This window comes from Pseudomonas sp. GW460-12-10-14-TSB1 (assembly GCF_017349775.1).
GTDB lineage: Bacteria > Pseudomonadota > Gammaproteobacteria > Pseudomonadales > Pseudomonadaceae > Aquipseudomonas > Aquipseudomonas piscium.
In genome coordinates this window covers 1-57671 of the sequence record NZ_JACNAC010000032.1, presented here as the reverse complement: position 1 = coordinate 57671, position 57671 = coordinate 1, and the positions used below count along the sequence as shown (strand labels likewise).

General features: G+C 61.5%; 50 protein-coding genes and 2 tRNA genes (1 of these 52 running past the window's edge). 24 read left to right on the top strand and 28 right to left on the bottom strand.

From position 1 onward, the window contains the following. The 3 genes from J4D52_RS18720 to J4D52_RS18710 all read left to right on the top strand — a co-directional run. Window positions 1–1157: the 3' portion of a cyanate transporter gene (locus J4D52_RS18720; protein WP_102677377.1), read on the top strand. The gene continues 28 nt to the left of window position 1, outside the view; 1157 of the gene's 1185 nt are visible here — the last part of the coding sequence; the start codon falls outside the window, past its left edge; its stop codon occupies window positions 1155–1157. 16 nt (window positions 1158–1173) lie between these two features. Further along, window positions 1174–2085, top strand: a complete 912-nt coding sequence (locus J4D52_RS18715) for a DMT family transporter (RefSeq protein WP_102677378.1) — start codon at window positions 1174–1176, stop codon at window positions 2083–2085. A gap of 183 nt (window positions 2086–2268) precedes the next feature. Next, entirely contained in the window at window positions 2269–3207 is a 939-nt protein-coding gene (locus J4D52_RS18710; protein ID WP_025805042.1) for a LysR family transcriptional regulator, read from the top strand. Between the two features lie 24 nt (window positions 3208–3231). Here the strand turns inward: J4D52_RS18710 and J4D52_RS18705 are convergent, their stop codons facing one another. The 9 genes from J4D52_RS18705 to J4D52_RS18665 form a co-directional block, all read right to left on the bottom strand. Then, a complete protein-coding gene (locus J4D52_RS18705; RefSeq protein WP_025805041.1) occupies window positions 3232–3594 on the bottom strand; it encodes a 5-carboxymethyl-2-hydroxymuconate Delta-isomerase in 363 nt (120 codons plus the stop codon). Window positions 3595–3685: 91 nt separating this feature from the next. Next, window positions 3686–4615, bottom strand: coding sequence for a LysR substrate-binding domain-containing protein (locus J4D52_RS18700; protein ID WP_025805040.1), 930 nt, complete (start codon window positions 4613–4615; stop codon window positions 3686–3688). 94 nt (window positions 4616–4709) lie between these two features. Then, window positions 4710–5882 carry a fimbrial protein gene (locus J4D52_RS18695; protein WP_063428862.1) on the bottom strand — a complete coding sequence of 391 codons (1173 nt, stop codon included), beginning with the start codon at window positions 5880–5882 and terminating at the stop codon, window positions 4710–4712. 185 nt (window positions 5883–6067) lie between these two features. After that, window positions 6068–9109 (bottom strand): GLUG motif-containing protein, encoded by a 3042-nt coding sequence (locus J4D52_RS18690; protein ID WP_102677379.1) that lies wholly within the window; start codon window positions 9107–9109, stop codon window positions 6068–6070. 74 nt (window positions 9110–9183) lie between these two features. Continuing rightward, a complete protein-coding gene (locus J4D52_RS18685; protein WP_102677380.1) occupies window positions 9184–10896 on the bottom strand; it encodes a ShlB/FhaC/HecB family hemolysin secretion/activation protein in 1713 nt (570 codons plus the stop codon). Window positions 10897–10975: 79 nt separating this feature from the next. Then, entirely contained in the window at window positions 10976–11755 is a 780-nt protein-coding gene (locus J4D52_RS18680; RefSeq protein WP_025805035.1) for a molecular chaperone, read from the bottom strand. Further along, window positions 11755–14334: a fimbria/pilus outer membrane usher protein gene (locus J4D52_RS18675; protein WP_102677381.1), complete on the bottom strand. Its 2580-nt coding sequence runs from the start codon at window positions 14332–14334 to the stop codon at window positions 11755–11757. Before J4D52_RS18675 ends, J4D52_RS18680 begins: the two co-directional genes overlap by 1 nt. A gap of 170 nt (window positions 14335–14504) precedes the next feature. Continuing rightward, the gene (locus tag J4D52_RS18670; RefSeq protein WP_102677382.1) at window positions 14505–15272 is read right to left on the bottom strand and encodes a molecular chaperone; all 768 of its coding nucleotides are present in this window, start codon (window positions 15270–15272) and stop codon (window positions 14505–14507) included. 24 nt (window positions 15273–15296) lie between these two features. Further along, window positions 15297–15860: a fimbrial protein gene (locus tag J4D52_RS18665; RefSeq protein WP_025805031.1), complete on the bottom strand. Its 564-nt coding sequence runs from the start codon at window positions 15858–15860 to the stop codon at window positions 15297–15299. A gap of 520 nt (window positions 15861–16380) precedes the next feature. Here J4D52_RS18665 and J4D52_RS18660 point away from each other — a divergent pair. Continuing rightward, the gene (locus J4D52_RS18660) at window positions 16381–17010 is read left to right on the top strand and encodes a response regulator transcription factor (RefSeq protein ID WP_063428853.1); all 630 of its coding nucleotides are present in this window, start codon (window positions 16381–16383) and stop codon (window positions 17008–17010) included. A 109-nt stretch (window positions 17011–17119) separates the two neighbouring features. Here the strand turns inward: J4D52_RS18660 and J4D52_RS18655 are convergent, their stop codons facing one another. Continuing rightward, entirely contained in the window at window positions 17120–17608 is a 489-nt protein-coding gene (locus J4D52_RS18655; protein ID WP_102677383.1) for an Hpt domain-containing protein, read from the bottom strand. A 752-nt stretch (window positions 17609–18360) separates the two neighbouring features. Then, window positions 18361–18519 (bottom strand): hypothetical protein, encoded by a 159-nt coding sequence (locus tag J4D52_RS30565; RefSeq protein WP_226305697.1) that lies wholly within the window; start codon window positions 18517–18519, stop codon window positions 18361–18363. Here J4D52_RS30565 and J4D52_RS18650 point away from each other — a divergent pair. After that, on the top strand, window positions 18479–25072 hold the full coding sequence (locus J4D52_RS18650; protein WP_408980329.1) for a VCBS domain-containing protein: 6594 nt from the start codon (window positions 18479–18481) through the stop codon (window positions 25070–25072). The two genes, J4D52_RS30565 and J4D52_RS18650, sit on opposite strands and share 41 nt — an antisense overlap. Before the next feature lie 162 nt (window positions 25073–25234). Here the strand turns inward: J4D52_RS18650 and J4D52_RS18645 are convergent. The 5 genes from J4D52_RS18645 to dapA all read right to left on the bottom strand — a co-directional run bounded on the left by J4D52_RS18645 (window position 25235) and on the right by dapA (window position 28919). After that, window positions 25235–25324, bottom strand: a tRNA-Ser gene (locus J4D52_RS18645). 84 nt (window positions 25325–25408) lie between these two features. Continuing rightward, window positions 25409–26119 (bottom strand): phosphoribosylaminoimidazolesuccinocarboxamide synthase, encoded by a 711-nt coding sequence (gene purC, locus J4D52_RS18640; protein ID WP_007930242.1) that lies wholly within the window; start codon window positions 26117–26119, stop codon window positions 25409–25411. 28 nt (window positions 26120–26147) lie between these two features. Next, entirely contained in the window at window positions 26148–26906 is a 759-nt protein-coding gene (locus J4D52_RS18635) for an MBL fold metallo-hydrolase (protein WP_025805026.1), read from the bottom strand. Between the two features lie 4 nt (window positions 26907–26910). After that, window positions 26911–28023, bottom strand: a complete 1113-nt coding sequence (bamC, locus tag J4D52_RS18630; protein ID WP_053277822.1) for an outer membrane protein assembly factor BamC — start codon at window positions 28021–28023, stop codon at window positions 26911–26913. 17 nt (window positions 28024–28040) lie between these two features. Beyond that, window positions 28041–28919, bottom strand: a complete 879-nt coding sequence (dapA, locus tag J4D52_RS18625; protein WP_009042590.1) for a 4-hydroxy-tetrahydrodipicolinate synthase — start codon at window positions 28917–28919, stop codon at window positions 28041–28043. 328 nt (window positions 28920–29247) lie between these two features. Here dapA and J4D52_RS18620 point away from each other — a divergent pair, with 328 nt between their 5' ends. Together J4D52_RS18620 and J4D52_RS18615 are read left to right on the top strand one after the other, a co-directional pair. Then, window positions 29248–29808 (top strand): glycine cleavage system protein R, encoded by a 561-nt coding sequence (locus J4D52_RS18620; RefSeq protein WP_007930238.1) that lies wholly within the window; start codon window positions 29248–29250, stop codon window positions 29806–29808. A 10-nt stretch (window positions 29809–29818) separates the two neighbouring features. Beyond that, window positions 29819–30292: a peroxiredoxin gene (locus J4D52_RS18615; RefSeq protein ID WP_063428852.1), complete on the top strand. Its 474-nt coding sequence runs from the start codon at window positions 29819–29821 to the stop codon at window positions 30290–30292. Window positions 30293–30373: 81 nt separating this feature from the next. On the opposite strand, the gene J4D52_RS18610 is transcribed toward J4D52_RS18615, so the two are convergent. Beyond that, entirely contained in the window at window positions 30374–31444 is a 1071-nt protein-coding gene (locus J4D52_RS18610; RefSeq protein ID WP_007930236.1) for an AI-2E family transporter, read from the bottom strand. 41 nt (window positions 31445–31485) lie between these two features. Continuing rightward, window positions 31486–31725 (bottom strand): sulfurtransferase TusA family protein, encoded by a 240-nt coding sequence (locus J4D52_RS18605; protein WP_007930235.1) that lies wholly within the window; start codon window positions 31723–31725, stop codon window positions 31486–31488. A gap of 97 nt (window positions 31726–31822) precedes the next feature. Between J4D52_RS18605 and J4D52_RS18600 the strand changes: the two genes are divergently transcribed. Then, window positions 31823–33256, top strand: a complete 1434-nt coding sequence (locus J4D52_RS18600) for a M48 family metalloprotease (RefSeq protein ID WP_025805022.1) — start codon at window positions 31823–31825, stop codon at window positions 33254–33256. Window positions 33257–33332: 76 nt separating this feature from the next. On the opposite strand, the gene J4D52_RS18595 is transcribed toward J4D52_RS18600, so the two are convergent. The 4 genes from J4D52_RS18595 to rpoE all read right to left on the bottom strand — a co-directional run bounded on the left by J4D52_RS18595 (window position 33333) and on the right by rpoE (window position 37180). Continuing rightward, window positions 33333–34760 carry a DegQ family serine endoprotease gene (locus J4D52_RS18595; protein WP_025805021.1) on the bottom strand — a complete coding sequence of 476 codons (1428 nt, stop codon included), beginning with the start codon at window positions 34758–34760 and terminating at the stop codon, window positions 33333–33335. A gap of 248 nt (window positions 34761–35008) precedes the next feature. After that, window positions 35009–35971 carry a MucB/RseB C-terminal domain-containing protein gene (locus J4D52_RS18590; protein ID WP_063428850.1) on the bottom strand — a complete coding sequence of 321 codons (963 nt, stop codon included), beginning with the start codon at window positions 35969–35971 and terminating at the stop codon, window positions 35009–35011. Between the two features lie 8 nt (window positions 35972–35979). After that, a complete protein-coding gene (locus tag J4D52_RS18585; RefSeq protein ID WP_063428848.1) occupies window positions 35980–36567 on the bottom strand; it encodes a sigma-E factor negative regulatory protein in 588 nt (195 codons plus the stop codon). Window positions 36568–36598: 31 nt separating this feature from the next. Beyond that, complete coding sequence (gene rpoE / locus J4D52_RS18580; RefSeq protein WP_007930230.1) at window positions 36599–37180, bottom strand: RNA polymerase sigma factor RpoE; 582 nt, start codon at window positions 37178–37180, stop codon at window positions 36599–36601. A gap of 561 nt (window positions 37181–37741) precedes the next feature. On the opposite strand from rpoE, the gene nadB reads away from it, so the two are divergent. Then, the gene (gene nadB, locus J4D52_RS18575) at window positions 37742–39358 is read left to right on the top strand and encodes an L-aspartate oxidase (protein WP_102677385.1); all 1617 of its coding nucleotides are present in this window, start codon (window positions 37742–37744) and stop codon (window positions 39356–39358) included. On the opposite strand, the gene J4D52_RS18570 is transcribed toward nadB, so the two are convergent. Then, the gene (locus tag J4D52_RS18570; RefSeq protein WP_102677386.1) at window positions 39327–39779 is read right to left on the bottom strand and encodes a protein YgfX; all 453 of its coding nucleotides are present in this window, start codon (window positions 39777–39779) and stop codon (window positions 39327–39329) included. The two genes, nadB and J4D52_RS18570, sit on opposite strands and share 32 nt — an antisense overlap. Continuing rightward, on the bottom strand, window positions 39763–40017 hold the full coding sequence (locus J4D52_RS18565) for a succinate dehydrogenase assembly factor 2 (protein WP_007930227.1): 255 nt from the start codon (window positions 40015–40017) through the stop codon (window positions 39763–39765). The genes J4D52_RS18570 and J4D52_RS18565 overlap by 17 nt, the downstream gene beginning before the upstream one ends. A gap of 149 nt (window positions 40018–40166) precedes the next feature. Between J4D52_RS18565 and J4D52_RS18560 the strand changes: the two genes are divergently transcribed. Next, window positions 40167–41108 carry a folate-binding protein YgfZ gene (locus J4D52_RS18560; protein WP_102677387.1) on the top strand — a complete coding sequence of 314 codons (942 nt, stop codon included), beginning with the start codon at window positions 40167–40169 and terminating at the stop codon, window positions 41106–41108. 37 nt (window positions 41109–41145) lie between these two features. Continuing rightward, window positions 41146–41967 (top strand): HDOD domain-containing protein, encoded by an 822-nt coding sequence (locus J4D52_RS18555; RefSeq protein ID WP_025805011.1) that lies wholly within the window; start codon window positions 41146–41148, stop codon window positions 41965–41967. 17 nt (window positions 41968–41984) lie between these two features. Here the strand turns inward: J4D52_RS18555 and J4D52_RS18550 are convergent, their stop codons facing one another. Continuing rightward, on the bottom strand, window positions 41985–43370 hold the full coding sequence (locus tag J4D52_RS18550; protein WP_063428843.1) for a sensor histidine kinase: 1386 nt from the start codon (window positions 43368–43370) through the stop codon (window positions 41985–41987). Beyond that, window positions 43363–44034, bottom strand: coding sequence for a response regulator (locus J4D52_RS18545; RefSeq protein ID WP_009042580.1), 672 nt, complete (start codon window positions 44032–44034; stop codon window positions 43363–43365). The genes J4D52_RS18550 and J4D52_RS18545 overlap by 8 nt, the downstream gene beginning before the upstream one ends. Before the next feature lie 235 nt (window positions 44035–44269). Here J4D52_RS18545 and J4D52_RS18540 point away from each other — a divergent pair, with 235 nt between their 5' ends. The 5 genes from J4D52_RS18540 (at window position 44270) to J4D52_RS18520 (ending at window position 49693) form a co-directional block, all read left to right on the top strand. Then, window positions 44270–45562 (top strand): OprD family porin, encoded by a 1293-nt coding sequence (locus J4D52_RS18540; RefSeq protein WP_025805006.1) that lies wholly within the window; start codon window positions 44270–44272, stop codon window positions 45560–45562. A gap of 80 nt (window positions 45563–45642) precedes the next feature. Then, on the top strand, window positions 45643–46632 hold the full coding sequence (locus J4D52_RS18535; RefSeq protein ID WP_025805005.1) for a tripartite tricarboxylate transporter substrate binding protein: 990 nt from the start codon (window positions 45643–45645) through the stop codon (window positions 46630–46632). Window positions 46633–46688: 56 nt separating this feature from the next. Then, window positions 46689–47147, top strand: a complete 459-nt coding sequence (locus J4D52_RS18530; RefSeq protein ID WP_025805004.1) for a tripartite tricarboxylate transporter TctB family protein — start codon at window positions 46689–46691, stop codon at window positions 47145–47147. Window position 47148: 1 nt separating this feature from the next. Further along, window positions 47149–48663, top strand: a complete 1515-nt coding sequence (locus J4D52_RS18525; protein ID WP_025805003.1) for a tripartite tricarboxylate transporter permease — start codon at window positions 47149–47151, stop codon at window positions 48661–48663. Continuing rightward, the gene (locus tag J4D52_RS18520) at window positions 48656–49693 is read left to right on the top strand and encodes an AbrB family transcriptional regulator (protein ID WP_025805002.1); all 1038 of its coding nucleotides are present in this window, start codon (window positions 48656–48658) and stop codon (window positions 49691–49693) included. The genes J4D52_RS18525 and J4D52_RS18520 overlap by 8 nt, the downstream gene beginning before the upstream one ends. 102 nt (window positions 49694–49795) lie before the next feature. Here the strand turns inward: J4D52_RS18520 and ung are convergent, their stop codons facing one another. After that, window positions 49796–50488, bottom strand: a complete 693-nt coding sequence (gene ung / locus J4D52_RS18515; RefSeq protein WP_009047478.1) for a uracil-DNA glycosylase — start codon at window positions 50486–50488, stop codon at window positions 49796–49798. A 131-nt stretch (window positions 50489–50619) separates the two neighbouring features. On the opposite strand from ung, the gene J4D52_RS18510 reads away from it, so the two are divergent. Next, entirely contained in the window at window positions 50620–51732 is a 1113-nt protein-coding gene (locus tag J4D52_RS18510; protein ID WP_025805001.1) for an enoyl-CoA hydratase/isomerase family protein, read from the top strand. A 55-nt stretch (window positions 51733–51787) separates the two neighbouring features. Here the strand turns inward: J4D52_RS18510 and J4D52_RS18505 are convergent, their stop codons facing one another. Next, a complete protein-coding gene (locus tag J4D52_RS18505; RefSeq protein ID WP_025805000.1) occupies window positions 51788–52234 on the bottom strand; it encodes a hypothetical protein in 447 nt (148 codons plus the stop codon). 272 nt (window positions 52235–52506) lie between these two features. On the opposite strand from J4D52_RS18505, the gene J4D52_RS18500 reads away from it, so the two are divergent. The 7 genes from J4D52_RS18500 to J4D52_RS18470 all read left to right on the top strand — a co-directional run bounded on the left by J4D52_RS18500 (window position 52507) and on the right by J4D52_RS18470 (window position 57523). After that, a complete protein-coding gene (locus J4D52_RS18500) occupies window positions 52507–53994 on the top strand; it encodes a sensor domain-containing diguanylate cyclase (protein ID WP_025804999.1) in 1488 nt (495 codons plus the stop codon). A gap of 7 nt (window positions 53995–54001) precedes the next feature. Beyond that, window positions 54002–54220: a cysteine-rich CWC family protein gene (locus J4D52_RS18495; protein ID WP_025804998.1), complete on the top strand. Its 219-nt coding sequence runs from the start codon at window positions 54002–54004 to the stop codon at window positions 54218–54220. A 33-nt stretch (window positions 54221–54253) separates the two neighbouring features. After that, window positions 54254–54946, top strand: coding sequence for a pseudouridine synthase (locus tag J4D52_RS18490; protein ID WP_025804997.1), 693 nt, complete (start codon window positions 54254–54256; stop codon window positions 54944–54946). Between the two features lie 351 nt (window positions 54947–55297). Then, complete coding sequence (locus J4D52_RS18485) at window positions 55298–56182, top strand: alpha/beta fold hydrolase (protein WP_009047472.1); 885 nt, start codon at window positions 55298–55300, stop codon at window positions 56180–56182. A 202-nt stretch (window positions 56183–56384) separates the two neighbouring features. Then, window positions 56385–56458 (top strand) — tRNA-Gly (locus J4D52_RS18480). A 442-nt stretch (window positions 56459–56900) separates the two neighbouring features. Then, a complete protein-coding gene (locus tag J4D52_RS18475; RefSeq protein ID WP_007929414.1) occupies window positions 56901–57083 on the top strand; it encodes a type II toxin-antitoxin system HicA family toxin in 183 nt (60 codons plus the stop codon). Between the two features lie 32 nt (window positions 57084–57115). Beyond that, complete coding sequence (locus J4D52_RS18470; RefSeq protein WP_063429381.1) at window positions 57116–57523, top strand: type II toxin-antitoxin system HicB family antitoxin; 408 nt, start codon at window positions 57116–57118, stop codon at window positions 57521–57523. The last annotated feature ends 148 nt before the right edge of the window (window positions 57524–57671 follow it).

The window sequence follows — 57671 nt, the reverse complement described above, 5'->3', positions numbered from 1 at the left end:
CCGCCTTCTGGCTGATGCTCAGCGTGATTCTGGTGGCCTTGAACCTGCGGCCGTCGATGGCCGCCGTCGGCCCTTTGCTGTCCGGCATTCGTGGCGATATCGCCCTGAGCTTCAGCGACGCCGCGCTGCTGACCATGCTGCCAGTCATGGCCATGGGTCTGGCGATGTTCTTCGGCGTGCGCATAGGCCAGCGCCTGGGCGAGCACCGCAGCGTGGTGATTTCGCTGCTGGTCATTGGCCTGGCCACCCTGTCGCGGCTGTTCCTCGATTCGGCCGCCGAGCTGATCCTCAGCGCCGTGCTCGCCGGCCTCGGCATCGCCCTGATCCAGGCGCTGATGCCGGCGCTGATCAAGTCGCGTTTTCCCGACAATGTCTCGCTGTTCATGGGCCTGTACGTCACCTCGATCATGGGCGGCGCGGCAGTCGCGGCGTCGTTCGCCCCGCTGGTGATGAGCCGCACCGGCAGCTGGCGGCTGGGCCTGGCGATCTGGGCGGCGCTGGCGGTCCTGGCGCTGCTGTTCTGGTATGCACAACGGGCGGCCACGCCGAAACTGCCGGGCGCCGCGCTTCACCACGAATCCTTCGCCGGCAACCGCCGCGCCTGGTTGCTGGCAATCTTCTTCGGCCTGGGCACGGCGTCCTACACCTGTGTCCTGGCGTGGCTGGCCCCCTACTACGTGGAGCAGGGGTGGAGTGAACAGAACGCCGGTCTGCTGCTGGGGTTTCTCACCGCCATGGAGGTGGTCTCGGGCCTGGTGACGCCGGCCATCGCCAACCGTAGCCAGGACCGCCGCCTAGTGCTGGTGGCGCTGCTGGTGCTGATCATCGCCGGCTTCTGCGGGCTGATCCTCAGCCCGCAGCACCTGAGCCTGCTCTGGCCATGCCTGCTCGGCCTGGGTATTGGCGGGTTGTTTCCCATGAGCCTGATCCTGTCCCTCGACCACCTGGACAATCCGCGGCGCGCCGGTGGCCTGACGGCCTTCGTGCAAGGCATCGGCTACCTGATCGCCGGCCTGTCGCCGCTGCTCGCCGGGATCATCCGCGACCGCCTGGGCAGTTTCGAGTGGGCCTGGTGGTCGCTGACCGCGGTCATGGCGCTGATGATCCTGATGGTCCTGCGCTTCGATCCGCGGCATTACCACCGCCACTTCCAATGACCCGGGGAACGCACCGATGAAACCCGCCAGCTTCCTTAATGCTCATCTCGGCATGCTGCTGTGGGCGGCGCTGATCGCCGCCTCGTTCTTCGCCGCTGCCCAGGTCAGCCAGGCCGTCGACCCGCTCCTGCTGACCGGCCTGCGCCTGCTGTTGTCGGCCCTGATGTTCGTGCCGTCGCTGTGGCTCAACGGCGCATTCCGGATCACCCGCGCCGGGCTGCGGGCGCATGCCGTGCTGGGCCTGTTGCTGGCGGTGTACTTCGCTTCGCTGTTCGAGGCGCTGCGGCATACCTCGGCGGTCAACACCGGCATCCTGTTTGCCCTGGTGCCGCTGCTGACCCTGTTGTTCGAGGGCGTTCTGCTGAGCGGCAGCCCAGCGAAAAACCGCCTGTTGCCGATGCTGCTGGCGGCCGCCGGGGCCATGCTGCTGACCTTCAGGGGCGGCGGCGCCGAGGGCATGCCGTCGCTCTACGCGGTCGGCGTGTACGGGGTCGGTTGCCTGGCCATGGCCTGCTATTCGCCACTGAGCCAACGGCTGAAAGCCACCAGCCTGAAAGATCGCAGCCCGGCCGCCATGACCTTCTGGAACATGCTGTTCGGCGCGCTGTTCCTGTTCGCCTTCTGCCTGCCCGGCGGTGGTTGGCGCAGCGCCGTCCTGCTCACTTTCAACGACGGCCTGTGGCTGCTGTACCTGGCCTTGTTCGCCACCCTGGCGACCTTCTGGCTGCTGCACCGGGCCATCGGGGTGATCGCGCCGGCCACGGTCATTTCCTACATCTACCTGAGCACCCTGTTCATCACCCTCTTCCATTGGTTCGGGCTGGGCCGGCAACCCTTGCCGAGCGAGCTGCTCGGCGCGCTGCTGGTGGGCCTGGGCATGCTCGCGCTGATCCTCGGCAGCCGCCGGCCAGTCCCCGTGCCCGGCTGAACCACTAGGCACAGGGACAAGCCGCCAAGCGCTGCGCCACACTGCGCAGGTCGTGTTATCGGAATTAATTGTCCCCTCGTTATCCGTGAAACCCCGGGGCAAGGATTCAATTAGGACGATCGTTCCGTTAGCATCAGGCGAGTTTGCGCACGACCGCGCGAGGTGCTTAACGAGACGGAACTGATGCTGAACAGTAACTTGCTTAGAAAGCTCGACATGCAGGACCTGATGGTGTTCGTCGCCGTGTACGAGCAAAGCAGTGTGACCGGGGTATCGGAAACCCTGTGTGTCAGTCAGTCGACCGTCAGTTACTGCCTGAAGAAACTGCGCACCGGCTTCGAGGACGAGTTGTTCATCAACACCCGCACCGGCATGCGTCCGACCTACAAAGCCACCACCATGTACAGCCACGTGCTGAAGGTTCTCGAGAGCATCAACCTGTGCCACTCCGGGGTCCAGGCCTTCGACCCGACCCGCCAGGCCGTCACCTTCAACGTCTGCGCGCCGGAATATTTCGAACTGCTGATCCTGCCTCGCCTGCTCAAGGGCTTCGACTTCGCCGACCTGCCGGTGTCGGTCAATGTGCACAAGCTGGAAACCGATATCCCCGCCGATGAACTGCGCGACGGCAGCCTGGACCTGGTGATCTGCTTCGGCCCGAACTTTCACCACAACCACCCGGACCTCAAGTCGCAGATGCTGCTCGAGGATGATCTGGTGTGTGTCTTCGACAAGCGCGCGACGCCGCCGCTGGAACCGCGTTTCAGCCTGCAGTCGTTCGTCGAGCGCCGGCATGTCTACCCCACACCCTGGACCTCGACCACCAACATGGTCGACGGCTGGCTGGCCCGCCAGGCCCACCGGCGGCAGATCGTCGCGCGCTCCAACAGCTACAGCGCGGCGCTGAAGATGATCACCGGTACCGACTTCATCCTGACCCTGCCGCGGCGCATCCAAGCGCTGCTGACCAACGACGCGGTGTTCAGCCATTGCGAAGCGCCCAACGGCCTGCCGGGTTTTACCCTGGACATGCAATGGAGCGCGCACACCGACCAGGACAGCGCCAACACCTGGTTCCGCGAGCAGGTGGTCAAGGTCTGCGCGCAGCAGGGCCTATTGTAGGTTCAGGCTCTGCCGCATTCCGGCTCAGTGACCGATGCTGAGCTTGCCGTAGGACTCACGGTCGATATCCAGGATCTCCACCGCCAGTTGCAACTCGACGCCGGCCGGCCATTCGCACAGCTCCTGCAGCACCGCCAGCAGGCTTTGCGAAAGCTGCTTCTTGATTTCCGGCGAACGCCCGCTGAGCAACGACAGCTTCACATGCACGAACCCCCGCTCGCCGAGGCCGGTGCCGACGCGAAACGTCTCGACCTTGCGCGCGCGGCTCTTGATGTCGTATTCAGCGAACTGCCCGGACGCCACCAACGCGTGGTTGAACCGCAGCAAAGCCTTGTCGGCATCCAGTTGCGGCAGGTTGGCGGTGTATTCCATATGCAGATGAGGCATGGCAGAGCTCCCTGAAAGGTGAGGAAAAAGGTGCTCCATACTACACGCCCCGCAACCGCCTGCCTGAATCCTCTACCAAGGGATAAGCCGCTCAATGGGCCTTGGGCGGCGCCACGTCGCGGTCGCTCATGAAGGCCTCCAGCCGCGAGCGCAGCCAGCGCTCGGCCGGGTCGGTATCGACATGGCTGAGCCAGACCATGGACAGGTCCAGGGTCGGGGTCTTGAACGGGAACGGCTCCTGGAACAACTGCCCCGACGCGGCCATGGCCGCCGCCGCGTAGTCCGGCAGGCTGGCGATCATGTCGGTCCCCGCCAGCAACGCCGGCAGCGCACTGTATTGCGGCACCGACAACACCACCTGGCGCTGCCGGCCGATCTCGGCCAGCCACTCATCGGCGAAGCCGCTGACATTGGCCGTGTGCGACACCAGCACATGCGGGCGGGAGCAGTATTCGTCGAGGGTCAGCGGCGTATCGCTGGCATCGGCGCGCAGCACGCTGGGCTGGATATGCCGCAGCAGCTTGCGCTTGGCGTTGGCCGGCAGCCCACGGGTCTGGCTGATGCCCACGGTGATGTCGCCGGCGGCCAGCAGGTCCGGGATCCGCCAGTAGTCCGCGTGCTGCACCACGAACACCACCTTCGGCGCTTCCTGGCGCAAGGTCCGCAACAGCGGCGGCAACAGGCCGAACTCGACGTCGTCGGACAGGCCGATGCGAAAGGTCATGGTGCTGCTGGCGGGATCGAAGTCGTGGGTCAGGCTCAAGGCCGAGGACAAGGCATCCAGCGCCGGCGAAAGGTGCTGGATCAGCTCCTCGGCGCGGGCGGTCGGCTCCATCCGGTGGCCCACGCGAATGAACAGCGGATCGTTGAAGATCGCGCGCAGGCGATTGAGCGCCGAGCTGATGGTCGGCTGGCCGAGAAACAGCTTCTCCGCCGCCCGGGTCACATTGCGCTCGAGCATCAGGGTTTCGAACACCACCATCAGGTTGATATCGGCCTTGCGCAGTTCGTTGCGATTCATCCGCGTGCTCCATCCCCAGGTCGGAGCCCAGTGTAGAAAGGCCCCGCAACGGCGTCTATCGCCATCGAAGGGCCTTAGTTCAAGCCGGAATGACTCAGGGGAAGGTAAAGGTGAACTCCGCCGCGCCATCGGCATCACCGACCTTGAGCTCGGCATCGCTGCCGGTGCGGATGTAGCCGGCCCGCAGCGGGATGATCGCGCTGTCGCCCACCCGTTGCATGTCGTAGAGGGTGCCGTCGTACTTGACCCGCTGCTGATTCAGATCGTTGATCATGATGATGCCGAAGCCCTTGGCGCTGTTGGGCGAAGCCGTCAGGTTGAGCACCGACGGGTCGGTGTGGCCGGGCACTTTGTCGGTGAAGGTGATCTGCGGCCTGGCATTCAACGCGCACTGGCTCAACTCGATGCGAAATGGCACCGGCGACGAGGTGGCGCCCACCTTGGGAAAGTCCGCCAGGGAGAAACGCCCGAGCCTCACCGGGATAGTCTTGTATGACTCCACCACGCACTTGTTGGGAATACTGGGCCCGGGCCCGCCCCCCATATTGATGATGGCGGGCCCCATCAACGGGTAGGACTTGCGGCAGATGCCGCTGGGTATGTTGTCGCTCGGTATATCGACTTGCCCCCCCAGGCTGGCGACGTCCTTGAGCAGGTCGAGCGCATACAGCCTCAGCCCCGAGCTACCGTCAACACGGTCGATCACCAGCTCGCCGCTGGGCAGCTGGCTGGGAGGCACCGTGAGGATCAGCGATTGCAGATAGTTGGTCACCATCACCGAGCTCTGATTCTGGCCAGCGCTGGGGTCGAACAGAACCAGGTTCTTTTCCAGCGCGACGGGGTTGTGAGTCTGGGAAATCTCCCTGAGCACACCGTCCGAAGAATTCACGGCAATCTTGAAACCGATGCCGCTGATATTGGTTGGTGCAATGGCATCGGGCAATGGCGTGCCCGCGGTCCAGTACGCGGCAGATACCAGCTCATGAGCCTTGTTGCCGGTAGTGCCGCCATACTTGTAGTTGGTGATGAGCGCCACCGGCCGTTGCCACAGGACCGAGCCTACCGGCGTGGTGCTGGTCAATGGCGTCACTTCCACCCAGGGCCGGCCAGCTCTGTTACTGAACGTGCAGTCGATCGCCTGGCTTTCCACCATGGCGGCCTGTGCCGTCGCACCGATCATGCCCGGAAGCAGGCAGGCCAATGCCTGGACGGTATGGTAAAGCCGGCGCCTGTGGCAGCCGGGCCTGAATGCCAATAAGTGGGTCATGGGGCCATTCTCCATGTGCTGCTTGAGCCCGGCCGCGTTGATCGACCGGACTTCGTTCAGGTGGACGATCCGCGTCGCGGCTCATCCTGAAAGAGGGGATGAATCCATAAAATCGATACGCCATGCCGCGGCATGGCGTATCGAGCCCCCCGCGATACCTGGGTATCAGCGGGTGGTGCCGAGGGTTACTGGATGACCCCAGCGTTGAGGCCGGCAAGCGGCGCCTGGGACGCCTCACCCGATGTCGAGTTGTATTTCATCTCGCCATAGTTGACGCCGACCAGGCCACCGTAAGTCTGGGAGTTCCGGTAATTGGCGTTGATCTTGCCGCTGGCCCCCGATTGACGAACCTTGCCCATGTTCAACCCCACCAGGCCCCCCAGCCTCGTGTAGTAACCGCCGCTCACCATGCCCTTGGCCAGGGAGTTGAAGATCTGGCCATGGTTCTGCCCCACCAGCCCACCGATGGTGCTGTACTGGTCGCCATAGACAGCGCCCCTGGCCGTAGCGGTTTCGATGACGGAGCTCTGGTTGCGACCGTTGCTGCCCACCAGGCCACCCACGAAGCTGTTGGTACCGGCCCGGACTTCGCCACTGGCTTCGACCGAACTCAGGTTTCCGTCGTTGTTGCCAATCAGTCCGCCGACATTGCTGTTGGCACCGGCTATGACTTTGCCACGGGCCACGGAATGGCTGACAGAACCGCCGTAGTTGCTGCCGATCAGCCCGCCGGTATTGCTGTTGGCGCCCGCGGTGACATTGGCCAAGGCCTCGCCGGAGTCTATTGTGCCGCCCAAGTTCCGGCCGACCAGGCCACCCACATGGGTGCCCGAGGTGTCGTAGACCGTACCGCTGGTCTTGACCTCGTACAGCGTGCTGTCCTGGTTGTAACCGATCAGCCCGCCTGCCGAGGCACTGCCGTAACCGTTGACCGTACCGCTGAAGCTGGACTCCCTGACCGCACTGTTGGCGTTGAACCCGATCAGGCCACCAATATTGCTGGCGCTATTACCCCGCACCGCTGCCGAGGAACTCGAGCGCTCGACCGTACCGTCCTGGTTGTAACCGATCAGCCCGCCCATATTCGTGCCCACATAACTGCACGAGTTGTTACCGACTGAGCCGCTGCTGGAAGAGTCCGCGATATAACCGCCCCTGTTGGTTCCGACCAGACCGCCCGCCCCCCCTAAGGAGTTGCGCGCCAGATACCCGCCGATGACGACATTCGTCAAACTGTTGGTAATGCGCGCAGTGCCTGCCTCACCCTTAACGTTTTCACCGACCAGCCCCCCCAACGATGTGGTATAGCTGTTACCGCTCACACTGGAGTTGACCGCCACCGATGCGCGATCGATGGCACCGCCCGCATTGAGTCCGACCAGCCCCCCCACGACGTTGGTGTTCGAGGCGTTGGCGTTGACCCGCAGGCCAGTGGCGCTGACGTTGGTCAGGGTCCCGGTGTTCCGCCCCACCAGGCCGCCGATATAGCTGAAACCCGTTCCAGAAGTGGTGCCATTCACCGTCATGTTGGCCAGTTTCAGGTTACTGATACTGCCCGAGTTGTCGGCGAACAGGCCAACCATAGGCCCGGTATTGGTCACGGTAAAACTGCTGATGGTATTGCCCAGGCCATCGAAGACGCCGGAGAACACGCTATTGCCGCCAATGGACTTGAAGGCGCCGGAACCCTTGAGGTCGGTCCCCAGGACATACAGGCCATTGAGGTTGTTATTGACCGCCTGCAGCTGGGCGGTGTTTTGAATGACATCGTAGAGTGCACCGTTCGAATCGAACGAAGCCCCTGCACCGGACAGGGTGACCTTCGCGTTCTGCCCCAGGGCATAGGTATCGTCTTTGCCATGGTTCAGCCCGAGGCTGCTATTGGCGCCAGTGAGGGTCACGTTGCCGTTGAGCTGGATCTTTTTATCGGCATTCATTTCGACCCGGGCCTTGACGCCGCTGCTGACCAGCCCGCCATTGACCTCAATGTTGCCCTTGGAGGACAACTTCAGCTGATTGCCGCTGTTCCAGGTGATGGGGCCGCCCACCACCACGTCGCCAGCACTGCTGGCCAGCTCGATATGGGTGGTCGCTAGGTTGTTCGACAAGGTATCGGCGTAGGCCGTGTCGCTGCCCGATGCCGCTGTCGGATTGACCTTGACCTCGCGCGAGGTGATCTTCCAGCTGCCGGTCTGGCCGTTGCTGGCCAGGGTATTGACCCGAGTCGCCAGTTGCACCTCGGTGTTCGCGCCTTTGGTCTCGATCACACCGCCGTTGCCCAGGGTACCGATGGCGCTGGCGGTCATCGCCCCGCCCACCAGTACCTTGCCCATATCACCGCCATCGAGGGTGATCTTGCCGGCCGTGCCACGCAGGGTATTGGCCTCGATGGTGCCCTGGTTGTTGACCACGGTCTGCAACATGGTGCCCGCGCTCTTGGCGGTCATCAGCACTTGGCCGCCGTCGGCCTTGATCAGGCCGCCGTTTTTCACCAGGGCATCCACTGCGGCACCCTCGACTTGCAGGTTGAGCAGGTTGTTGCCGTCGAAGTTCACAGTGAACTTTTCCCCCGCGCCCAGCGCGATCCGGCCCATTTGCGCCTGGATCACCCCATCGTTGCGCACGTTGGTCCCCAGCAGCGCCACGTTGCCGCCCTGGGCGGCAATGATGTCGCCGTAGTTGATGATCTCCGCCGTCGAGTTGCCCGAGAAATTGTATTTGCCAGCGTTGAAGTCGGCGTCGCTAATGTTCCGGGTCGAAGCCACCAGGCCACCCACGTTGACCTGGGCGCCCTGGCCGAACACGACGCCATTGGGGTTGACCAGAAACACCTGGCCGTTGGCATCGATCTGGCCCTGGATATCGCTGGCGTTGATACCGACGACGCGGTTCAGTGCAACCGAGCTTTTAGTGGGCTGGTGGAAGGAGACCTTCTCACCCTTTTTGACGCTGAAGTCGTTCCAGTTGGTGATCAGCTTGTCACTTTTCTGGTTGATCGACATTTCCTTGCCATCGTTGAAGGTCAGGATATTGGCTTCCCCGGAGACATGGGTATTTCCCGTCGGCAGGGCGAATGCCGACGACATGGCCCCCACTCCCAGCAGACTGACGGCCGCCACGACCATGCCCTTGCGCGCGCCCGACTTGCGCCGGCGCCGCGCGCCCTCATGAGCCACATTCCAGCATGCCAGGGCCTGGTTCCAAACCAGTGCATACATTTTGTTCACGGTAACGCCCTCTTCACTAAAGAACGCCCTGCAAACCATTTGCAGAGCGACACCACTCCTGCTACGAGCAGGTACTAGAAATATTGCGTCGCGTTCATCCAGACCCGGGGGCGGCGCTCCGGTTTTTCCTGGGTCTTGCCGTTGTCATGCAACGGCCAGGCGAGCGTCAGGTTGACTTGCTGCGAAGGCCCCACCCAGTTGGCGCCGATACCGATCGCCGTGATCCGGCGGGTGTTGTTTTCGGAGGTCCAGGGTTGGCGGTTGACCTTGACCGTGCCGTTGTCGGCGAAGGCGCTGAGCTGCCAGCGTGGGGCCAGGGCGTAGCGCAGTTCGGCGCTGGCCTGCCAGCCCTGATCGCCGCTGCCAGCGCCCAATGAATAGCCGCGCACACCGTAGGGACCGCCAAGGCCGAGCTTTTCCGAGCTGTCCAGGTTGCTGTTGGCCCATTGCGCACTCAACCGGGTATAGAACTGGAAGCGATCGCTCAGGCGTTGCAGGCGCGCGGCGTTGAGATTGAGCTTGGCGAACTCGCCCGAGGTGCCCGCGGTGCGGCCATCGCGGACCTCTTCCGCGCGGTCGCCGAAACGCAACCGGCCGCTGCCGTAGGACAGATCGAAGAAGTTCTGGCCCCCCCGGAAAAAACGGTCCTGGCTGTTGCCGTTGAGGCTCAGGGTCCACAGGTCGATCCGTTTGCGGCTGCTCTCTTCGTAAAAGTCGATATCGTCGCGCAGCCGTTTGTCTTCGTATTGCAGTTGCGCAGTGAGGTCGAAGGTGCGGCTGCGCACCAGCGGCTGGGCGACGAAGAGGCTGCGAAAGCTGGCAACGCCGTGGTAATCGAGGACTTCAAAGTCCCTGCCCACGCGGTAGCTCATTTCCGAATACGCCCCCCCGATGCGGGTCGACCAGGGGCCGACCGGCAACTGGTAGGCCGCGCGGTAATAACGCTGCGACTCGTCGCTGCGCATGGCGCGCAGGCTGAGCTGGTCGCCGAGGCGCAAGGGGTTGTTGAGGTTGAGGCTGCCACCCAAGCGGTATTCACCGGTGTAATAACCGCCGAAGTTGTCCGCCTCCAGGGTACCGTCCAGCAACGGCCCGGACTCGGTGTCAACCACCAGGTCGGTGGTTCCGTACTCCTGACCAGGGCGCAAGGTGCCTCGGGCCTGGACCCCGGGCAGGTAGCTCAACAGCAGGAGGCTGCGTTCCAGGTCCGCGTCGTATACCGCCTCGCCGCTGTTCAGCGACGACAGCGGCGTCCGCACCACCTGGTCCAGGGCACGCGAACTGTTCTGCACTTCGATATGCCCGTAACGCCCCTCGACCACGGCGATCCGCACCAGGCCGTTTTCAATGTCCTGGGGCGGCAGGAAAGCCCGGGCCAGTACATAACCCTGCTTCTGGTAGTAGTCGGTAATACGCTGCGCGGCCCCGCGCAGACCGGCCAGGTCCAGCTCCTGGCCCTGTAGGTCGGCCAGCAGCGCCTGTAAACGCTCGGTGCTGAAAACCTGGTTGCCCTCGATGGCAAACGTCTCGACCTGCACCCGGATCCCGGAAGTGTCCGGGGCTGCCGGTGCGGCAGGTGTCTCGGCCTTGGGCAGATCCAACTCCAGCTCCGAAGGGGCTGGCTGAGCCGGCTGGACCGACTCGATATCACGCATCGCCTGACCGGCGTTGGGTACCTGCACCGTCTTGACGGCAGTGGGCACCTGCGCCGCCTGGGCGACATTGGGCAACGCCAGCGACAGCAGGGCTGCCAGGGCAAAACCGGCGCCACACCCCGGCAGGCGCATGCCCGCTGCTCGTGGCCCTGCGGACACCCGATCGCAACCCCGGGACAACCCACCCGCTACAACCTGATCCGAGACAAAACTACTGTTGTAACCGCGCACTTCCACTCAGCGTCTCCCCGCTGTCTATCGCCACCTGGTAACGAACGACCGTCGCGCTGGCGACGGCTGCCTTTTTTGTTGCGGGCAGGGCGATACGTGTCGTGCCGAAAGGCTCGAGCGTGATCCCCTGCCAACTGACCGATTGAGCTCCGCTGCCCAGTTCCAGCTGCGGGATGGACACGTAGTAAGGCGCCCGGCTGGTGGCCAGCAGCGCCATCTGCCCGTCTGCTCCGGGGGCCTTGTCGAGGCTCCAGACCACTTGCCCGATGGCCTCGTCCGCCTTGCCGGCAAGGCCTGAAGGGCGGTACAGCAGCTTCATGCGCATGCGGTAGGCCAGGCGCAGCAGATTGCTGTCGGTGGTCGTCACCGGTGGCACTTCGAGGAAATTGATCCAGAACACCGACTCGCGATCGCCGGGCAAGGGTTCGCCGGTGTAACGCACCACCAGGGCGCTGCGCTGTTGTGGGTCCAACCGTGAAATGGGCGGCGACAGTACGAACGGCACCGTCAGACGGCTCGGGTCGGCGCGCGTATCCCCCCGGTCCAGCCAGGCTTGCAGGAGGATCGGCGCATCGCCGGTGTTGCCGACCCTGACCGTCAACGCCGAGGCATTGTCCGGGTAAATGAAGCGCGTACCGGTAATGGCCAGCGCCGCCTGGGCGTCGGCGCACAGCGACATCAGCAACCAGGCCGACATCAGGCCACCACAGATCCACCGAGCCATGGCCGAGGGGCGGCACAAGCCGCATGCCTGCTGCATCAGTCGCTCCTCGCCTGAGCAGGTGCCCCGGCAGTGTCGGGCGGTACCGGGCGGCATGGCAGGTCGAACACCTCATAGCCCTTCGCCCCGGCAGCCTTGGCAGCCTTGGCAGACGCTGCATCGCGCTCGGGCAGGCGGTAGTCGATCAGGCATTGCTGCCCAGGCTGGTCACCCCATTCGACGCGGATCGAACCCTGGTCCTTTTCGCTGCGCAGCACCAGGCGACTGCCCTGGCCGACCGCGCCCATTTCCACCCCGCTCTCGGCGTCGGTGGCGATCGCGGCAAACGGCAGGAGCGCGCCATTGGGTTGCAGGCTGTTGATCAGGAAAGAACGCGCCTTGCGGGTCGGGTACGCCAGCATCACCACGGCCCCCGCCACCGGTGCCGTGTTGCGCGAACTCACCTGCAGCTCGACATCGTCGGGCATGCCCTGCGGATCGACATCCACAGTATTGAGCTGGAAAGGCGTCAGGCTAGGCACCACGGCGTAGCCACTGCCGTTCACCCGCGCCCCGCTATAACCGACCCCTGCGCCCAGGGCATGCGGCGCGTAGACCAGACCGATGGTTTCGCTCAGGGTCTGGGCGAACGTCAGGCCGCCGGGGTGCAGGATCATGCCGCCGGACGCGCCGACGGATGCCTGACGGTAATCGCTGCCCTGGGAAAAACTGGAACTCAAGGCCACCTGGGGCAAGGAATAATTGAGACTGGCGTTGTGGCTGGTTTCCCGTTGCTTAGCATCACGGGAAACGGCCACGGCATAGGAGGCTTTGCCCGCGTCGTCCACTGTCCCGGAAACGCCGCTGGTCAAATGAGTTCCCGTACTCTGGTCGTGACTGACGAAGTTATTGAGCACCGTTGCGCCCCGGGTCTCACGGCCCAGCGGGATCGTAAGGGTCAAGCTCAAGGTCGTATTGCTACTGACTGCCCGACGCCCTGAATACCGGTTCTGTCCCAACGTGCGTTGTACGGCGAAGGAATAGCTGTTGCCCCGCCACTGATTGCTGTAACCCGTGGAAAAGCTCAGGGCCTTGCCTTGTCTATTCCAGTAATTGAGCGCCGAACCACTGGCATAGAAATGCCCGCCAGTGGCCTTCAACTGCTGACTGATATTCACATCCAGCCGGTCACGCATTCGGGAGAAGGCTTCCACCCGTTCGCCGCGCTCGACGAAGTCCTGCAATGCGACCGCGTCATGCAGTCCCAGATAGCCGCTGGTCGAGTAGCGATAAGCCAGTAACGAGAAGTTGGTACCGCTGTTGGGCAGGTTCTTGCTATAGGAAAGACGCAGGCTCGTCCCCTTCAGACGCCCCCTTCTTGGCACGTTGGTTTTGGCCTGGGTCACATCGAAGGCAAAGCCCCCTACATCGGTATTGAGCGCGCTCCCCATCAGTACTGACATATAACTGCCCGTGACAGCGCTGCCGATGTATCCGGTAATGTCGTTATCCAGACCGCGCTGGGCTGTCCCTTGCAGCACATACTGGTTACTGCCGCGCAGCCCAGGATCGATGACCTGGCCGGCGGTGAAGCTATATCGGGAGTTCCCAGGGCGCAGTAACTGAACAGTCGTGGCGAATGGCACGGTGAAGCTGCTGCTCTTCCCGTTGGCCTCGGTCACGGTGACGTTCAAGTCGCCGCCGAAGCTGGCGGCTTGAAGATCGCTGATTTCGAAGGGTCCCGGCGCAACGGACGTTTCCGATATCAGGTAACCACGTTGATAAATAGACACCTTGGCATTCGAGCTGGCCGTCCCCCGGACAACGGGCGCGTAAAAACGCTCGTTGTCGGGCAGCATCCGGTCATCGCTGGTCAGTTGGGCACCGCGAAAGGATACGGAGTCGAACAGATTGGCATCGGTGACGCTTTCGCCCACCAGCAACTGTGAACGCCATGCCGGCAATTCGGTCTGGCCGTAGATGGAGCCTCGCTGATAACGGCTACCCGCTTCCGGAGACCAAGTCAGGGTGCCGTTATGCCGCAAGCGCACCGACCCCATATTGAGCCCCATGTTCAGACCGGCGTAAGCGTTGGTCTGGGTTCGGCCGTTATTCTGCGCACTGAACAGGTTGGTGTTGTAGTTGAGCAGCCCTGCAGAAATGCCGCGATCCCAATTCGCCGGATCGACATAGGTTTTCGACCGGCCTTTCTGCAGGAAATATTGCGGCACCGAAAGATCGATCGTCAGCTTCTTGAGATCGATCTTCGTGGTGAGGCCAGGAATGTAGCGAGCCAGGTCCGCGCAATAGGTGCCCTCCGGCATGCTTTCGACGGAAGGTTGCGCCGAAGCCGCCTTGTCCAGATCGATACCGGCGCGGACCAACAACGAGCGCTCATAACAAGGCTGGCCCCCTTGCGGCCCATGGGTGTCGCGAAACTCGATGTTCTGCGTGGCACGCCACTGACCATTGACCAACAGGTCGATACGGTAATTGCCTGGAATGAGAAAGCCCTGGCGCTCAAAGCGGCTGGTATCGATGGGGGCACCTTCAGTCTGAAACAACATCTGCGAATCGAATACCACGCCCTGCCCCGCAGGCTCGGCAGTGGAAGTTTCAGCCCATGTTTCAGTCGCCATGACAATAGCCGCCGTAGAAACAAGACATAGAAAGAACAGACCTGGACTCCAACCGTACGAAACTAACGCACAAGCAAAAACAACCAGATAACTACGCTGGACGTTCAACATATTCGATACCGGCATGCAGCCAGGTCATGGAGATGACAAAAACTGCAGGGTGAGAAAAGTTACAGGGACAACGGTTTTTCAAGTGTGCGCCGCCCCCCGAAGTCATTAATGACCTCGTAATGAACAGAGGCTTTTCGATAAGTCTGAGGAGCCCGTTCAGGCAATGGGAAAAATCCACTACTGAATGGCGCAATCATTTCATCTTTAACTGTAACCCTTCGCCCATCCAGAGTAACTTCGATCTTGCCGAAAGACACGTAATACGCCGTCGGATTGCTTGCCTGAACTCCCAGGCGATTCTCGGCGTTGCCTTTTTCATCCGGATAACTGGCCTGTTTGAATTGCCAATCGAGTTTGTTCGCCACCAAGTCCACATCCGACTTCAAGTTCTTGGGTCGAAAGAACACTTTGATTCGGGTTCTGAAGGTAAATTGCAAGACATTTTCATCGACTTCCTTGCGCGGAGGTGTTTCCAGCACATTGAGCCAGAACAAGGATTCCCTATCTTCTGCAAGTTTTTCACCCGTGAAGGAAACACGCAGTGAAGCTGAACTGTCCGGATCCAGGCGAATCACCGCCGGGGACACCAAAAATGGAACTTTCATTTCCTCGGGCCCCTTAGTTGAATCGCCATCATCAATCCAACTTTGGGCCAATGCAGCAGAGGCACCGGTGTTGCTCATTTTTATTGTAACTTCACGAGCATCCGACGGATAAACCAGCCGAGTGCCCTGGATGACTACCGACGCCTGTACGATTCCAGAACATACGCCCAAGAACATGACGCCGAGAACGAAAGAAGAAAAAATACGCGCTTTCGGCGTCATGAATCACTCCTCGGGCGCTGGCCTTTACTTATACGACAGGGTGTATCGAACGAAGGAGTTACCCGAACCCGCACCAACGGTGGCGGCGGTCGCAACATAGTTCGCCTTGAACTTGAGGGTTGCCGTGTTGGCTGCAACGGTAGCGACCTGTGGCGTGGCTTCCGACTGACCGAGTGGGACTTTCGTACCAGCCGCGACATCGTCGTTGAACACCTGGATCTGCACGCCGGTGGCAGGCGCAGCGCCGATCAGCTTGAGGTTCCCGGTCACCACGTCGACGTTACCCACCTGGTCAAAATCAACGACGACCTTGGTTCCATTGGCACATTGCGCGCCGGACAGCACCAACGCGAACTTCTCGAACGGAGAAGCATCGCCAATGGCCTTGAAGATCGAAGGAGAGATGCGCCCCAGTTCCACGTTGGTGATGTTGTTTTCACCCGGTGCCTGGCCGTTGATATTGCAAGTCACGTCAGAGATGCTGCCAGAGAAGTTAACCACGCCATCAGTGGCATGAGATAACGAAGGAACAAGTGCGGCGAGCATCAAGCTGGAAGTTGCCAGGGATAGTAAAGATGTGCGTTTCATGTGATTTCCTTGTTCACGTTGATCGGCAAAAGAAGTGCAATCTATTTGATCGTCCTCCCGGTTCAGCCATGACCAAATCGCGCCAGCCATAGCTGCCCAAGCCTCTCTCATTCAAAGTCTAAGTCGATGGGTCGACAACAATAGCAGCTCCTTTAGGTGCCCCATGAAGAACACCCAAAGGAAGCCGTAGCTTACCGATCAACCTTCGAATTTGAATTGAGAGACGGCCGAAGCACCCATCAGAAATATCTTAATAAATCGCCCATTGATTTCGTCTTTACTTATGAGACAAGACTGTGTACTTCTTCAGCGCGTTGCGTGTTAGCTGAACTCTACCAAGTGCTCGCGTCGCAGTAGCCTGGACCAGGCCAACTAGCTACTTAATAAAAATTGAAAGGAGTCTACCCGCTGGCCTGCGCAATGAGCGCCGACAAAAAGGCCTAACCTCAATGAGAAGAATTGAATATAGAGAGTAAGAATATAAAACCCACACGCACAACCAATATAGAGAGAGCACACTATGGGATCCATAGTCATAGTCGACGACCACCCCCTGGTCAGGGTTGCATTGAAAGTCATACTTGAACGTAACGGGCACCATATCGTCGCCGAGGCAGACAATGGCGTCGACGCCATTCAAGTTGTTCGCACACACAAACCGGATCTGGTGATACTTGACCTCGATCTACCGCAACTGGACGGACTATCCGTACTCACTCACTTCAAGGCAAATAACTTCCTGGTAAAAACGCTGATATTGACGTCCAGCGATTCAAAAAACTTTGCCGTACGTTGTTTGCATGGGGGCGCTGCAGGCTTCATCTGCAAGGACGAAGCGCTGGATGAGGTGGGAGACGCAGTAAAGGCGTTGTTATCAGGGCATACCTATTTCCCTGAGAGCTCTCTGCTCCTGTTGCAGGAAAGCATTCACACCAATCAGATGCAAAGTATTGTCGCCTCTCAGCTGACCAACAGGGAAATCACCACTTTAAGATTACTGGCGCAGGGCCTTAACAATAGGGAGATTGCAGCGACCCTGCTTATCAGTCACAAAACGGTCAGTACTTACAAAGTAAGACTCTTGAAGAAATTCAACACCACCAACCTTCTGGCCCTGATTGAAATAGCCAGGCAAAAAGGAATCATATAGGCCTCTTGCGACCCCCAGCAGCGCATGGACATCTGTCCGTTCCAGAATCGGCGTCTTATCGGTTTTGCGACGGGACATCGAGCACGACTCCCTTAGAGCAGCAGAGGAATCAGCGCTCACGAGGCAGTTCTCTCAGATTGATTGGCCCATCATTCTGTATGGCTACAAGACAGATGTCCTTGAGGTTGAGCAACGCCTGCTCGACCAGTTGCGCCCTTTCCAGCAGCACCGGCCAGGCCCCTGCGATACTGACTTCCCTCAGCCGCTGGCAGCTGGAAATCAGCGGCTGGTACTTCAACACACAAGCTGCACCCGCCATCTTGTGGCACAGCCTGGCAATGGCTTGCCGATCGTTTTGTTCGCAGTACGCCCGCAACAGCTCAAGGTCTTTGAGCTGGTAGGTCCTTACATCGTCGATGAGCCGTCGGGCGATTTGCTCATTGTCGCCAGCAAGGTCCATGAGCCTGCCAAGCACCTCTAGCAACGACACCGCGGAACCGACCCGGATAGCCTGAAGCACTTCGTCATCCGCCCCCACTCCCGCATTGAAACCTGCCGCCTCCGGCGTTGCACCGGCCTGTACATCCTGCCTATTCATATCCGCCTCCTTGCTCACTTGAATATGCCGCGGCCCGCTCGCTGAATAGGGGTCAGGCTAGGCAAAACTCCTTGAGGCGAATATCAGACATTTCTCAAAGCGCTGGACAGGCAACTTTGTTCAGGGGCTCCCCTCCCCAGGGATTGAAATCCGGGCAGCATGAAAAAAGCCCGCCAGAAAAATGTTCTGCCGGGCTTTTTTAACAACTGACGCTGCAGTTTGCGGCTGTCCAGCACGGGTATGACGCAGCCATCCCTTGCCGCATAAGGGTTTCAGCTCATTGAACCGCAACAGTGTTGGGTGCTTGCGAGCATTTCGCCAAAAACACATCGACACAATATTGACGCATAAATGCCCGCCTGTCGGAATATTGGCACTTCGTACTGTTACTCCCGGTTAACACCTTTACAAGGCCTGACCCCACAACTAAACAACTATCAAACTGATATCAGGAAAGGCCGTATCCCTGAATCAGAACGCCCCCAAGACACGGCTTCATCCAGCCATTACTTCAGGAGTCCCTTTCATATGGGTGCTCTCAGGCTATTGCGCACCATGCGCAGCGCAGCCCCAGGCTTGGGCCCATGTTCGCCCGACCGCTCCTGCGATTCGCTTCTCAAATACGGCGAACTTCTTCACCTGCACACCACCTGCGTCCCTCTTCCCGCAGGCCCGGACGGCCGACGATGTCCGGGATCACCTCGCACCGCTCCTTGACACCCTGAGCGGTACAAGCATGGGACTTCGTCCTGTCAGCAGGATCTGGCGATTCTAAAAAAGCATTCCCGGGAGAAAGACATGGCTACCACCACAACGACCAGCGGCGGCACCACCACTTCGTTTTCCAATACACCGCAGGCGAAGGACGACATTTTCACTACAGGTGTCATTGGCACGAGCAGCGCGGCCATCACTGAAGACCTGCTGGGGGTCGTGTACCTGGATGTCATGTCCAATGACCTGGGTGGCAACGCCAAGACACTCTGGTCACTCGATAATGCGACCAGCCTTTCTACTGCCACCAAGGTTTATGCTCCGGCCGATCTCCAGGTCCAGGACACGAGCAGGGCTGAGGCGACAAGTTCTGACACCAGCTTCAACGGCGCAAAAATCTGGATTACGTCGGATGGAAAAGTCGGCTACGACGCCACGACCTTATCGACTGCGTTCAAGGCGCAACTTCAGGCGCTTGCTGCCGGAGCGTCCCTGACAGACAGCTTTACGTATGCGATTCGTCTCGGTAATGGCACGCTCAGTTGGGCCACTGCGCAAGTGCAATTTGCCGGTGCGAATGACAGTGTGACGATGAGCCTCGGCGCACAGGCCGGTAGCGTAACCGAAGATGCGGCCACGACGCTGAGCCCGACCGACTCGCACAGCGCGACGGGCACGATTGCCTTTAGCGATGTCGATCTGAGCGACACGCATACCGCCTCGTTCGTGGCGGCGCAAGACAATGTCACAGCGCTGGGCAGCTTCGCCCTCGCCTCTGTGACTGAAGCTGCCGATACGGCCAACGGCACCGTCAACTGGACTTATACCCTGGATAACGCGGCAGCCCAGTCTCTGGCCCAGGGTCAGACGGCGAGCGAAACTTATGTGGTCACCATCAGTGACGGGCATGGCTCGTCGACAACGCAGAATGTGACCATCACCATCACGGGCACCAACGACCAGGTGCAGATCACCAGTGGCGTGCAGACCGGAGATGCCAAGGAAGACAGCGGCGACTACGCTGCCAGCGGCAGCATCACCTTTACCGACGCCGACCTGATCGACAGCCACAGCGTCACCGTCACGCCGGGCGCTTCCGGCTACCTGGGCAGCTTCACTACAGACCCACTGAACGACAGCACCGGCACGGGCAGCGGCTCGCTGGGCTGGCACTTCGCGGTAGACAACGCCGCCCTGCAGTTCCTGGGCGAAGGCCAGACCCTCACCCAGACCTATGACGTGGCGATCGGCGACGGCGCGGTGCAGACCGTAACCATTACCCTCACCGGCAGCAACGACCGGCCGATGCTGACGATTGCCGACACCACTGGCGCGATGAACGAAGGCAACGCTACGGCCACACTGAGCGACAGCGGCGCCCTGAGCTTTGCCGACCTGGACAACATCGACGTGGTGACTGTGTCGCACACCGCCAACGGCAACATCGCCTGGAGCGGCGGCACGCTCAATGCCGGCGTGGCTTCGGCACTGGTGGCCGGCTTCTCGGTCGATCAGAACAGCTGGGACTACAGCAGCAGCCAGAACCTCGACTTCCTCGGCGCTGGCGAAACCATCACCTTCTCGTACACGGTGGTCGCCACCGATGACAGCGGCGCGGCTAACGCGGCTTCGGCGACGCAGACTGTCACCATCACTATTACCGGCAGCAACGACGCGCCGGTACTCAGCTTCGCTACCGGCAATGATCTCGGTGCCGTACAGGAAGACACCACCCTCAGCATCAGCGGCCAATTCAGCTCGACCGACATCGATCACGACGCTACGGCTACCTGGAGCATCGTCGGGTCCAATACCGGCAGCTATGGCTCAATTGACGTGGATAGCACTGGCCAGTGGACTTACACCCTGGCCAACGGCACCGATGGCATTGCTGGTGCGGTGCAGTCACTGAAGGCAGGCGAAAGTCATGATGAAGTGTTCAGCGTTCAGGTCAGTGACGGCCTCGGTGGTGTGGACACTCAACTGGTGACCGTCACCGTCACCGGGAGCAACGACGCACCGGTGCTCAGCTTCGTGTCGGGAAATGATGTGGGCTCGGTGCAAGAAGACACGGTCCTCAGCGTCAGCGGCCAATTCAGCTCGGCCGACATCGATCACGATGCCTCAGCCAGCTGGAGTATCGCCGGTACCGATACCGGCACCTATGGCTCGATCGCCGTCGACAGCAGCGGCCAGTGGACCTACACCCTGGCCAACGGCACCGATGGTGTCGCTAGTGCGGTGCAGTCGCTGAAGGAGGGTGAGAGTCATGACGAGGTATTCAGCGTACAGGTCAGCGATGGCCTGGGCGGTGTGGATACCCAACTGGTGACCGTCACTGTCACCGGTAGCAACGACGCACCGGTACTCAGCTTTGCGACCGGTAATGATCTCGGCGCCGTGCAAGAGGACTCCACCCTCAGCGTCAGCGGCCAATTCAGCTCGACCGATATCGATCACGATGCTACGGCTACCTGGAGCATCGTCGGGTCCAATACCGGCAGCTATGGCTCAATTGACGTGGATAGCACTGGCCAGTGGACTTACACCCTGGCCAACGGCACCGATGGCATTGCTGGTGCGGTGCAGTCACTGAAGGCAGGAGAAAGTCATGATGAAGTGTTCAGCGTTCAGGTCAGTGACGGCCTCGGTGGTGTGGACACTCAACTGGTGACCGTCACTGTCACCGGCAGCAACGACGCACCGGTGCTCAGCTTTGCGACCGGCAATGATCTCGGCGCCGTGCAAGAGGACTCCACCCTCAACGTCAGTGGCCAGTTCAGCTCGGCCGATATCGATCACGACGCTACAGCTACCTGGAGCATCGCCGGGTCCAATACCGGCAGCTATGGCTCAATTGCCGTCGACAGCAGCGGCCAGTGGACCTACACCCTGGCCAACGGCAGCGATGGCGTTGCTGGTGCGGTGCAGTCACTGAAGGCTGGCGAAAGTCACGACGAAGTGTTCAGCGTGCAGGTCAGCGATGGCCTCGGCGGTGTGGATACCCAGTTGGTGACCATCACCGTTACCGGCAGCAACGACGCCGCCGTGCTCTCCTCGGCCAACGTCACGCTGAGCGAAACCAATGCCCCGCTGACCACCGGTGGCAGCCTGACCGTCAGCGATATCGACAGCCCGGAAAGCTTCCAGGCCCAAACCGACACCCTAGGCAGCTACGGCAAATTCTCCATCGGTACCACCGGTGCCTGGACCTACGTCGCCGACTCCGCACACAACGAGTTCGCCGCCGGCACCACCTATACCGACACCTTCGCCGTGAGCAGTGCCGACGGCACCCTCACTTCGGTCACCCTGCATATCCTCGGCACCAATGATGCGGCCGTGCTGTCCGCCGACATCGCCAACCTCACCGAGACCAATGCCGCCGCCGATATCTCCACCGCCGGCACCCTGACCATCAGCGACGTCGACAGCGCCGCAACCTTCGTCGCGCAAACCAACACTGCTGGCAACTACGGCAAGTTCTCCATCGGCACCAGCGGTGCCTGGACCTACGTCGCCGACTCCACCCACAACGAGTTCGTCGCCGGCACCACCTACACCGACACCTTCACCGTGAGCAGCGCCGACGGCACCCTCACCTCGGTCACTGTGCATATCCTCGGCACCAATGATGCGGCCGTGCTGTCCGCCGACATCGCCAACCTGACCGAGACCAATGCCGCCGCCGATATCTCCACCGCCGGCACCCTGACCATCAGCGACGTCGACAGCGCCGCGACCTTCGTCGCGCAAACCGACACTGCTGGCAACTACGGCAAGTTCTCCATCGGCACCGACGGTGCATGGACCTACGTCGCCGACTCCGCCCACAACGAGTTCGTCGCCGGCACCACCTACACCGACACCTTCGCCGTGAGCAGTGCCGATGGCACCCTCACATCGGCCACCGTGCATATCGCCGGCAGCAATGACTTGCCGACTATTACCTCCAACGGCGGTGATACGACGGCTTCGATCAACGTGGCGGAGAACACAGCAGCGGTCACGACAGTGGCGGCGACCGATGTTGATCTGCCGACGCAAACACTGAGCTACAGCATCGTCGGCGGAGCGGATGCCGCGAAGTTCTCGATCGTTTCAGGCACAGGCGCGCTGAGCTTTATCTCTGCACCCAACTTTGAAGCGCCGACAGATTCGGGAACGAACAACGTCTATGACGTGATTGTGCGGGCGTCGGACGGCACGCTGTTTGACGACCAGGCGATCGCGGTAACCGTGACAGGCGTCAACGACAACAGCCCGGTGATCACCTCCAACGGCGGTGGCACGACGGCTTCGGTCAACGTGGCGGAGAACACCACCGCAGTCACGACAGTGATGGCGAGCGATGCCGATCTACCAGCGCAGACGCTGAGCTACTCGATCCTGAATACGGCCGGGACAGACTTCGGCAAATTCTCGATCAGTGCGAGCGGAGTGCTGACCTTCAATTCGGCGCCCGATTACGAGAATGCCCAGGATGTCGGTGGTACCGACGGCGACAATGCCTACGTTGTGGACGTTCGGGTGGCCGACGGCAATGGCGGAACCGACACGCAGACCATTACGGTAAACGTGCAGAACGTCGTCGAGACGCCAGTCGATAGCGTGCCGCCGACGGTGGCAGTGACGGGGACGGCCTTAGGCAATTCGGTTGGTTCAACGTCGACGGTCACGTTCCAGTTCAGTGAGACAGTGAGCGGTTTCAACCTTTCGGATGTCTCGGTGACTACGACGAGCGGAACGCCCCGCGCAACCTTCAGCAACTTTACCCAGGTCGATGGCGACACCTACACAGCGACGCTGACCAGAACACTGGGCGGTAGCGTGAAAGTCGACGTTGCCGCGAACAGCTACACCGACCTGGCGGGTAATCCCGGGTCGGCCGGGAGCAGTGCAAACCTTCCAGCAGGCGTTGCCGGCGAACCCATCAATCTGGCCCTCAACGTTCCACTGGCCGAGATCAACGGCTCCGTAACGGTGGCCATCAGCGGCGTTCCTTCGGGGTGGGTGTTCAATGCTGGAACCGACAATGGCGACGGCACCTGGACCGTGCAGACCAACGATCCCGGCGCCTTGACCGTGACCACCCCAAGCGACTTCGCAGGTGCGTTGGTGCTTGATATCAACATGTACTGGAGCAACAGTGACGGCAGCGCCGCAAGCGCCTACGTGTTCAACAACGTCGAAGTCTATGCCCCAGGCTCGCCGATCTTCGCCTTGTCCGCTGACGACAACCTGACCGGGTCGTCCGGTGCCGACACGTTCGTCTTCGCCCAGCCGATCGGTAACAACCAGATCTACAACTTCAATGTCGCGGCGGACAAGATCGACTTGATCGGCTTCACAGGCGTCACCACCTTCGCTGACTTGAGCATCAGCAACGATGCAAACGGCAATGCCCTGATCAGCATCGGTTCCGGCCAGACGGTCACCCTGAGAGGTGTCGATGCAACAGACCTAGGCGAAGCGAACTTCCAGTTCGATGTGGACCCGCTCACCCACAACAGCGGCACCCTCACTATTGCCGACGGCGCGATCATGCCGTTCGGTGGCGGCATCCATAACAGCGGCACCATCGAGCTCGGCTCCGCCGGCAACGAGACCAGCCTGGAGATTCTGTTCCGTGGCGCGACCTTGACCGGTGGCGGCCAGGTGCTGCTATCGGACAACGCGCAAAACGTGATTTTCGGCGGCAGCGTCGACACCGTGCTGACCAATGTCGACAACCGCATTTCCGGCGCCGGCCAGTTGGGCGCCGGGCAAATGATCCTGGCCAATGCGGGGCTGATCCTGGCCAGTGGTTTGAACAGTCTGGTGCTCGACACCGGTACCCACAGCATCACCAACAGCGGTGTGCTGGAGTCCACAGCCACAGGCGGCATGACGGTGGCCAGCGCGGTCGAAAACACTGGCCATCTGTGGGCCAATGGTGGCGACCTGCACCTGCTGGCCGACGTGACCGGCAATGGCAGCGCGACCATCGACGGCGATGCCAGCCTGACCTTTGCCGGTGCCGCACACACCTCCGTCGCCTTCCACGGCGAAGGTGCGGGCTCGTTGGTGATCGCCCAGGCTGAAGCAGCGGGCTCGCTGGTCGGCATTCTCGGCCTTGAGAGCGATGACCTGCTGACGTTCGGCGATCTTGCCTTCGGTGCCAACACTCAGCTCAATTACACCGCCAATGCCTCTGGCGCCGGCGGCCTGCTGACGGTGGACGACGGCGCACATCGAGCCGAGGTGAACCTGCTGGGGCACTACTCGGTGGAAGACTTCCAGGTCAGCGACGGCGGCGAAGCCGGTACCCAAGTCAGTTACCACGGCCAATCCAGCGACACACTGGTGGGTAGCATGCTCGCCGACACCCTCAGTGGCGGCGACGGCAACGACATCATCGTCGGTCGTGGCGGCGAGGACACCCTCAGCGGCGGCGCGGGAGCCGACGTGTTCGCCTACCTCAACGCGAATGAAGGCGGTGACCATATCCTCGACTACAACTACGCCGAAGGTGACACCCTCGACCTCTCCACGCTGCTCAACGCCAACTTCGTCAGCGGCACCAGCCAGGTGGCCGACTTTGTCCAACTGGCGCAGTCCGGCAGCGGCATTACTGTGCAGGTGGATCCCGATGGCGCCAACAATGGCAAGCACTTCGTCGATGTGGCGGTGCTAGACCACGCTAGTACGCCCAGCCCCGATCTGGTGCGCACCTGGTTCGGGGAGGCCGACCACACACTGACGGTGTGATGCATTGGGCTGGGGCTGACTGGGAGGGTAAGTGTTCTCGATGTGAATCGAGTGGCTCCCTCGAAATCCGAATGGGGGAACAAGCGGGGGAATAAAAACAGCCAGAAACGACGAAGCCCCTGAAAACTTTAACGTTTTCAGGGGCTTCGGCTACTTCAATAATGGCGGAGAGATAGGGATTCGAACCCTAGGTACCCGCGAAGGTACAACGGATTTCGAATCCGTCCCATTCGGCCACTCTGGCATCTCTCCAACGGCGCGCATCATAACAGCACCTTTGCCCGAAGCGAAGCCCCTCGAGCAAATTTTTTCCGTGCTATCAGTCGGTTGCGTCGATTACAGCGGTACGCCCAGACGGTTTGCGACTTCTTCGTAGGCTTCGATCACATCACCGAGGCCCTGACGGAAGCGGTCCTTGTCCATCTTCTTGCGGGTTTCCTTGTCCCACAGGCGGCAGCCATCCGGGCTGAACTCGTCGCCCAGGACGATCTGGCCGTGGAATACGCCGAACTCCAGCTTGAAGTCCACCAGCAGCAGGCCGGCGTCGTCGAACAGCTTGCTCAGGACTTCGTTGACCTTGAGCGACAGTTCTTTCATGCGCGCCAGTTGCTCGGCGGTGCCCCAGCCGAACGCCACGACGTGGGACTCGTTGATGAACGGGTCGCCCTTGGCGTCGTCCTTCAGGAACAGTTCGAAGGTGTAAGGATTGAGTTTCAGGCCCTCTTCCACACCCAGGCGCTTGACCAGGCTGCCGGCGGCGTAGTTACGCACGACGCACTCGACCGGGATCATGTCCAGCTTCTTCACCAGGCACTCGTTGTCGCCCAGCAGCTTGTCGAATTGAGTCGGCACGCCGGCCTCTTCGAGCTTCTGCATGATGAAGGCGTTGAACTTGTTGTTCACCATGCCTTTGCGATCGAGCTGCTCGATACGCTTGCCGTCGAACGCCGAGGTGTCGTTGCGAAACAGCAGGACCAGGCGGTCGGCGTCGTCGGTCTTGTAAACCGATTTGGCTTTGCCACGGTAGAGTTCTTCACGTTTTTCCATGATGGGCTCCGCTTGCTAAGTAGGTGGGCTAGGCGATGTGTCGCCAGTCGAGCCCTGAATCTTGATCGGCCAGTTGCAGCCAGTCCGGGTCGCACCCGAGGGTGTCGACAAAACATTGCCGGGCCAGCTGCGGCAGGTTGTTCTTGCTGCTGAGATGGGCCAGTACCAGATGCTGCAGGTCCTGCCAGCCCAACTCGGCCACCAGGCTTGCGGCCTGATGGTTGTTCAAATGTCCCATTTCCCCACCGACCCGCTGCTTGAGGAAATACGGGTAGTAACCTCGGGCCAGCATGTCGCGGCAGTGATTGGCCTCGATCATCAAGGCATCCAGCCCACGATAGCGGTCGATCACCGTGTCGCAATAGGAACCCAGGTCGGTCAGCAGGCCGAAACGCCGCTGACCGTCACTGAACACGTACTGCACAGGTTCCAGCGCATCGTGGGCGACGCGGGTCACGTCGATGCTCAAGGCACCGACCTGAAGCGTCTCGCCCCCGGCGAGAAAACCCGCGGCTTCCACCGGTTTGCGCATCCCGCGCAACGTGCCGCGACTGAGGTAGACCGGTAAATTGTAGCGCCGAGACAGCAAACCCACGCCATGCACGTGGTCGGCATGTTCGTGGGTTACCAGAATCGCGCTCAGCTGCGCGGGGGCTACCCCCAGGCGCAGCAGGCGCCGCTCGGTTTCGCGCAAGGAGAAACCACAATCCACCAAGACGTAGGTGTCGTCACTGGCTATCAGCGTGCCATTCCCTTGACTACCACTGCCGAGAACGGCGAAACGCATCGGATCAGCCCAGGTTGTCCTGAATCACAGTCAACACTTTGCGCGCCACTTCAGGCGGAGCAACGGTGTTGATGTCTTTCTCGACGGTGACCTGGACGTTGTCGCCCACCTTGCTCAGGCGAACCTGATAACGCTCGGCGCGGGCTTCGATTTCTTCCTTGGCCGGTGCGCTGCCGAACAACTTGCCGAAGAAGCCCGGCTCGTCGTTTTTCTTCTCGGCTTTTTCCGCCAGGTTGATGTAGTACAGGCCCAGGCTGCGGTTGATGTCCTCAACGCGCCACTCGCCCTGCTCCAGCGCGCGGCCGACACTCGACCAGGCGCGATCGAGGTCTTCGCCAAGGTTGAGCACCACGTTGCCGCTGCCGTCTTCGGTGAGGCTGACACGGCTTGGGGTATCGAAATCACGCGCGGCCAGCAGGGAGACCGAACCGCCCTTCTCGGCGCTGCGGCTCATGCTGGCAAGCATTTCGTCGACCAGCGCGGCATCCAGGCTGGTGTTGACCGAGCGGTTGGTGAAATCGACGCTGGACGTGCTGCCGACAGGACGCTCGGCGCTGACCACGTAGACTTCACTGGTATTGCGCTGCACGCCTGGTTCGATACGCACCCGCACGCGGGTTTCGTTATCGGCCGAACCTACGCTGCCCAGGCGCTTGGCCATGGATGCGGAGAGTTCGTCGGAACGCTGCCAGGCGGTGGTGAACTCGCCGGTTTGCGGACGTTGTTCGTCAATACGGAAACCGTTGTCCTGGAAGAACTGCATGGCCACCGGCCAGACTTCGGCCGGGGCGTGCTGGGCCATGACCCAACGCGCATCGCCGCTCTTCTGCAGGGTGTAGTCGCTGGCATCGGCCACCGAGCCCAAAGGCTGCGGACGCGGCACGATGTATTCGCCCTTGACGGTATCGTCGGCCACGTTGCGCGGAATCGGCAACAGCGGATCAAGGCGTTTGGAGGTACTGACATCCGACGGCAGTTGCATCGGTGCGGTCTGTTGCGCTTGCAGGTAATCGCTGCCGCGGTCACGGAAGTAGCCTTCCGGCCCCCAGATCCAACCGCAGCCACTGGTGCTGGAGATAATCAAGGCAAGTGCGGAAAGTCCGGCCAATCGCTTCATGCGTAGTACTTCCTCAATTAAACCAATACGCCGGACTGGCGCATGGCCTGTCGCAGCGGTTCGTGACAGGCAGCACTGAGCCAGGTGAGCGGCAAACGGATACCGTTCGCCATCAAGCCCATCTCGCACAGGGCCCATTTCACGGGAATAGGGTTGGATTCGATAAACAGAGTCTTGTTGAGCGGCATCAGCTTCTCGTGGATCGCCCGGGCGGTAGCGGCATCGCCACGCATCGCGGCGGCGCACATCTCGCTCATGGCTTTTGGCGCCACGTTGGCGGTCACCGAAATATTGCCCTTGCCGCCCAGCAGGATCAGCTCGACGGCGGTTGCGTCATCGCCGGAGTACACCAGGAAGTCGCTGCTCACGCCGGCCAGGATGTCCTTGGCGCGCTGCAGGTCACCGGTGGCTTCCTTGATGCCGATGATGTTCGGCACGGTCGACAGGCGGATCACGGTCTCGGCCTGCATGTCGCAAGCGGTGCGGCCCGGCACGTTATAGAGGATCTGCGGGATATCGACGGCTTCGGCAATGGCGCGGAAATGCTGATACAGGCCTTCTTGCGTCGGCTTGTTGTAATAAGGGGTCACCAGCAGGCACGCATCGGCACCGGCGATCTTCGCATTGGTGGTCAGCTCGATCGCTTCGCGTGTCGAGTTCGCGCCGGTACCGGCGATCACCGGGATGCGCCCTGCAACCTGAGCGACCACGCGACGAATCACTTCGATGTGTTCGTTCACATCGAGGGTAGCCGACTCACCTGTAGTGCCGACCGCCACAATGGCGTTGGTGCCCTCTTGCAGGTGGAAGTCCACCAGTTTGCTCAGGCTGTCCCAGTCGAGACGACCCTGTGCATCCATGGGTGTGACCAGTGCCACCATACTGCCCGCAATCATGCAACCGCTCCTGCCGGAAAAAGAGAGCGGTAATGGTACTGGCGCCAAGATGCTTGCACAAGCGAAGTACCGCGCTGCGAGCATTCCCCTGAGCGATGTATTTCGCTACCCTTCAGACTTTGATCGGTACTGCTAAGCTTGTACGCCGGGTTCCAGCCTCCCTTATTCGGCATCCGAAGCCCCAATCCCGCGTTGCCGCCCTTCGCTCTCGCCTTTATGGAGCTCGTCGCAACCTGGCGGTTCAGGGCTTCTGAAACCGCATCCGGGCGTTTACCCAGTACTCGAGCCTGCAAAAAGTATCGACCGCTCATCGCTTTAGGAATGCTGCATGTCCACCCCCACAGTCCGCGAACAATTCCTTGTCATCAGTGCCCTCGGCGCCAACCCCATGGAGCTGACCAACGTCCTGTGCCGCGCCAGCCATGAAAACCGCTGCGCCGTGGTGACCTCCCGCCTGACCCGCCATGGCGAGTGCAGCGCACTGGTCCTGGAGGTTTCCGGCAGCTGGGATGCCCTGGCGCGCCTGGAGGCCGGCCTGCCGTCGCTGGCGAAGAAATACGCCTTCACCGTCAATGTGGTACGCAGCGCGGCCCTGGAAAACCGCCCGCAGGCCCTGCCTTATGTGGCTTACGTCAGCGCCGCCTACCGCCCGGACATCGTCAATGAACTGTGCCAGTTCTTCATCGATCACCATGTCGAGCTGGAAAACCTGACCTGCGATACCTATCAGGCCCCGCAGACCGGCGGCACCATGCTCAACGCCACCTTTACCGTGACCTTGCCGGCCGGCACCCAGATCAGCTGGCTGCGCGATCAGTTCCTGGACTTCGCCGACGCCATGAATCTCGATGCGTTGATCGAACCCTGGCGCCCACAGAACCCAATGTAAGGAAGCCCCAATGGCCGTTGCCATCGACCAACCTGTTGCCAACTTCGAAGCCCCGGCCACCAGCGGTCAGACCGTCAGCCTCGCAGCGCTCAAGGGCAAGCAGGTGGTGATCTACTTCTATCCGAAGGACAGCACCCCGGGCTGCACCACCGAAGGCCAGGGCTTTCGCGATCAATACGCCGCGTTCAAGGCCGCCAACACCGAGGTGTTCGGCATCTCCCGCGATGGCCTGAAGTCCCACGAAAACTTCAAGTGCAAGCAGGAGTTCCCCTTCGAGCTGATCAGCGACAAGGACGAAGCCGTCTGCCAGCTGTTCGACGTGATCAAGCTGAAGAAGCTCTACGGCAAGGAATACATGGGTGTTGACCGCAGCACCTTCCTGATCGACAAGGACGGCGTGCTGCGTCAGGAATGGCGTGGCGTGAAAGTGCCGGGCCACGTGGACGCGGTACTGGCTGCCGCGCAGGCGCTGAACAAGGCCTGAGCAGGGTCTGAGCAGAGCAACCGACTAAAAAGGGGGCGGCTGATTCAGCCGCCCCCTTTTCATTTCCAGAACAGAGCCGTTCTACAGCAAAGGCGCCACGACCGGCTCCTTGCGCGGCCAGGCATCCAGTACCGCCTTGAACAGGGTGGCCAGGGGAATCGCGAAAAACACCCCCCAGAAGCCCCACAGCCCGCCAAACAGCAGCACCGCGCAGATGATCGCCACCGGATGCAGGTTCACCGCCTCGGAGAACAGCAGCGGCACCAGCACGTTGCCGTCCAGGGTCTGAATGATCCCGTAGACCGCCATCAGATAAATGAACTGATCGCTCCAGCCCCACTGGAACAAGGCAATCAGCGCCACCGGCACGGTCACCACCACCGCCCCGACGTAGGGCACCACCACCGAAATCCCCACCAGCAGCGCCAGCAGGGCCGCGTAGTTCAGCCCCAAGGCAACGAAGGCGATGTAGGTCACCCCTCCGCAAATGACGATCTCGATCACCTTGCCACGAATGTAATTGGCGATCTGCCGGTTCATCTCCTGGGCCACCCGGGTGATCAGCGCCCGCTCGCGCGGCAGGTAACCGCGCACCCACTGGCTGATCATTGCCCGATCCTTGAGGAAGAAAAACACCAGGATCGGCACCAGCACCAGATAGATCATGATGTTGACCAGCAGCGGCAGGCTGGACAGCGAGAAGGTCAGCGCCCACTGGCCGAACTTGCCGATCTCGCCGCGCGCCACCTCGATCGCCTGCAACACCTGTTCGTCGGACACCAGGTGCGGATAACGCTCCGGCAACAGCAGAAGCAGCGATTGCCACTTGGCGAGCATTCCCGGCAACTCGTTGAACAAGGTGATCAACTGGTGCCATAGCAGCGGCACGACGACCACGATGAACACCAGCAGCAGCCCCATGAACAAGGCAAAGACCAGGCCCACCGCCGCCCCGCCTGGCAAACGCCAGCGCTCCAGCGTGAGCACCAGCCCCTGCATCAGGTAGGCCAGCACCATCCCCGCCAATACCGGCGCGAGCATGCCGCCCAGGGTCAGCACCGCGGTGAAGGCCAGGAACAACAGAACGGCCAGTACCACGGCCTCTTCATCGGAGAAGTAGCGCTGAATCCAGTCGCGTAACACTTTGAACATCAATGATCCTTAGACAGAGGCGCGATGATTTCCGGGGCGGTTCAGGCCTTCTTCAGCCAGTAACGATAGACCCCGGCTTCGTCTTCCTCGCGAAGCAGGGTATGACCGGCCAAACGGGCAAAGGTGCGGAAGTCGCGCTGGGAACCGGCATCCGTGGCGATCACCTTGAGCACCGCGCCGCTGGCCAGGCGATTGAGTTCCATCTTGGCCTTGAGCAGCGGCAGCGGGCAGTTCAGTCCGCTGGCATCGAGCTCGGCGTCGTGGGCTACAGCATCAGTCATTGCGTCACTCCGGGAGGGTCGTCGAGGTCCCTAGAATATCTGGTCCAAGGCCTGGTGTCCGGCTACAGTAGACTCTTTGTCGACTAAGGCTTTGTGCATGACTTTTTTGCGCCCTACCCTGCTGACGCTCGCTTGCCTGCTCGCCTCACCAGGCTTCGCCGACGACCTGCCGTCACTCGGTGATGCCAGTTCTGCCATTGTCTCGCCCCAACAGGAACACCAACTGGGCCGCGCCTGGCTGGCACTGCTGCGCAGCCAGGTTTCGCAACTCAACGACCCGCAACTCAAGGATTACGTCGAAACCAGCGTCTACAAGCTGGTCGAGACCAGCCAGGTCAACGACCGGCGCCTCGAATTCATCCTGATCAACAGCCCGCAACTCAACGCCTTTGCTGCTCCAGGCGGGATTGTCGGGGTCAACGGTGGCCTGTTCCTCAACGCCCAGACCGAAGGCGAATATGCCTCGGTGCTGGCTCACGAATTGGCGCACTTGTCGCAACGCCACTTCGCCCGCGGCGTCGAGGCCTCGCAACGCATGCAGGTGCCGATGATGGCCGCCCTGCTGGCCGGTATCGTGATCGCCGCGGCAGGCGGTGGCGACGCCGGGATCGCCGCCATTGCCGGCACCCAGGCCGCGGCCATCCAGGAACAACGGCGTTTCTCCCGGCAGAACGAGCAGGAAGCCGACCGCATCGGCATCCTCAACCTGGAAAAGGCCGGTTATGACCCGCGCTCCATGCCGACCATGTTCGAGCGCCTGATGCGTCAGTACCGCTTCGACGCCAAGCCGCCGGAGTTCCTGCTGACTCACCCGGTCACCGAATCGCGGATCGCCGACACCCGCAACCGCGCCGAACAGGCCAAGGCCGGCGGCAAGGAAGACAGCCTGCGTTACCAGCTGATTCGCGCACGGGTGCAGTTGATCTACGAAGAGTCTCCCGGCATGGGCGCCAAGCGTTTCCGCGCCCAGCTCGACGAAAACCCGAAAAACGACATCGCTCGCTATGGCCTCGCCATCGCCCAGATCAAGGGCAGCCAGTTCAACGATGCCCGGGAAAACCTCAAGCAACTGCTGGCCAAGCAACCTAACGACATCACCTACAACCTGGCCCAGATCGACCTGGACACCGCCACCAGCCGCTTTTCCGACGCCCAGGCCCGGGTGGACAAGATGCTTGCGCAGTACCCGGGCAACTATCCACTGAACCAGGTCAGGGTCGATCTGCTGCTCAAGCAGAATCGCCCAGCGGACGCCGAAAAGGCTCTGGAGAACCTGCTCAAGACCCGCTCCGACGATCCGGACGTCTGGTACTCGGTGGCGGAAACCCGTGGCCTGTCCGGTAATATCATCGGCCTGCATCAGGCGCGGGCCGAATACTTTGCCCTGGTCGGCGACTATCGCCAGGCGATCCAGCAGCTGGACTTCGCCAAACGTCGCGCTGGCAGCAACTTCCCCCTGTCTTCACGGATCGACGCCCGCCAGCGCGAGCTGATGGACCAGGAGCAGATGGTCAAGGACATGATGCGCTGAACCCAACCGGCGCCCACAAAAAAGCCCGCCTCTTTCGAGGCGGGCTTTTTATTGCGCGATCAACCCGCCAGGCGGATTACTCGGCCAGCTTGAAAGTAATGAAGCTGGCGCGTCCCTGACGCAGAACCCGCATCGAAACCGAACGGTTCTTCGGCAGCGCCTGGGCGATTTCAGTGAAGTTCTTGGTCGAAGTGATCGCCTGATTGTTCAGGTGAGTGATCACATCGCCCGGTTGCAGGCCGATCAGTGCAGCTGGACCGTCCTGAACTTCCTTGATCACCACACCGCCCTTGAGGTCGTAGGTTTTCTTCTGCTCATCGGTCAGCTCGACCACCGCAACACCCAGACGGTTGCTGCTGCGCTCGGCACCGGACTTGCCAATGACGTCCAGGGTCTTGTCTTCGTCCGGAATCGCACCAACGGTCAATTCGACGTTCTTGCGCTTGCCGTCACGAATCACTTCCAAATTGGCTTTCGCGCCCGCCTTGAGGGCCCCCACCAAATGCGGCAGGTCCGCCGACATGATGATCGGTTGACCGTTCATGCTCAGGATCACATCACCCACCTGCAAGCCGCCCTTGGCCGCCGGGCCGTCGTCCTGGATCTGTGCCACCAGCGCACCGGCCGGTTTCTCCAGGCCGAAGGATTCCGCCAGGTCCTTGTTCACTTCCTGAATGACCACGCCCAGCCAGCCGCGGCTGACTTTGCCACCGGCTTTCAGCTGGTTGGAAACGTCCATGGCGACATCGATCGGGATAGCGAAGGACACACCCATGAAACCACCGGAACGGGTGTAGATCTGCGAGTTGATACCCACCACTTCACCGGCCAGGTTGAACAGCGGACCGCCGGAGTTGCCCGGGTTGATCGGCACGTCGGTCTGGATGAACGGCACGTAGTTTTCGTTTGGCAGGCTACGACCGATGGCACTGACGATGCCCTGGGTCACGGTGTGGTCGAAACCGAACGGCGAGCCGATGGCCACGACCCACTGACCGGCCTTCAGGTCCTGGGATTTGCCCAGTTTCAGCACCGGCAGGTCCTTGCCATCGATCTTCAGCAATGCCACGTCGGAACGTGGATCGGTGCCGATCAGCTTGGCTTTCAATTCGCTGCGGTCAGCCAGACGGACAAGGATTTCATCCGCGTCGGCAATCACATGGTTGTTGGTCAGGATGTAACCGTCCGACGAAATAATGAAGCCAGAACCCAGGGACTGGGCTTCACGCTGGCGATCGCCCCGTGGCGAACGCGGCTGCGGCGGCATGCCACGCTCGAAAAACTCGCGCAGCATCGGTGGCAGGCCTTCGAGGTCCGGCATCTGGGCAGAAACCTTGCGGTCCGGGAGCTTCTGCGTGGTACTGATGTTGACCACGGCAGGCGATGCCTGCTCGACCAGTTGCGTGAAGTCGGGCAAGTCCGCCGCCTGCGCGCTGACGGCCTGACCGAGCACCAGCACAGTAGCGAAAATGGAAAGATAGGATTTCAAACGTGGTATCGACATACGGCTCCCATTGCAACGAGCGTGGTTAAGCGATAGGGAACAAGAAATACCAAGCGACTCGCGCAGTACTTTTGTCCCGGAAACGACAAACAAGGCCAGAACCTAGTGGCTCTGACCTATAAGAAAAAACAGGAGGTTTTGCAAATGAAAATGTTCACCGAACATTTAGATATCTCGATTGCAGAGCTGGCATTGCAGACCTCTTACACAACCAACATTAACGCTCGATGAACACCTGAGGCTGATACTCACTGCGCCTTGGGCGCAGTGGCGTCGGTACGCATCGACAAGGCGATCCGCTCGGCGGTGCCGATAGGTATCTCGCCCACCACCGTCACCATCATCTCGCCTTCTGGCGTGGTCAGGCGTCGGGAGACCGCCACGGTCGGGCCCAGTTGAGTGCGGGTGTCGGTCACCGTCGCACCATTGAGCGGTTCGAGGAACACCGAGAAGCGGGCCAGGCCATCGTCATACATCAGGCTGTTGACCATGGTCTTGGTGTCGGGATCCTTGCGCGCACTACTGCTGGTCAATTCGAAGCCTGGCGGCAGCCAGTCCGAGTACCAGGTCTGCGCAGCTTTCACCGCGGAAGCCTTGTCGCTGTCCAGGGCCACGGCCTTGCATTCGGGGCTGGCCTGCAGCTCGCTGTCCTTCGGTATATCCGTCGTATCCAGGCGAGTGAACTGGAAGCGCTCGAGCAATTGCCCCTTATCGTTCAACAGCAACGATTTCAGCGGCAGGCCCGTCTCGCGGTCCAGATGCAATTCAAAACCATAACGGTGCTGGTCCCGCGGGGTCAGGGAAACGATGACCGCCGCACGCCCAGCCACACGCGACTTGCCGATGACGGCAAGGTCGTACCAATTCTTGAGCTTTTCTGGATCGAGTGAGTGGGCCGAAGCGTTGGGGGCATCCCCCAGTCCAGCCACCAGCGTACCGCTGACACATTGGGTACGCCCATCAACACGCACAACCTCTTGAGCGGAACCGTCGAGCTGAATCAGCCGCTCGCGGACCTGACCATCCTGGACGCGATGCCAGATGTTATGGGTAGAAAAACTACCGTTACGCTCGTAGACGAAAGTACCCTGGAAGCTTTGCTGCTGTTCGGCTTGCCCAAGACGTTTCAACCAATCCTGAGCTTCGTCGGCGTGGGCTGGAACAATGAACCAGCCGCTGAGCAGAAGCGAGAGTAGAGGGATGGCGCGCATGATCCTCCTTAACGGTTTTCCAGGCTCGCCGCACGAGCATAAGGCAGAGCGCTTTCAGTGCCCTTCAGTGCAGCTTGTTGAGCATGCTGACGCAGGTAGCTTGGCAGACGCTGATCGTGCCAGCCCGGCTGACCTTGCAATACGCCGTTGGCCATAGGGCCAGTGGCTTCCGAGCTCTCATTGTAGCCGGCCAATACAGCTGGGCCTTTTACTTGAGGAGCGGCCAGGGTTGGCTGGTTCGATTGCTGTGCCAGTTCGACACCTTCGATCTCGTCCTGGTTGTACAGGCGAACACCCGCCAATACGGCAACGGTCACCGATGCGGCAACAGCCAGGCGACCCAGGCTGCGCCATGGACCACGAGTGGCCTTGGCCGGTACGGCTTCGTCAGCCAGCGCAGCAGAAACAGCCGCGGCGATATCCAGACGCGGAAGCAGCAACTCCTTGTGCATGGCCGCCCGGGCGATCTGGTAACGAGCCCAGGTCTCACGGGTTTCCACTTCGTCGACGGCATTCAATACCCGACGTAATTCCAGTTCGTCCGCTTCGTTATCCATCACCGCGGACAGCGATTCCTGCAGGGCTTCACGACTCATGGCGGTTCCTCTCTTGGCTGTCGCCGCTGTCTCAGGTTTCCTGCAACAACGGCTGCAGGGCTTTATCGATGGCCTCCCGAGCGCGGAAAATCCGGGAGCGCACGGTACCCACCGGACATTGCATGACACTGGCAATGTCCTCGTAACTCAGACCATCGAATTCACGTAAAGTTAAAGCCGTACGCAAATCTTCTGGCAGTTGCTGAATGGTTCGATGGACGGTGCCTTCGATCTCATCCCGCAGCAATGCGCGCTCCGGCGATTCGAGATCCTTGAGGCCATGATCGCCATCGTAGAACTCCGCATCCTCGGAACTGACATCGCTATCCGGCGGCCGACGGCCGCGTGAAACCAGATAGTTTTTCGCCGTGTTGATGGCGATACGATACAGCCACGTATAAAACGCACTGTCACCGCGGAAATTACCAAGCGCACGGTAAGCCTTGATAAAGGCTTCTTGTGCAACATCCTGGGCTTCATGGGTGTCGTGCACGAAACGCACGATCAACCCGAGAATTTTGTGCTGGTATTTCAGCACTAGCAGATCGAAAGCTCGCTTGTCGCCGCGCTGAACGCGCTCGACCAGCTGCTGATCCTCTTCCTGGGTTAGCATGAACACTCCTCGATAAGCTCGGAGGAGGCTTGCATAACTAAACGATCAGGCTTGCAAACATAGACTCGGGCTTTTCGCAAAAGTTCTCCCCCTCCAAGCAAGTTTCCTGCGGGCTCTGACTTTGGCACGCACGAAAAACGCAGCGCGGGCAAGGCCGGCTGCGCGAATAATCCTGTCGTCGAATCGAGCTGCAAGACCACAACACAAGTCCTGCATGAAAACCGACGCTGTCCCTTCTATCAGGCAACCTTCTATTGAGTTTAGGGCCGTATCAAAAGTTCCCAATCTTTATAGCCGTGCGGAGCGAACATTGTGTAACCATGAAGAGAAAAAGGTTGCTACATCTTCGATACAGTCGCCAGCTCGCAATAAATCGAGCCACCCACCATAACCTCTGAAAGCCGCCTTTCCCGCGCCCATAATTTCATAATGCCACGAAGGCACCGCTATTGTGCCGATCCCCCCCTCTATATACTAGTGGGCTGCATGGCTGCTTTGACTCGCCGATCCAGGCGTCTTGCGCCAACCCCGACCCGGGTCGCTTTTGAGCGGAATCTTCCAATGAGCCAACAGTTTCAACACGATGTTCTGGTGATAGGCAGCGGCGCTGCCGGTTTGAGCCTTGCGCTGACCTTGCCCGGTCATCTGCGCATTGCCGTATTGAGCAAGGGCGATCTCGCCAATGGCTCGACCTATTGGGCTCAGGGTGGCGTCGCGGCAGTGCTGGACGACACCGATACCGTCGAATCCCACGTCGACGACACCCTCAATGCCGGTGGCGGCCTGTGCCATGAAGATGCGGTGCGATTCACCGTCGAGCATAGTCGCGAGGCCATTCAATGGCTGATCGATCAGGGCGTGCCCTTCACCCGTGACGAGCAATCGGGCAATGAAGATGGCGGTTTCGAATTCCACCTGACCCGCGAAGGCGGCCACAGCCATCGCCGCATCATCCATGCCGCCGACGCCACCGGTGCGGCCATCTTCACCACATTGCTGGACCAGGCCCGGCAACGCCCGAATATCGAGCTGCTGGAACAGCGGGTCGCCGTCGATCTGATTACCGAAAAACGCCTGGGACTGGAAGGCGATCGCTGCCTCGGCGCCTATGTACTCAACCGCGCCACGGGCGAAGTCGATACCTACGGCGCGCGTTTTGTCATCCTCGCTTCCGGCGGTGCCGCCAAGGTCTACCTCTATACCAGCAACCCCGATGGCGCCTGTGGCGATGGCATCGCCATGGCCTGGCGTTCGGGCTGCCGGGTGGCCAACCTGGAGTTCAACCAGTTCCACCCGACCTGCCTCTACCATCCGCAGGCCAAGAGTTTCCTGATCACCGAAGCCCTGCGCGGCGAGGGAGCGCTCCTGAAGCTGCCCAACGGCGAACGCTTCATGCCGCGTTTCGATCCGCGCGCCGAGCTGGCGCCGCGGGATATCGTCGCCCGGGCCATCGACCATGAAATGAAGCGCCTGGGTATCGATTGCGTGTACCTGGACATCAGCCACAAACCGGAAGCCTTTATCAAAAGCCACTTCCCGACCGTGTACGAGCGCTGCCTGGAATTCTCCATCGACATCACCAAACAGCCGATCCCGGTGGTACCGGCCGCGCACTACACCTGCGGCGGGGTGATGGTCGACCAGCAGGGCCGCACCGACGTTCCAGGCCTGTATGCCATTGGCGAAACCAGCTTTACCGGCCTGCACGGCGCCAACCGCATGGCCAGCAACTCCTTGCTGGAATGCTTCGTCTATGCCCGTTCCGCGGCAGCCGACATTCTCGAGCAACTGCCGCAGATCGCCATTCCGATCGCCCTGCCCGCCTGGGACGCCAGCCAGGTCACCGACTCCGACGAAGACGTGATCATTGCGCACAACTGGGACGAACTGCGGCGATTCATGTGGGACTATGTCGGCATCGTGCGCACCAACAAGCGCCTGCAACGGGCTCAGCACCGGGTGCGCCTGCTGCTGGACGAAATCGATGAGTTCTACAGCAACTACAAGGTCAGCCGTGACCTGATCGAGCTGCGCAACCTGGCCCAGATCGCCGAGCTGATGATTCGCTCGGCCATGGAACGCAAGGAAAGCCGGGGCCTGCACTACACCCTCGACTACCCGAACCTGCTACCCGAAGCGCTGGATACTATTCTGGTGCCGCCCACCTACGGCGACTGAACTTGAGCCGCACGCGCAGGCGCCGATGCACATCGGCCGCCTGCGCATCCCGCGGCACACAGACCGACCTCACCCAGCGTTCGCCCGGCAGGCGAAAACGCAATACCACCAGCAACGGCAGCGCCAGGCTGTCAGACCGCAGTTGCACCGGCCGCCAACCCTGCCCGGCGCACCACAGCTGCCAGCCATCGACATTACGACGCAGACCGCTGAAAGCCGAGGGATGATTCAGCAGAATCCGCCGCGGTAATGCCCAGGCTCCGTGGCCCAGGCACAGCAGAGCCCCGAGCAGACTGGCCCAGAGCGGAATATCGAGCATCAGCAAGGCGCCCAGCGCGAACAGCTGGGCCAGGAGATAGGCCGCCAGCAATTGCCTGGAAGGCTGCCAGCGGCATTCGAAGGTGTTACTTGGGTTGGACACGATCCAGGATCATGCGGACCATGCGTTGCAGCTCGGGATCTTCGGATTCGGAGCGTTCCATGAACCAGCCGAACATGTCCTGATCTTCGCACTCGAGCAGCCGGACGTAGCAGGCACGGTCAACATCGTTCAGATGCGGATAGACTTCTTTCACGAATGGCACCAGCAACACGTCCAGTTCCAGCATGCCGCGGCGGCTGTGCCAGTAGAGGCGGTTCAGTTCAACATCTTCGACCATGGAGCGCTCCTCAAATAGAGCGCAAGTATACAGCCCGAGGGACGCCAGAACAGTCGGCTTTGGTCGGTCACCACCCATCCTTTGTGAACTACCCATTTCAAGGGCGCCACCTTATGATGTTCGCCAGACTTTTTACCCTGCGATGACCCATGGCTGATTCCGCTTTTTTCTGCTCCCTGTCCCACGAGGGCGTTCTCGCCGTCCGCGGCCCCGATTCCAGCAAGTTCCTTCAGGGCCAGCTGACCTGCAATCTCAACTACCTCAGCGACAGCCAATCGAGCCTGGGCGCCCGTTGCACCCAGAAAGGCCGCATGCAATCGAGCTTTCGCATCCTGCTCGAAGGCGATGGCTGCCTGCTGGCCATGGCCACCGAGTTGCTGGAGCCGCAACTGGCGGACCTGAAAAAATACGCGGTGTTTTCCAAGGCCAAGCTCAGCGATGAAAGCGCCCTGTGGGCGCGCTTCGGCCTGGGCAACGCCGCTGCGGTACTGGCCGGTCTCGGGCTGCAACTGCCGCCGGAAGACGGCGCGGTCGCTCGCAACGACGGCCTGATCGCCATTCGTGTTTCAGCGGAGCGGGCCGAGCTCTGGGCACCAGCCGATCAAGCCGGGGTCCTGCGTGAAAAACTGTCCGCGCAACTGCCCGAAGGCGATCTCAATCAATGGTTGCTGGGCCAGATCCGCGCCGGCATCGGCCAGGTCATGCCAGCCACCCGTGAGCTGTTCATCCCGCAAATGCTCAATCTGCAGGCCATCGGCGGCGTCAGTTTCAAGAAAGGCTGCTACACCGGCCAGGAAATCGTCGCGCGCATGCAGTACCTGGGCAAACTCAAGCGCCGCCTCTATCGCCTGGCCCTGAACGTCGAAGAGTTGCCGGAACCCGGTACCCCGCTGTTCTCCCCGACCCACGGTAGCTCCATCGGCGAAGTGGTGATCGCCGCGCGCGCCGAACAAAACATTGAACTCCTGGCCGTGCTGCAAGCCGAAGCTGCAGAGGATGGCAATCTCCATCTCGGCGCGCTCGAAGGTCCCGGGCTGCAGCTGCTGGACCTGCCTTACCAGCTGGATCGCGATCGAGAAATCCAGCGCTGATCGCCGCAACTTCCTGCAATACCCCTAGAGAACAGAAATGAGTGAGCTGGCGGAAAAGGTCCAACAGGATTTGGTTGAGGCCATCGATAACGATGACCTGGTTCTGCCAACGTTACCGGAAGTGGCCCTGCAGATTCGCCGGGCCGCCGAAGATCCGGAAATCAGCGTCAGTACCCTGAGCAAAGTGATTGGCCGTGATACGGCGCTGTCGGCGCGCCTGATCAAAGTGGTCAACAGCCCGCTGCTGCGCGCCACCCAGGAAGTCACCGACCTGCACACTGCGATTACCCGGTTGGGTGTCAACTACAGCAGCAACCTGGCCATCGGCCTGGTCATGGAGCAGATCTTCCATGCCCGCTCGGAGGTGATCGCGCAGAAGATGCACGACGTCTGGCGCAAAAGCCTGGAAGTGGCCGGCGTCAGCTATGCCCTGTGCCGCAGCCATACCCAGTTGAAGCCTGACCAGGCCGCCCTTGGCGGGCTGGTGCATCAGATCGGCGTGCTGCCGATCCTGACCTATGCGGAAGATCACTATGAGCTGCTGTCCGATCCGGTCAGCCTCAACCACGTGATCGAGCACATCCACCCATTGCTGGGGGACAAGCTGTTGCAGGTCTGGGAGTTTCCGGAACAACTGGCGAAATTGCCGGGGCAGTACCTGGACTTCCAACGCCAATCCGTGCGCCTGGATTACGTCGACCTGGTGCAGGTCGCCAGCCTGTATTGCCACAAGGATACCGATCATCCGCTGGCGAAGATCGACGCCCTCAGCGTGCCGGCCTTCAAAAAGCTCGGGATCGACCCCGAGAACAAGGTGATGTGCAGCGATCTGGCCGAATCGCAGTCAATGTTCTACTGAAGCTGTACCGCAAGCCTCTAGCCCGAGTTAAAGCTCACCCGCACCTTCAGTCCCGCCTGCGCGCCGTCGTGCAGGCTGATCTGTGCCAGATGGGCGCGGCAGATTTCGCCGACGATCGCCAGGCCCAGGCCGGAACCGGCGACATGGGGGTTGCGCCGGTAGAAACGCTCGAACACCCGATCGCGCTCTTCCAGCGGAATGCCCGGGCCGTCGTCCTCCACCTCCAGCACCGCCGGCGCGCTGACCCGCAGGATCACGTTTCCGCCGGGTTTGGTGTGGGCCAGGGCATTGTCCACCAGGTTGCTCAGCAACTCATTCAAGAGCGTTGGCTCGCCGCGCAGCCAGACCGGCTCGTCGGCTTCCAGGGCCAGGGCGACCCCTCGGGCGTGGGCCAAGGGCGCCATGGCCATGCCCAACTCCCGAGCCAGCTGGCTGAGATCGAGCAATTGCGCGCCGCCCTCGGCAATCGCCCGGGCGCCGTTTTCGATCCGCGCCAGGGACAGCAGCTGATTGGCCAGGTGGGTCAGGCGATCGGTGCCCTGGGCAGCGCTTTCCAGGGTGCTGCGCCAGGTCTCGGGTTCCGACGCCCGCAGCCCCAGTTCCAGGCGCGCCTTGAGCGCCGCCAGCGGAGTACGCAATTCATGGGCGGCATCGGCGATGAACTGCGCCTGGCGCTCGAACTGCCCACGCAGCCGCTCGGTAAAGTGATTGAGCGCCCGCACTAGCGGCCACAACTCCCGTTGCACCTCCACCAGCGGCAATGGCCGCAAGTCGTCGGGCTGGCGCTCTTCCACCGCGCTGCGCAAACGCTCCAATGGACGCAACGCAGCGCTGACCGCGAACCACACCAGCAGCAAGGCCCCCATGGCCAGCATGCCCAGGCGCAGCAGGGTATCGGCCATCAGGCTGCGAGCCATGCGGACCCGCGCCTCGTCGGTCTCCGCCACACGAATCTCCGCCATACCGTTCATGTTCGGCTCGCTGACCGCCTTGAGCAGGCTCACCACCCGGACGTTCTGCCCTTGATAGGTGGCATCGTAGAACCGCGCCAGCGCCGGGTAATCGTCGGTGCGCGGCGTACCCGGCGGCGGACCGGGCAGGTTTTCGTAACCGGAAATCAGCTTTTGGTGGATGTCGTTGACCTGGTAGTAGATCCGTCCGGCGCTGTCGTAGGCGAAGGTATCGAGGGCGACATAGGGCACATTGGCGCTCAGGCCACCGTCGCGCTGGGACAGGCCGGCGGCGATGGTCCGGGCCGAGGCCAGCAAGGTTCGGTCGTAGGCGGTGTCCGCCGCCTCACGGCCGTTCCAGTAGGCACTCAAGCCGCTGGCCAGCATCAGCACCACCAGCAGCAGCGCCAGGTTCCACAACAGACGCCAGCGCAGGCTGCTGGGCCTATGCATCGCGGCTTTCCAGCAGGTACCCGAGGCCGCGGAAGGTGACGATGGCCACCGGCTGGCCGTCGAGTTTCTTGCGCAAGCGATGGACATAGATCTCGATGGCATCCGGGCTGGCCTCTTCATCCAGGCCGAATACCTGGGAAGCCAGTTGCTCCTTGCTCATGACCCGCCCCGGCCGGGCGATCAGCGCCTCGAGCACCGCCTGCTCGCGGGAGGTCAACGTCAGCAGTTCTTCACCGAGGGTAAAACGCCGGGTATCGAGGTCGTAGGCCAGCACTCCGCAGCGCTGCACCCGCTCGCCGCCAAGCACGCTGCGCCGCAGTAGGGCCTTGACCCGCGCTTCCAGCTCGGTCAGTTCGAAGGGTTTGGCCAGGTAGTCGTCCGCCCCCAGGTTGAGGCCGTGGACCCGGTCCTTCACATCGCTGCGCGCGGTCAACATCAGCACCGGCAGGTTCTTGCCCCGGGCACGCAGGCGCGCCAGCACTTCGAAACCATCCAGGCGCGGCAAGCCCACATCGAGGATCGCCATGGCGTAATCCTCGCTGCCCAGGGCCAGGTCCGCGGCGACCCCATCGTGCAGCACATCCACGGTCAAACCCGTGCTCTTGAGCGCCTGGGCGACACTTTCAGCCAGCTGCAGGTGGTCTTCGACGAGAAGCACGCGCATGGATTTCCTACCTCGTTCAGGGGATCGACGGCACTTTTTATTGCCGCGGAGTTTACAGCCGGGACCGCTGCTGTGAAGCCCGAAAACCGTGAAAGTCTGCTGAAAGGTTAGCGAAAGGTTGGCCCTTTAGAGTCCTGTTACGGATTGTTTCGACTTCCGTGGCTACCTCCGGTGGCCTCCCGAAAAACGCCTCGATGCGTTTTCGCCAATAAGAACAATAACGGAGTACAACACGATGCTGTCCATGCAGCCTCAGGCTTGCCAGCCTGTTCGTTTTTCCCGTCTCAGCCACACCGCCCTCGCCAGTGCCGCCGCCCTTGCCGGTTTCTCACCGATCAGCCAGGCCGCCTTCTTCGAAGACAGCAGCGCCACCCTCGAAACCCGCAACATGTACTTCAACCGCGATTTCCGCAGCGGCACCAGTGCCCAGCAATCCAAGCGCGACGAATGGGCCCAGGGCTTCATGCTCAACCTGCAATCGGGCTACACCGATGGCACCGTAGGCTTCGGCGTCGATGCACTGGGCATGCTCGGCATCAAGCTCGACTCCAGCCCCGACCGCACCGGCACCGGCCTGCTGCCGACCCACGACGACGGGCGCGCCGCCGACGAGTACTCCAAGGTCGGCCTGACCGGCAAAATGAAGATCTCCGCCACCGAACTGAAGATCGGCAGCCTGATCCCGGAACTGCCGACCATCAAGCCCAATGACGGGCGCATCCTGCCGCAGACCTTCGAGGGCGGCCTGCTGACTTCCAAGGAAATCAAGAACCTGACCTTCACCGGTGGCCGCCTGGAGAAAGCCAAGGATCGCGACAGCACCGACTTCGAGGACATCGCCCTCAACAACAAGAACAGCCGCTTCGCCGGCACCGTCGCCGGCAAGCACTTCGACTTCGGCGGCCTGGACTACAAGTTCACCGACAAGATCACCGGCAGCTACCACTTCGCCCAGCTCGCCGAGGTCTACAACCAGCACTTCTTCGGCCTGCTCGCCTCGCAGCCGATGGGCCCGGGCACCTTCGCCACGGACCTGCGCTTCGCCGTCAGTGACGACCAGGGCCAGGCCCGTGGCGGCAAGATCGACAACAAATCCCTCAACGGCCTGGTGAGCTACGCCCTGAACGGGCATAAACTCAGCGCCGGCTACCAGCACATGTCCGGCGACAGCGCCTTCCCCTACCTCGACGGGGCCGACCCCTACCTGGTCAACTTCGTACAGATCAACGACTTCGCCGGCGCCGAAGAACGCTCCTGGCAAGCCCGCTACGACTACGACTTCGGCAAGCTCGGCATCCCCGGCCTGACCTTCATGACCCGCTACCTGAGCGGTGACAACATCGCCCTGAAAAACGGCGACACCGGCAAGGAATGGGAACGCAACACCGAGATCAAGTACGTGGTGCAAAGCGGCACCTTCAAGGACGTCGCGGTACGCCTGCGCAACGCCACCTACCGCTCCAACTATTCGGCTCGCGATGCGGATGAAGTGCGCCTGCTGGTGAGCTACAGCCTGGCGCTCTGGTAATCGATCGACCTTTGGCAGGCGCTGCGCCTGCCAAAGACCCTGGCATGCAATACACAACAACAACTCCTGTGGAGACAAGCATGAACCCATCACTGCGTAAATTGGCCCTCGCCGCCGGCTGTATGCTGTTCGCCGGTCAACTGCTCGCCGCCGCCAGCGGCGAACCCAAGCGCCCGGAATGCATCGCCCCGGCCTCCCCCGGCGGCGGTTTCGACCTGACCTGCAAACTGGCGCAGAGCGCGCTGGTCAACGAAAAGCTGCTGACCAAACCGATGCGCGTGACCTACATGCCCGGCGGTGTCGGCGCGGTCGCCTACAACGCAGTGGTGGCCCAGCGTCCGGCCGACGCCGGCACGCTGGTAGCCTGGTCCAGCGGTTCGCTGCTGAACCTGGCCCAGGGCAAGTTCGGCCGTTTCGATGAAAGCGCGGTACGCTGGCTGGCCGCGGTCGGCACCAGCTATGGCGCCATCGCAGTGAAGAGCGACTCGCCGTACAAGACCCTCGACGACCTGGTCAAGGCACTGAAGAAAGACCCAAGCTCGGTGGTGATCGGCTCCGGCGGCACCGTCGGCAGCCAGGACTGGATGCAGACCGCGCTGATCGCCAAGGCCGCAGGGATTAACCCGCGCGACCTGCGCTACGTGGCCCTGGAAGGCGGCGGCGAAATCGCCACCGCGCTGCTGGGCGGGCACATCCAGGTCGGCAGTACCGACATCTCCGACTCCATGCCGCACATCCAGAGCGGTGACATGCGCCTGCTGGCGGTGTTTGCCGAAAAACGCATCGACGAGCCGGAAATGAAAGACATCCCGACCGCCAAGGAGCAAGGCTACGACATCGTCTGGCCAGTGGTGCGCGGCTTCTACCTCGGGCCGAAGGTCAGCGACGAAGACTACGCCTGGTGGAAAGACGCCTTCGACAAGCTGCTGGCTTCCGAAGAGTTCGCCAAGCTGCGCGACCAGCGCGAACTCTTCCCGTTCGCCATGACCGGGCCGGAACTGGACGCCTATGTGAAGAAACAGGTGGCCGACTACAAGACCCTGGCCAAAGAGTTCGGCCTGATCCAGTGATCGCCCCTGTCTAGCGGTCCTGCCCCTTTCGCGGGGGTAGGGCCCAGGAGTTTCCCATGCTCTTACAACGCATTTTCGCCTCGCTGCTGCTCCTGGTCTGCCTGGGCCTGGCACTGATGGCCTGGCCCTACCAGGCCGCTTTTTCCTACGAACCGGTTGGCCCGCGCGCCTTTCCCCTGCTGATGCTCGGGCTGATGGGCCTGGCGCTGCTGTACATGGTGTTTCGCCCGGCGCCGATCAAGCACAGCGACGACGAGCCGCCGCTGGACCGTGAAACCCTGACCAAGATCAGCATCTGCGTGCTCCTGCTGCTGATCTTCGCCGGTCTGTTCGAACCCCTGGGTTTCATTCTCAGCAGCATCCTGATCGGCATTCCGATGGCGCGCCTGTACGGCGGCCGCTGGGTACCCAGCGCCGTGGTCACCACGCTGATGGCCATCGGTCTGTACGTGCTCTTCGACCGGGTGATGGACGTGCCACTGCCCCTGGGCCTGCTCGACGTTCTGGAGAACTGATATGGATACGCTTGGCTATTTGGGCCAGGGTTTCGGCGTCGCGCTGAGCCCCTACAACCTGGTCACCGCCCTGACCGGCACCCTGATCGGCACTGTGGTCGGCCTGCTTCCGGGCCTGGGCCCGATCAATGGCGTGGCACTGCTGATCCCGATCGCCTTCGCCCTCGGCCTGCCACCGGAGTCGGCGCTGATCCTGCTGGCGGCGGTGTACCTGGGTTGCGAATACGGCGGCCGGATCAGCTCGATCCTGCTGAACATCCCGGGCGAAGCCTCCACCGTGATGACCACCCTCGACGGCTACCCGATGGCGCGCCAGGGCTTGGCCGGGGTGGCCCTGTCGCTGTCGGCCTGGAGTTCGTTCATCGGCGCCTTCATCGCCACCTGCGGCATGGTGATGTTCGCCCCGCTGCTGGCGAAATGGGCGATCGCCTTCGGCCCGGCGGAGTACTTCGTGCTGATGGTGTTCGCCATTGTCTGCCTCGGTGGCATGGCGGGTGACCGACCGATCAAGACCTTTATCGCGGCATTGATCGGGCTGTTCCTGTCGTCGGTCGGCATCGACGCCAACAGCGGCGTGTACCGCTTCACCGGCGATAACATCCACCTCACCGACGGCATTCAGTTCGTGGTGCTGGTACTGGGCCTGTTCTCCATCAGCGAGATCCTGTTGCTGCTGGAAAAAACCCACCGTGGCCAGGAAGCGGTGAAAGCCACCGGGCGGATGATGTTCAACTTCAAGGAAGCGGCGTCAGTGTTCGTGGTGAACATCCGTTGCGGCCTGCTGGGCTTCATCATGGGCGTCTTGCCGGGTGCCGGCGCGACCCTGGCCAGCGCCGTGGCCTACATGACCGAAAAACGCATCGCCGGCGCCAGCGGCAAGTTCGGCCAGGGCGACAAGCGCGGCCTGGCGGCTCCGGAAACCGCGATCGGCGCCTCGGCCTGCGGTGCCCTGGTACCGATGCTGACCCTCGGCGTCCCCGGCTCGGGCACCACCGCGGTGATGATCGGCGCCCTGTCGCTGTACAACATCACCCCGGGCCCGCTGCTGTTCCAGCAGCAACCGGACATCGTCTGGGGCCTGATCGCCTCGTTGTTCATCGCCAACATCATGCTGGTGATCCTCAACATCCCGATGATCCGCGTCTTCACCCGCATCCTCGCCGTGCCGAACTGGGCCCTGGTGCCGGTGATCGCAATCATCACCGGGATCGGCGTCTACGCGGTGCACGCCACCACCTTCGACCTGTTCCTGATGGTCGGCATCGGCATCTTCGGCTACATCCTGCGCAAGCTGGACTTCCCACTGTCGCCGGTGCTGCTGGGCTTTATCCTCGGCGGGCTGATGGAGCAGAACCTGCGTCGCGCGCTGTCGATCTCCAATGGCGCGATGGAAATCCTCTGGTCCAGCCCGATTACCGTCGGCGTCTGGGTGCTGACCGTGATCATGCTGCTGATGCCACTGCTGCGCATCTGGCGCAAGCGTTCGGCCCTGCAACGCGCCGTGGCCGATGTCTGAGGCCAGCTTCAAACAGTGGTGGGGTACGCCCCTGGTCGGTCTGGTCGGCGGTTACCTCGCCAGCCAGATCGGCTGGCCGCTGCCGTGGATGGTCGGCTCGTTGCTGGCGATCATCCTGGTGCGCTGCCTGACGCCCTGGCAACTGGGGGAAATCCCCGGCGGCCGCAAATGCGGGCAATGGGTGGTGGGGATCGGCATCGGCCTGCACTTCACCCCGGTGGTGATGGAGCAGGTCATGAGCCACTTCGGCCTGATCTTCTTCGGTGCCCTGGTCACCAGCCTGTCCAGCGTGGTCGGGGTGTGGCTGCTGCGGCGCACCGGCGAAGACCGGGCCACCGCATTCTTTTCCAGCATGCCGGGCGGCTCCGGCGAGATGGTCAACCTCGGCGCACGCAACGGCGCGGTGCTCAGCCGTGTGGCGGCCGGGCAAAGCCTGCGGGTGCTGGTGGTGGTCTTGTGTGTACCGGCGGCTTTCAAGTACCTGCTCGGTGAAGGCGTGCCCCAACTGCATCCGGCCAGTGTCGATTGGCGCTGGCTGGCGGTATTGTTTCCGGCGGGCGCCCTGCTCGCCTGGCTCTGGCAGCGTCTGCGCCAGCCCAACCCCTGGTTGTTCGGGCCGCTGCTGGTCAGCGCCGCGGTCAGTATCGGCTGGGACCTGCACATCGGTCTGCCGGACGGCGGCAGCCAGATCGGCCAGTGGCTGATCGGCAGTGGCCTGGGCTGTCACTTCAATCGCCAGTTCTTCCGCCGCGCGCCCTCGTTCATGGGTCGGACCCTGATCGGCACGGCGCTGACCATGCTGATCGCCGGTCTCGCGGCCGTGGCCTTGAGCGCCCTGACTCATCTGGACCTGCGTTCACTGACGTTGGGCATGATGCCCGGCGGCATCGCGGAAATGAGCCTGACGGCCGAGACCCTGCAACTGTCGGTACCGCTGGTGACGGCGATGCAGGTGATGCGCTTGCTGTTCGTGCTGTTCCTGGCCGAGCCGCTGTTCCGGCATTGGAATCGGCAGCCAGAGAACGTCTGACGTATCCGGTCGTTCTTAATCGCGGGCAAGCCTCGCTCCTACAGAATCCCGTTGATTCTTTAGGAGCGAGGCTTGCCCGCGATGACGTTCTTCAAAACCCCATCAAACCGGCGGCAACCGCCATTCGATCGGCGTCTCGCCATTCTGCTCAAGGTACTTGTTGGTCCGGCTGAAATGCCCGCAACCGATAAAGCCGCGGTACGCCGACAGGGGCGACGGGTGCACCGAGGTCAGCACCAGGTGCTTGGTGGCATCGATCAGCTTCTGCTTGCTCTGGGCATGGGAGCCCCACAGCAGGAACACCAGGTGCGGCTGGTGCTGGCTCACCACTTCGATGATCCGGTCGGTGAAATGCTGCCAGCCCCTGCCCGCGTGGGAAGCAGCGTTGGCCCGCTGCACGGTCATGGTGGTGTTGAGCATCAGCACGCCTTGGTCGGCCCAGCTCTGCAGGTAGCCGTGGTTGGGCATGTCGATGTTCAGGTCGCGCTTGAGCTCTTTATAGATGTTCACCAGGGACGGCGGCGCCGGTACGCCCGGCTGCACCGAGAAGCACAGGCCGTGGGCCTGGCCCGGGCCGTGGTAAGGGTCCTGGCCGAGGATCACCACCTTGACCTTGTCCAGCGGCGTGGAATTCAGCGCATTGAAAATCAACGGGCCCGGCGGGTAGATCTCCTTGCCGGCGGCATGTTCCTGACGCAGGAACTCGCGTAACTCCGCCATGTAAGGCTGGTCGAATTCGGCACGCAGTGCCTGCTTCCAGCTGGGTTCGAGTTTGATACGGTCGTCATCGGTCATGGTTGCACCCGGTAAAATCAATGGGCGCACCCTAGGAAAGCCCACCACGCTTGTCAATTGATCTGACGCAGAACCGCCACTTTCGCCTATAGCGATCATACTGAACGCTCAAATTCCCGATCGAGGTCACGATGAATCTGCACTTCGAAGAACTCACCGGCACCGACGGCGCGCGCATCGCAATTGCCAGCCTGGATGCCGAACAATCCCTCAACGCTTTGTCCCTGCCAATGATCCACCTGTTGAGCGACCGCCTGGAAGCCTGGGCCAGGGATCCGCAAGTGGTCTGTGTGCTGTTGCGCGGCAACGGCGCCAAAGCCTTTTGCGCCGGCGGCGAAGTGCGCAGCCTGGTCCAGGCCTGCCTGGCCAACCCCGGCGAAGTGCCGCCACTGGCCGCGCAATTCTTCGCCGCGGAATACCGTCTCGACTACCGCCTGCACACCTACCCGAAACCGCTGATCTGCTGGGGCCACGGCTATGTGCTCGGTGGCGGCCTGGGCCTATTGCAGGGCGCCAGCATTCGTATCGTCACGCCGAGCAGCCGCCTGGCGATGCCGGAAATCAGTATCGGCCTGTACCCGGATGTCGGCGCCAGCTGGTTCCTCTCGCGCCTGCCGGGCAAGCTCGGGCTGTTCCTCGGCCTGACCGGCGCGCATATGAACGGCCGCGATGCCATCGACCTGGACCTGGCCGACCGCTTCCTGCGGGACGACCAGCAGGAAGCGCTGATCGACGGGCTGTTGCAGCTCAACTGGCAGGAACAGACGCCGATGCAGCTCAACAGCCTGCTCAAGGCCCTGCAACAGGAGGCCGTTGAGCAAATGCCCGCGGCCCAGTGGCTGCCACGGCGCCAGCAGATCGACGAGTGGCTGGACGTCAGCGACGTTCGCTGTGCCTGGCGAGCCATCAGCCAACTGCACAATCACTCGGATGCCCTGCTGGCCCGGGCGGCGAAAACCCTCAGCGAAGGCTGCCCACTGACCGCCTGCCTGGTCTGGGAACAGATCCAGCGAGCCCGGCACCTGTCCCTGGCCCAGGTGTTCCAGATGGAATACACCCTGAGCCTGAACTGCTGCCGGCATCCCGAATTCAGCGAAGGGGTGCGGGCGCGCTTGATCGACAAGGACCACAAACCCCGCTGGCACTGGCTGGACATCAACAGCATCCCCGACGCCGTGGTGCAGGCGCATTTCCACAAGGCCTGGGAAGGCCGTCACCCCTTGGCGGATCTGTCGGACTTCTGAAAGCCAGCCATGAAAAAAGCGGCGCTCCAGGCGCCGCTTGTTCGTTGTGGGCAGATCAGCGGTTGTGATGACGGTCACGGCGGTGATCGTCGCGACCGCGATCGCTCCAGTCCCGATCGCCGCGCCGGCCATCATGATCGCGGCGACCGTCGTGGCGCCGGTAGTCGTTGTTCCAGCCCTGGCGGTGGCCATCCCAGCCACGGTTCGGGTAGGCGCGGTAAACGGCCCGCGGCGCCGACTGGTAGTAACGCGGTGCCGATTGGTAATACCGCGGCTGGTAGTACCGGGGCGCTGGTTGGTAGTACCGAGGCGCAGATTGGTAATAACGCGGCGCGTAATAGCCGCGGCCGGAAGAATAATAGGAGCCGCCGTAATAGACCGGCGCCGGCGTCGTATAGACCTCAGAGCGGTAGTAAGTGGAACCTCCGTCGTAGTCGTAATAGGGAACGCAGGCAGAAAGAGCCAAACCCAGGAACGCAGTGAGAAGAATTCGACGATACATGGCGGCCTCCTGGACCGCTGATGGGCCATGCCAGCGACGCTGGCCGGCGGCAGCCAAGGATGTTCTGGCTGACGGAATATCTGACCGTGAAAACGGGATCTGGTGCGATTTTCGTTACACCTTGATACAAGTCGCCACGCAAGGATTTTGGATCCGAAAATGCCCGGTTTTCGCGGGCTGTGAGCCATTACCGGCGAGCTATCAAATGACGCAGCTACTCACCGGTACTGCCACTAGAATGCTTGCATCGGGTCACTGCCACGGAGTCGCCCATGCCGCTTAGTTCCCCGCTGTATTCGCAACGCTGGTTGATCATCACACTCATCGCGCTGCTGGGCTGCGGTTTTATGGCCACTTCCTTGCTCAGCTATTACGCCTCGCGGACCTCGATCCGCGACAACATCGTCAACACCGAGCTGCCGCTGACCTCCGACACTGTGTATTCGGAGATCCAGAAAGACCTGGTACGACCGATCCTGATTTCTTCGATGATGTCCCGCGATACCTTCATGCGCGACTGGGTGCTGGGTGGCGAGCGCGACCCCGAGCAGATGACCCGCTATCTCAACGAGGTCATGACCCACTACGGCGCCTACACCGCCTTCTTCGTCTCCAACAGCACCCTGACCTACTACCATGCCAAGGGCGTGCTGAAAAAAATCAGTCCTGATACACCCCTCGACGCCTGGTATTTTCGCGTCCGCGACATGGCCACGCCGTATGAGATCAACGTCGATCCGGACCAGGCCAACCAGAACAACCTGACGTTTTTCATCAACTACAAGGTCTACGACTACCAGGACAATTTCATCGGCGTCGCCGGTGTCGGTCTCAAGGTAGATACGGTGATCAAGCTGCTCGACCGCTACCAGCAGCGTTATCAGCGCAGTGTGTATTTCGTCGATACCCAGGGCCGGATCGTCCTCACCGGGGCCGAAGGCGGTCCGCAAGGCGCGCGGGCCGGCCAGTCGCTGCTCGAACTGGAAAACCTGCACGACCTGCGGGCCAAGCTGCCCACGCCCCACAGCGGCAACTATGAATACAACGCCCAGGGCCAGCGGCACTTTCTCAATGTGCGTTTCATTCCCGAGCTGAACTGGTACCTGTTCGTCGACAAGCACGAGGGCAGCGCCCTGGGCGATATCCGCCGCTCGCTGTACCTCAACCTGCTGATCTGCCTGGTGATCACCCTGATCGTGCTGGCCCTGCTCAACGGCGTGATCAGGCGCTTCCAGCGCAAGATCGAAACCCAGGCCACCCTCGACAGCCTCACCGGCCTGCCCAACCGTCGCGGCTTCGACCTGCTGGCCCTCCAGGCCATGCATGAAGCCCAGCGCGAACCCAAGCCGCTGACCGCCCTGCTGCTGGACCTGGATCACTTCAAACGCCTCAACGACACCCACGGCCACCTCGCCGGCGACCAGGTGTTGAGCGGCTTCGCCCGGCACCTGGAAAGCTGCCTGCGCCAGTCCGATATCGTTTGCCGCTGGGGCGGCGAAGAGTTCATCGTGCTGCTCAAGGACACCGACAGCGCCACGGCGCTGAAGATTGCCGAGAAGATCCGCCTGCTGATCGAGCAACAGAGATATGCCTATGAGGGCAAGAATCTGCACCTGACCGTCAGTATCGGCGTGACCACGCTGCAGGCGGACGATACCCTGCACAGTCTGCTGTCGCGCGCCGACCATGCGATGTACCGTGCCAAGCAGAGCGGCCGTAACCGAACCTGCGTGGAAATGCCTCACTCCAGTTATGAATGAATCGACCCTGAACAGCCCCAACCTCTGCCCGGCCTGCGGCGCCCGCAACGACTGCAGCCTGGCCGACCCGCGTACCGCCGACCAGGCCTGCTGGTGCTACAGCGTGAGCATCGACCCGGCGGTGCTCGAATCCCTGCCGCCGGAGCTGCGCGATCGCGCCTGCCTGTGTCCGCGCTGCGCCCAGGTCGAGGCGCAACTGCAAGCGGTCGCCAGGCCGATCCCGTAAGATGCGCAGCCTTTTGCCAGCCTGCCGATAGCCATGCGCGTTGACCGTTTCCTCAGTAACCTGCCCCGCTTCAACCGCCAGCAGGTGCGCCTGTTGCTGGTGGCAAAGCGCATCCGTATCGACGGTCAGGTGGTCAGCGATCCCCACGCCGAGGTGCGGGAATTCAGCCGGGTCGAACTCGACGACGAAGTGCTGCAGGCCGGCAAGCCGCCGCGCTATTTCATGCTGCACAAACCCATGGGCTGCGTCAGCGCCACCCGCGATCCCGAACACCGCACCGTGCTCGACCTGCTGGACGAACCGGACAAGCACGAGCTGCACATCGCCGGGCGCCTGGACTACAACACCACCGGCCTGCTGATCCTCACCAACGACGGCAGCTGGTCGCGGCGCCTGACCCAGCCACAGACCAAATTGCCGAAGCGCTATTACGTCGAGACGGAACAGGACATAGGCCCGGAGTACGCCGAGACCTTCGCCCGGGGCCTGTACTTCGCTTTCGAGGACCTCACCACCCTGCCCGCCGAGTTGCAGATCCTCGGCCCCCGGTGCGCGCGGCTGAGCATCGTCGAAGGCCGCTATCACCAGGTCAAGCGCATGTTCGGCCACTTCGACAACAAGGTCTTGCGCCTGCACCGCGAACGCATGGGACCGCTGGTCCTCGACGAAAACCTGGCGCCTGGCGAGTACCGATCGCTGACCGATGAAGAAATCCGCCTGATCTGATTGCCTGCGATTTCTCTAGCTGTTGTAAGCCATCGACGACGGTCGTCACCATTCAGCCGAAATTGTCGAACAATTTACCAAACGGCACTTGCGGGACGGCGTTCTCCCTGCTTGAATCAGTCCGTCGGCCGAAATGTGACCGATGAGTCACCAACATACTCTAAGAAATCCTTTGCCGTCCGAGCCGCCTGTGCTCATTCCTGTTGTCCGGCAAATTGCCCGCCTATAACAACACCCGTCGACCATCTGTGCGGATCGACATGGGCTAAAAATTCCAGGCGAATGCCTACCTGTCACAAATCTCGTGCACCCTCGGTTGCGCGCATACCCGCTTGCCAGGAGTCTTATGACATGAGGCCAGAAATCGCTGTGCTGGATATACAAGGTCAGTATCGGGTTTACACGGAGTTCTATCGCGCGGATGCCGCAGAAAAGACCATTATTCTGGTCAACGGCTCAATGGCCACCACTGCGTCTTTTGCGCAGACCGTGAAGAATCTGCATCCGCAATTCAACGTGGTGCTCTACGACCAGCCCTACGCCGGTCGTTCGAAAGCCCACAACAGACACGAGAAAATGCTCACCAAGGAAGTCGAAGGGCAGATCCTGCTGGAGCTGATCGACCACTTCGCCGCCGAGCACGTGATGTCGTTTTCCTGGGGCGGCGCGCCGACGCTGCTCGCCCTGGCACAGCGCCCGCGACGCATCGAAAAGGCGGTGATCAGCTCGTTCTCGCCAGTGATCAACGAGCCGATGCGCGACTACCTCGAACGCGGCGTCGATTACCTCGGCAGCCTGGACCGCGACCGTGTCGGGCACCTGGTCAACGAGACCATCGGCAAGCACCTGCCATCGCTGTTCAAGCGCTTCAACTATCGCCACGTCAGCACCCTGGCCGAGCATGAATACGGGCAGATGCACTTCCACATCAGCCATGTCCTCAACAGCGACCGCCAGTGCTACCTGAAAGCAGCGAAGAACATCGACGTACCGGTGCTGTTCATGAACGGCGAATGGGACGAATACACCGCCGCCAATGACGCCCGGCTGTTCGGCAACCATGTCCGGCACTCGACGTTCAGCACCATCCAGGCCGCCGGGCACTTCCTCGACATGGAACACAAGGCCGCCTGCCGGGACAGCCGTAACGCGCTGATGGGGTTCCTCAAACCGACCCAGCACACCAGCCGTCCGCGTTATCACTATCTGCAGGACCACCATGCCCTGGCTATCTGAAGTGGCGTCATCGCGAGCAACTCGTCCCCTGCCGCAGGAGCGAGCTTGCCCGCGATAGACCCCAAGACGGTCTTCGCCCCGTCGCCGCGATGACGGCGTAGAACTGCGCCTGCGTGCATCTCCCGGCGCTTCGCAAACACAGGCCCGGTAAAGAAAAACTTCAAATCCACGCGCACTTCTGGTACAAAGTCAGCCGCTCCGAGCGGGTGTCGTATAATGGCATTACTCCAGCTTCCCAAGCTGATAACGAGGGTTCGATTCCCTTCACCCGCTCCACTTCATTCGAGTCCCTCGTCAGGCCCTGCCGACGAGGGATGCAGAAACAAGAAACCGGTCCTGAGTGACCGGTTTTTTTATGGGCGCTTCATGGGTGCACTATCCACCCATTGCCACGATAAACGAGCGCGGAAATGGCAACGGCCCGGTGCTGTCCTCCAGCGCCTCGACCGGGTTCGCTCATCTTCAAGGAGGACGTATTCCGCTCATCGGGTATTCCTGTCGATCCTCAACGAAATCGGCTTGGTCAGTATTTCGGCAGATATCGCGGTTCAGGAAGGATCCTGCAACACAGCCGGCGCTCTTGTCCGCCACCTCCCAAACTCTATCTTTCTACACTTCAGCCTGCAGAGTGCCCCTGCCAACGACCGTCGGGCGGGCAAGGTGTTGATCACATTTATTTGGTAGGTATAGTAACCACCAGACATCACAAGGAGGTGATGTGAACAGTCGGTATTTGATCGGCCAAATCGTCGCAGACGGTTGGTATCTGGTCAGGGTCAGAGGCAGTCACCACCATTTCAGGCACCCCAGTAAACCGGGGCTGGTGACAGTTCCACATCCCAAAAAGGACCTGCTGAGAAAAACCGCCATCAGCATTCTGAAACAGGCGCTGCTCATGTGAAGGTGATTCACTGCGCCCTGGAGGTTCCGCACATGCTTTACCCGATTGCAATTTCAATGGGCGATGACGAACACGCCTGGGGCGTGGAAGTCCCCGACATTCCTGGCTGTTTCTCGGCCGGCGACGACCTCGACGACGCCATGGCCATGGCCCGCGAAGCCATCGAAGGGCACTTCGAGATTCTCGCCGAAGACGGCGCCGCCATCCCACCCGCCAACAAGGTCACCCTGCACGCGGCCAACCCTCAGTATGCAGGCTGCACCTGGGCGCTGATCGACATCGATGTCACCAAGTACCTGGGCAAGGCGCAGAAGCTCAACATCACCCTGCCCGGCTACCTGCTGAACCGCATCGACGAATACGTGCTGCATCACCCGGAAGCAAAAAGCCGCTCGGGTTTTCTCGCTTCGGCTGCATTGAAGGTATTGCAGCAGGACTGAACACGCCGCCCTGATTGAAGAACGCGGGCGGCCAATGATGCTGTGGGTGGCCGCTCAACGCTGAACCGGCTAGCGCTCGTGCAAAAAGAAAAATCGGCCCGGCGTGGCCGATTTTTTATCCCCCTGCGATGCCCCGGCAAATGACCCG

Excerpts from the sequence above, each read along its gene's own strand:
- J4D52_RS18715 (WP_102677378.1), top strand. The coding sequence starts at position 1,174 with ATGAAACCCGCCAGCTTCCTTAATGCTCATCTCGGCATGCTGCTGTGG.
- J4D52_RS18710 (WP_025805042.1), top strand. The coding sequence starts at position 2,269 with ATGCTGAACAGTAACTTGCTTAGAAAGCTCGACATGCAGGACCTGATG.
- J4D52_RS18705 (WP_025805041.1), bottom strand. The coding sequence starts at position 3,594 with ATGCCTCATCTGCATATGGAATACACCGCCAACCTGCCGCAACTGGAT.
- J4D52_RS18700 (WP_025805040.1), bottom strand. The coding sequence starts at position 4,615 with ATGAATCGCAACGAACTGCGCAAGGCCGATATCAACCTGATGGTGGTG.
- J4D52_RS18695 (WP_063428862.1), bottom strand. The coding sequence starts at position 5,882 with ATGACCCACTTATTGGCATTCAGGCCCGGCTGCCACAGGCGCCGGCTT.
- J4D52_RS18685 (WP_102677380.1), bottom strand. The coding sequence starts at position 10,896 with ATGCGCCTGCCGGGGTGTGGCGCCGGTTTTGCCCTGGCAGCCCTGCTG.
- J4D52_RS18680 (WP_025805035.1), bottom strand. The coding sequence starts at position 11,755 with ATGCAGCAGGCATGCGGCTTGTGCCGCCCCTCGGCCATGGCTCGGTGG.
- J4D52_RS18675 (WP_102677381.1), bottom strand. The coding sequence starts at position 14,334 with ATGGCGACTGAAACATGGGCTGAAACTTCCACTGCCGAGCCTGCGGGG.
- J4D52_RS18670 (WP_102677382.1), bottom strand. The coding sequence starts at position 15,272 with ATGACGCCGAAAGCGCGTATTTTTTCTTCTTTCGTTCTCGGCGTCATG.
- J4D52_RS18665 (WP_025805031.1), bottom strand. The coding sequence starts at position 15,860 with ATGAAACGCACATCTTTACTATCCCTGGCAACTTCCAGCTTGATGCTC.
- J4D52_RS18660 (WP_063428853.1), top strand. The coding sequence starts at position 16,381 with ATGGGATCCATAGTCATAGTCGACGACCACCCCCTGGTCAGGGTTGCA.
- J4D52_RS18655 (WP_102677383.1), bottom strand. The coding sequence starts at position 17,608 with ATGAATAGGCAGGATGTACAGGCCGGTGCAACGCCGGAGGCGGCAGGT.
- J4D52_RS30565 (WP_226305697.1), bottom strand. The coding sequence starts at position 18,519 with ATGGCCGCGCTGCTCGTGCCAATGACACCTGTAGTGAAAATGTCGTCC.
- purC (WP_007930242.1), bottom strand. The coding sequence starts at position 26,119 with ATGGAAAAACGTGAAGAACTCTACCGTGGCAAAGCCAAATCGGTTTAC.
- J4D52_RS18635 (WP_025805026.1), bottom strand. The coding sequence starts at position 26,906 with ATGCGTTTCGCCGTTCTCGGCAGTGGTAGTCAAGGGAATGGCACGCTG.
- bamC (WP_053277822.1), bottom strand. The coding sequence starts at position 28,023 with ATGAAGCGATTGGCCGGACTTTCCGCACTTGCCTTGATTATCTCCAGC.
- dapA (WP_009042590.1), bottom strand. The coding sequence starts at position 28,919 with ATGATTGCGGGCAGTATGGTGGCACTGGTCACACCCATGGATGCACAG.
- J4D52_RS18620 (WP_007930238.1), top strand. The coding sequence starts at position 29,248 with ATGTCCACCCCCACAGTCCGCGAACAATTCCTTGTCATCAGTGCCCTC.
- J4D52_RS18615 (WP_063428852.1), top strand. The coding sequence starts at position 29,819 with ATGGCCGTTGCCATCGACCAACCTGTTGCCAACTTCGAAGCCCCGGCC.
- J4D52_RS18610 (WP_007930236.1), bottom strand. The coding sequence starts at position 31,444 with ATGTTCAAAGTGTTACGCGACTGGATTCAGCGCTACTTCTCCGATGAA.
- J4D52_RS18605 (WP_007930235.1), bottom strand. The coding sequence starts at position 31,725 with ATGACTGATGCTGTAGCCCACGACGCCGAGCTCGATGCCAGCGGACTG.
- J4D52_RS18600 (WP_025805022.1), top strand. The coding sequence starts at position 31,823 with ATGACTTTTTTGCGCCCTACCCTGCTGACGCTCGCTTGCCTGCTCGCC.
- J4D52_RS18595 (WP_025805021.1), bottom strand. The coding sequence starts at position 34,760 with ATGTCGATACCACGTTTGAAATCCTATCTTTCCATTTTCGCTACTGTG.
- J4D52_RS18590 (WP_063428850.1), bottom strand. The coding sequence starts at position 35,971 with ATGCGCGCCATCCCTCTACTCTCGCTTCTGCTCAGCGGCTGGTTCATT.
- J4D52_RS18585 (WP_063428848.1), bottom strand. The coding sequence starts at position 36,567 with ATGAGTCGTGAAGCCCTGCAGGAATCGCTGTCCGCGGTGATGGATAAC.
- rpoE (WP_007930230.1), bottom strand. The coding sequence starts at position 37,180 with ATGCTAACCCAGGAAGAGGATCAGCAGCTGGTCGAGCGCGTTCAGCGC.
- nadB (WP_102677385.1), top strand. The coding sequence starts at position 37,742 with ATGAGCCAACAGTTTCAACACGATGTTCTGGTGATAGGCAGCGGCGCT.
- J4D52_RS18565 (WP_007930227.1), bottom strand. The coding sequence starts at position 40,017 with ATGGTCGAAGATGTTGAACTGAACCGCCTCTACTGGCACAGCCGCCGC.
- J4D52_RS18560 (WP_102677387.1), top strand. The coding sequence starts at position 40,167 with ATGGCTGATTCCGCTTTTTTCTGCTCCCTGTCCCACGAGGGCGTTCTC.
- J4D52_RS18555 (WP_025805011.1), top strand. The coding sequence starts at position 41,146 with ATGAGTGAGCTGGCGGAAAAGGTCCAACAGGATTTGGTTGAGGCCATC.
- J4D52_RS18550 (WP_063428843.1), bottom strand. The coding sequence starts at position 43,370 with ATGCATAGGCCCAGCAGCCTGCGCTGGCGTCTGTTGTGGAACCTGGCG.
- J4D52_RS18545 (WP_009042580.1), bottom strand. The coding sequence starts at position 44,034 with ATGCGCGTGCTTCTCGTCGAAGACCACCTGCAGCTGGCTGAAAGTGTC.
- J4D52_RS18540 (WP_025805006.1), top strand. The coding sequence starts at position 44,270 with ATGCTGTCCATGCAGCCTCAGGCTTGCCAGCCTGTTCGTTTTTCCCGT.
- J4D52_RS18535 (WP_025805005.1), top strand. The coding sequence starts at position 45,643 with ATGAACCCATCACTGCGTAAATTGGCCCTCGCCGCCGGCTGTATGCTG.
- J4D52_RS18530 (WP_025805004.1), top strand. The coding sequence starts at position 46,689 with ATGCTCTTACAACGCATTTTCGCCTCGCTGCTGCTCCTGGTCTGCCTG.
- J4D52_RS18525 (WP_025805003.1), top strand. The coding sequence starts at position 47,149 with ATGGATACGCTTGGCTATTTGGGCCAGGGTTTCGGCGTCGCGCTGAGC.
- J4D52_RS18520 (WP_025805002.1), top strand. The coding sequence starts at position 48,656 with ATGTCTGAGGCCAGCTTCAAACAGTGGTGGGGTACGCCCCTGGTCGGT.
- ung (WP_009047478.1), bottom strand. The coding sequence starts at position 50,488 with ATGACCGATGACGACCGTATCAAACTCGAACCCAGCTGGAAGCAGGCA.
- J4D52_RS18510 (WP_025805001.1), top strand. The coding sequence starts at position 50,620 with ATGAATCTGCACTTCGAAGAACTCACCGGCACCGACGGCGCGCGCATC.
- J4D52_RS18505 (WP_025805000.1), bottom strand. The coding sequence starts at position 52,234 with ATGTATCGTCGAATTCTTCTCACTGCGTTCCTGGGTTTGGCTCTTTCT.
- J4D52_RS18500 (WP_025804999.1), top strand. The coding sequence starts at position 52,507 with ATGCCGCTTAGTTCCCCGCTGTATTCGCAACGCTGGTTGATCATCACA.
- J4D52_RS18490 (WP_025804997.1), top strand. The coding sequence starts at position 54,254 with ATGCGCGTTGACCGTTTCCTCAGTAACCTGCCCCGCTTCAACCGCCAG.
- J4D52_RS18485 (WP_009047472.1), top strand. The coding sequence starts at position 55,298 with ATGAGGCCAGAAATCGCTGTGCTGGATATACAAGGTCAGTATCGGGTT.
- J4D52_RS18470 (WP_063429381.1), top strand. The coding sequence starts at position 57,116 with ATGCTTTACCCGATTGCAATTTCAATGGGCGATGACGAACACGCCTGG.